Source organism: Bradyrhizobium sp. SZCCHNR1098 (assembly GCF_032489375.1).
Taxonomy (GTDB): domain Bacteria; phylum Pseudomonadota; class Alphaproteobacteria; order Rhizobiales; family Xanthobacteraceae; genus Bradyrhizobium.
Genome location: NZ_JAUEXY010000011.1, coordinates 113,431 through 171,101, shown reverse-complemented (window position 1 = coordinate 171,101; position 57,671 = coordinate 113,431). Strand labels below are relative to the sequence as shown.

Annotated in this window: 48 protein-coding genes and 1 other RNA gene (2 of these 49 only partly in view); 35 read left to right on the top strand and 14 right to left on the bottom strand. The window is 66.7% G+C overall.

Annotation, left to right across the window (positions count from 1 at the left end; translation table 11 throughout):
• Positions 1-804 carry the end of a thiamine pyrophosphate-binding protein gene (locus QX135_RS23195; protein WP_316178538.1) on the top strand. The gene continues 909 nt to the left of window position 1, outside the view, so only the last 804 of its 1,713 coding nucleotides appear in the window; its start codon lies beyond the left edge, outside the window; it ends in the stop codon at positions 802-804.
• Positions 805-808: 4 nt separating this feature from the next.
• Here the strand turns inward: QX135_RS23195 and QX135_RS23190 are convergent, their stop codons facing one another.
• Positions 809-2,119: an MFS transporter gene (locus QX135_RS23190; RefSeq protein WP_316178540.1), complete on the bottom strand. Its 1,311-nt coding sequence runs from the start codon at positions 2,117-2,119 to the stop codon at positions 809-811.
• Positions 2,120-2,273: 154 nt separating this feature from the next.
• On the opposite strand from QX135_RS23190, the gene cyoA reads away from it, so the two are divergent.
• The 7 genes from cyoA to QX135_RS23155 are packed head-to-tail and all read left to right on the top strand — an operon-like array spanning position 2,274 to position 9,206.
• Positions 2,274-3,449, top strand: coding sequence for a ubiquinol oxidase subunit II (gene cyoA / locus QX135_RS23185; protein ID WP_316178542.1), 1,176 nt, complete (start codon positions 2,274-2,276; stop codon positions 3,447-3,449).
• Between the two features lie 10 nt (positions 3,450-3,459).
• Positions 3,460-5,469: a cytochrome o ubiquinol oxidase subunit I gene (gene cyoB / locus QX135_RS23180; protein ID WP_316178544.1), complete on the top strand. Its 2,010-nt coding sequence runs from the start codon at positions 3,460-3,462 to the stop codon at positions 5,467-5,469.
• Positions 5,466-6,095 carry a cytochrome o ubiquinol oxidase subunit III gene (gene cyoC, locus QX135_RS23175; protein ID WP_316178546.1) on the top strand — a complete coding sequence of 210 codons (630 nt, stop codon included), beginning with the start codon at positions 5,466-5,468 and terminating at the stop codon, positions 6,093-6,095. The genes cyoB and cyoC overlap by 4 nt, the downstream gene beginning before the upstream one ends.
• Positions 6,092-6,451: a cytochrome o ubiquinol oxidase subunit IV gene (cyoD, locus tag QX135_RS23170; RefSeq protein WP_316178548.1), complete on the top strand. Its 360-nt coding sequence runs from the start codon at positions 6,092-6,094 to the stop codon at positions 6,449-6,451. Before cyoC ends, cyoD begins: the two co-directional genes overlap by 4 nt.
• On the top strand, positions 6,451-7,284 hold the full coding sequence (locus tag QX135_RS23165; RefSeq protein ID WP_316178550.1) for an SURF1 family protein: 834 nt from the start codon (positions 6,451-6,453) through the stop codon (positions 7,282-7,284). Before cyoD ends, QX135_RS23165 begins: the two co-directional genes overlap by 1 nt.
• A gap of 46 nt (positions 7,285-7,330) precedes the next feature.
• Positions 7,331-8,683, top strand: a complete 1,353-nt coding sequence (locus QX135_RS23160) for an ATP-binding protein (RefSeq protein WP_316178552.1) — start codon at positions 7,331-7,333, stop codon at positions 8,681-8,683.
• The gene (locus QX135_RS23155) at positions 8,673-9,206 is read left to right on the top strand and encodes a response regulator transcription factor (protein ID WP_316161512.1); all 534 of its coding nucleotides are present in this window, start codon (positions 8,673-8,675) and stop codon (positions 9,204-9,206) included. The genes QX135_RS23160 and QX135_RS23155 overlap by 11 nt, the downstream gene beginning before the upstream one ends.
• A gap of 46 nt (positions 9,207-9,252) precedes the next feature.
• Here the strand turns inward: QX135_RS23155 and QX135_RS23150 are convergent, their stop codons facing one another.
• From QX135_RS23150 to QX135_RS23140, 3 genes are read right to left on the bottom strand one after another with little or no spacing between them, the layout of a single operon-like run.
• Positions 9,253-11,214 carry a MacB family efflux pump subunit gene (locus QX135_RS23150; RefSeq protein WP_315736747.1) on the bottom strand — a complete coding sequence of 654 codons (1,962 nt, stop codon included), beginning with the start codon at positions 11,212-11,214 and terminating at the stop codon, positions 9,253-9,255.
• Complete coding sequence (locus tag QX135_RS23145) at positions 11,214-12,506, bottom strand: efflux RND transporter periplasmic adaptor subunit (protein WP_315796251.1); 1,293 nt, start codon at positions 12,504-12,506, stop codon at positions 11,214-11,216. The genes QX135_RS23150 and QX135_RS23145 overlap by 1 nt, the downstream gene beginning before the upstream one ends.
• A 41-nt stretch (positions 12,507-12,547) precedes the next feature.
• Complete coding sequence (locus QX135_RS23140) at positions 12,548-14,023, bottom strand: efflux transporter outer membrane subunit (RefSeq protein WP_316178556.1); 1,476 nt, start codon at positions 14,021-14,023, stop codon at positions 12,548-12,550.
• A gap of 230 nt (positions 14,024-14,253) precedes the next feature.
• On the opposite strand from QX135_RS23140, the gene QX135_RS23135 reads away from it, so the two are divergent.
• Both QX135_RS23135 and QX135_RS23130 read left to right on the top strand, forming a co-directional pair.
• Complete coding sequence (locus QX135_RS23135) at positions 14,254-15,021, top strand: response regulator (protein ID WP_315796253.1); 768 nt, start codon at positions 14,254-14,256, stop codon at positions 15,019-15,021.
• Complete coding sequence (locus QX135_RS23130; RefSeq protein WP_316178559.1) at positions 15,011-16,378, top strand: ATP-binding protein; 1,368 nt, start codon at positions 15,011-15,013, stop codon at positions 16,376-16,378. The genes QX135_RS23135 and QX135_RS23130 overlap by 11 nt, the downstream gene beginning before the upstream one ends.
• Positions 16,379-16,456: 78 nt before the next feature.
• Here QX135_RS23130 and QX135_RS23125 read toward each other — a convergent pair whose 3' ends face one another.
• Entirely contained in the window at positions 16,457-17,224 is a 768-nt protein-coding gene (locus QX135_RS23125; RefSeq protein WP_316178561.1) for a DUF2147 domain-containing protein, read from the bottom strand.
• Between the two features lie 500 nt (positions 17,225-17,724).
• Between QX135_RS23125 and QX135_RS23120 the strand changes: the two genes are divergently transcribed.
• Both QX135_RS23120 and QX135_RS23115 read left to right on the top strand, forming a co-directional pair.
• Positions 17,725-18,909 (top strand): extensin family protein, encoded by a 1,185-nt coding sequence (locus QX135_RS23120; protein WP_315796257.1) that lies wholly within the window; start codon positions 17,725-17,727, stop codon positions 18,907-18,909.
• A 280-nt stretch (positions 18,910-19,189) separates the two neighbouring features.
• A complete protein-coding gene (locus QX135_RS23115; protein WP_316178563.1) occupies positions 19,190-19,456 on the top strand; it encodes a hypothetical protein in 267 nt (88 codons plus the stop codon).
• On the opposite strand, the gene QX135_RS23110 is transcribed toward QX135_RS23115, so the two are convergent.
• Entirely contained in the window at positions 19,457-20,071 is a 615-nt protein-coding gene (locus QX135_RS23110) for a class I SAM-dependent methyltransferase (RefSeq protein ID WP_315796261.1), read from the bottom strand.
• Between the two features lie 346 nt (positions 20,072-20,417).
• Positions 20,418-22,751, bottom strand: a complete 2,334-nt coding sequence (locus QX135_RS23105) for a TonB-dependent receptor (protein ID WP_316178565.1) — start codon at positions 22,749-22,751, stop codon at positions 20,418-20,420.
• A 197-nt stretch (positions 22,752-22,948) separates the two neighbouring features.
• Between QX135_RS23105 and nikR the strand changes: the two genes are divergently transcribed.
• Positions 22,949-23,440, top strand: a complete 492-nt coding sequence (gene nikR / locus QX135_RS23100; RefSeq protein WP_315736758.1) for a nickel-responsive transcriptional regulator NikR — start codon at positions 22,949-22,951, stop codon at positions 23,438-23,440.
• A 446-nt stretch (positions 23,441-23,886) separates the two neighbouring features.
• Here the strand turns inward: nikR and QX135_RS23095 are convergent, their stop codons facing one another.
• Positions 23,887-24,462, bottom strand: coding sequence for a hypothetical protein (locus QX135_RS23095; RefSeq protein ID WP_315736760.1), 576 nt, complete (start codon positions 24,460-24,462; stop codon positions 23,887-23,889).
• Between the two features lie 790 nt (positions 24,463-25,252).
• Positions 25,253-25,891 carry a TetR/AcrR family transcriptional regulator gene (locus QX135_RS23090; RefSeq protein WP_315771377.1) on the bottom strand — a complete coding sequence of 213 codons (639 nt, stop codon included), beginning with the start codon at positions 25,889-25,891 and terminating at the stop codon, positions 25,253-25,255.
• 187 nt (positions 25,892-26,078) lie between these two features.
• On the opposite strand from QX135_RS23090, the gene QX135_RS23085 reads away from it, so the two are divergent.
• From QX135_RS23085 to QX135_RS23075, 3 genes are all read left to right on the top strand, one after another.
• Positions 26,079-27,410, top strand: coding sequence for an HlyD family secretion protein (locus QX135_RS23085; RefSeq protein WP_316178569.1), 1,332 nt, complete (start codon positions 26,079-26,081; stop codon positions 27,408-27,410).
• Between the two features lie 224 nt (positions 27,411-27,634).
• A complete protein-coding gene (locus QX135_RS23080; protein ID WP_315736763.1) occupies positions 27,635-29,224 on the top strand; it encodes a DHA2 family efflux MFS transporter permease subunit in 1,590 nt (529 codons plus the stop codon).
• A gap of 274 nt (positions 29,225-29,498) precedes the next feature.
• Positions 29,499-31,316 carry an ABC transporter ATP-binding protein gene (locus QX135_RS23075; protein WP_316178572.1) on the top strand — a complete coding sequence of 606 codons (1,818 nt, stop codon included), beginning with the start codon at positions 29,499-29,501 and terminating at the stop codon, positions 31,314-31,316.
• A gap of 48 nt (positions 31,317-31,364) precedes the next feature.
• Here QX135_RS23075 and rnpB read toward each other — a convergent pair.
• Positions 31,365-31,805: RNase P RNA component class A (gene rnpB, locus QX135_RS23070), an RNA gene on the bottom strand.
• Between the two features lie 139 nt (positions 31,806-31,944).
• On the opposite strand from rnpB, the gene QX135_RS23065 reads away from it, so the two are divergent.
• Both QX135_RS23065 and QX135_RS23060 read left to right on the top strand, forming a co-directional pair.
• Positions 31,945-32,298: a YciI family protein gene (locus tag QX135_RS23065; RefSeq protein WP_315736765.1), complete on the top strand. Its 354-nt coding sequence runs from the start codon at positions 31,945-31,947 to the stop codon at positions 32,296-32,298.
• A gap of 33 nt (positions 32,299-32,331) precedes the next feature.
• The gene (locus QX135_RS23060; protein WP_316161500.1) at positions 32,332-33,576 is read left to right on the top strand and encodes an RNA polymerase sigma factor; all 1,245 of its coding nucleotides are present in this window, start codon (positions 32,332-32,334) and stop codon (positions 33,574-33,576) included.
• 4 nt (positions 33,577-33,580) lie between these two features.
• Here QX135_RS23060 and QX135_RS23055 read toward each other — a convergent pair whose 3' ends face one another.
• Positions 33,581-34,432 (bottom strand): N-acetylmuramoyl-L-alanine amidase, encoded by an 852-nt coding sequence (locus tag QX135_RS23055; protein WP_315736768.1) that lies wholly within the window; start codon positions 34,430-34,432, stop codon positions 33,581-33,583.
• A gap of 554 nt (positions 34,433-34,986) precedes the next feature.
• Here QX135_RS23055 and rsmH point away from each other — a divergent pair.
• From rsmH to murG, 9 genes are all read left to right on the top strand, one after another.
• Positions 34,987-35,982: a 16S rRNA (cytosine(1402)-N(4))-methyltransferase RsmH gene (rsmH, locus tag QX135_RS23050; protein ID WP_315736770.1), complete on the top strand. Its 996-nt coding sequence runs from the start codon at positions 34,987-34,989 to the stop codon at positions 35,980-35,982.
• A gap of 3 nt (positions 35,983-35,985) precedes the next feature.
• Complete coding sequence (locus tag QX135_RS23045; protein ID WP_315713444.1) at positions 35,986-36,378, top strand: hypothetical protein; 393 nt, start codon at positions 35,986-35,988, stop codon at positions 36,376-36,378.
• Positions 36,375-38,123, top strand: coding sequence for a penicillin-binding protein 2 (locus QX135_RS23040; protein ID WP_316178575.1), 1,749 nt, complete (start codon positions 36,375-36,377; stop codon positions 38,121-38,123). Before QX135_RS23045 ends, QX135_RS23040 begins: the two co-directional genes overlap by 4 nt.
• A gap of 70 nt (positions 38,124-38,193) precedes the next feature.
• Positions 38,194-39,654: a UDP-N-acetylmuramoyl-L-alanyl-D-glutamate--2,6-diaminopimelate ligase gene (locus tag QX135_RS23035; protein WP_316234306.1), complete on the top strand. Its 1,461-nt coding sequence runs from the start codon at positions 38,194-38,196 to the stop codon at positions 39,652-39,654.
• Entirely contained in the window at positions 39,651-41,027 is a 1,377-nt protein-coding gene (murF, locus tag QX135_RS23030) for a UDP-N-acetylmuramoyl-tripeptide--D-alanyl-D-alanine ligase (RefSeq protein ID WP_316234305.1), read from the top strand. The genes QX135_RS23035 and murF overlap by 4 nt, the downstream gene beginning before the upstream one ends.
• Positions 41,028-41,223: 196 nt before the next feature.
• Positions 41,224-42,330: a phospho-N-acetylmuramoyl-pentapeptide-transferase gene (gene mraY, locus QX135_RS23025; protein ID WP_315736774.1), complete on the top strand. Its 1,107-nt coding sequence runs from the start codon at positions 41,224-41,226 to the stop codon at positions 42,328-42,330.
• Between the two features lies 1 nt (position 42,331).
• Positions 42,332-43,732 (top strand): UDP-N-acetylmuramoyl-L-alanine--D-glutamate ligase, encoded by a 1,401-nt coding sequence (gene murD, locus QX135_RS23020; protein WP_316161495.1) that lies wholly within the window; start codon positions 42,332-42,334, stop codon positions 43,730-43,732.
• A 346-nt stretch (positions 43,733-44,078) separates the two neighbouring features.
• Positions 44,079-45,230 (top strand): putative lipid II flippase FtsW, encoded by a 1,152-nt coding sequence (gene ftsW, locus QX135_RS23015; protein ID WP_315736776.1) that lies wholly within the window; start codon positions 44,079-44,081, stop codon positions 45,228-45,230.
• A 44-nt stretch (positions 45,231-45,274) separates the two neighbouring features.
• Positions 45,275-46,378 carry an undecaprenyldiphospho-muramoylpentapeptide beta-N-acetylglucosaminyltransferase gene (gene murG / locus QX135_RS23010; RefSeq protein ID WP_316234304.1) on the top strand — a complete coding sequence of 368 codons (1,104 nt, stop codon included), beginning with the start codon at positions 45,275-45,277 and terminating at the stop codon, positions 46,376-46,378.
• Here the strand turns inward: murG and QX135_RS23005 are convergent.
• Complete coding sequence (locus QX135_RS23005; RefSeq protein ID WP_315778783.1) at positions 46,375-46,602, bottom strand: hypothetical protein; 228 nt, start codon at positions 46,600-46,602, stop codon at positions 46,375-46,377. The two genes, murG and QX135_RS23005, sit on opposite strands and share 4 nt — an antisense overlap.
• Between QX135_RS23005 and QX135_RS23000 the strand changes: the two genes are divergently transcribed.
• Complete coding sequence (locus tag QX135_RS23000; RefSeq protein ID WP_315779367.1) at positions 46,597-47,262, top strand: helix-turn-helix domain-containing protein; 666 nt, start codon at positions 46,597-46,599, stop codon at positions 47,260-47,262. The two genes, QX135_RS23005 and QX135_RS23000, sit on opposite strands and share 6 nt — an antisense overlap.
• A gap of 4 nt (positions 47,263-47,266) precedes the next feature.
• Here QX135_RS23000 and QX135_RS22995 read toward each other — a convergent pair whose 3' ends face one another.
• Entirely contained in the window at positions 47,267-48,004 is a 738-nt protein-coding gene (locus QX135_RS22995; protein WP_316178584.1) for a carbonic anhydrase, read from the bottom strand.
• A gap of 58 nt (positions 48,005-48,062) precedes the next feature.
• Positions 48,063-48,296: a hypothetical protein gene (locus tag QX135_RS22990; RefSeq protein WP_316234303.1), complete on the bottom strand. Its 234-nt coding sequence runs from the start codon at positions 48,294-48,296 to the stop codon at positions 48,063-48,065.
• 67 nt (positions 48,297-48,363) lie between these two features.
• On the opposite strand from QX135_RS22990, the gene murC reads away from it, so the two are divergent.
• The 7 genes from murC to lpxC all read left to right on the top strand — a co-directional run.
• Positions 48,364-49,767, top strand: coding sequence for a UDP-N-acetylmuramate--L-alanine ligase (murC, locus tag QX135_RS22985; RefSeq protein ID WP_316178587.1), 1,404 nt, complete (start codon positions 48,364-48,366; stop codon positions 49,765-49,767).
• A gap of 205 nt (positions 49,768-49,972) precedes the next feature.
• Positions 49,973-50,896 (top strand): UDP-N-acetylmuramate dehydrogenase, encoded by a 924-nt coding sequence (murB, locus tag QX135_RS22980; RefSeq protein WP_316178589.1) that lies wholly within the window; start codon positions 49,973-49,975, stop codon positions 50,894-50,896.
• Between the two features lie 70 nt (positions 50,897-50,966).
• Positions 50,967-51,968, top strand: a complete 1,002-nt coding sequence (locus QX135_RS22975) for a D-alanine--D-alanine ligase (RefSeq protein ID WP_315736785.1) — start codon at positions 50,967-50,969, stop codon at positions 51,966-51,968.
• Positions 51,969-52,242: 274 nt separating this feature from the next.
• Positions 52,243-53,298, top strand: a complete 1,056-nt coding sequence (locus tag QX135_RS22970) for a cell division protein FtsQ/DivIB (RefSeq protein WP_315736786.1) — start codon at positions 52,243-52,245, stop codon at positions 53,296-53,298.
• On the top strand, positions 53,295-54,614 hold the full coding sequence (ftsA, locus tag QX135_RS22965) for a cell division protein FtsA (protein WP_315736788.1): 1,320 nt from the start codon (positions 53,295-53,297) through the stop codon (positions 54,612-54,614). The genes QX135_RS22970 and ftsA overlap by 4 nt, the downstream gene beginning before the upstream one ends.
• Before the next feature lie 90 nt (positions 54,615-54,704).
• Complete coding sequence (gene ftsZ / locus QX135_RS22960; RefSeq protein ID WP_315736790.1) at positions 54,705-56,543, top strand: cell division protein FtsZ; 1,839 nt, start codon at positions 54,705-54,707, stop codon at positions 56,541-56,543.
• A gap of 345 nt (positions 56,544-56,888) precedes the next feature.
• A protein-coding gene (lpxC, locus tag QX135_RS22955; protein WP_316234302.1) for a UDP-3-O-acyl-N-acetylglucosamine deacetylase crosses the window boundary here: on the top strand, positions 56,889-57,671 show its 5' portion. The gene runs 177 nt beyond the window's last position; 783 of the gene's 960 nt are visible here — the first part of the coding sequence; its start codon is at positions 56,889-56,891; the stop codon falls past the right edge of the window.

Here is a 57,671-nt window from a genome sequence, read left to right as displayed (position 1 = left end):
CGCGACAATCGGCGCGGTGGGGCCGAGATCCTGGCGGCACCAGCGGAGACCTTGCGCGCGATGGTCGGGCTGGCGGGCAACCGCGAATCGGCCGTCGATCGGCAATGGGCCGCAAAACTGCGGGTCGCGCATCAGGAGCGCGCGGCCAAGCTGAAGCAGAGCATGGCGACGGCGCCGGCCGGCTCCGACGGCCGGTTGCATCCCAATCGCGTGCTCTCCGCCATCCAGGACGCGATCGGCAATGACGCCGTGGTCATCACCGACGGCGGCGATTTCCTGTCCTTTGCCCGCGTCGGCCTCAGCGCGCCCCTGATGCTCGATCCCGGCCCCTTCGGCTGCATCGGCATCGGCGTGCCCTATGGCATCGCCGCGAGCCTCGCTTTTCCCGACAAGCCCGTGGTGGTCGCGACCGGCGACGGCGCCTTCGGCTTCAACGCGATCGAGGTAGACACCGCGGTGCGCCACAAGGCTCCGGTGCTGATCGTCGTCGCCAACAACGGCGCCTGGCAGATCGAGGTGCACGACCAGGCCGTGACACATGGCAAGGTCGTCGGCACGAAGCTGCAATTCGCCGATCACGCCGCCATGGCGCGCGCCTTCGGCATGCATGCCGAGCGCGTCGAGACCGAGGAGCAGCTCGGCCCCGCAATCCAGCGCGCGCTGGCCAACCGCCCGGCGCTGCTCGACATGGTCGTCACGCCGGAAGCGGTGTCGTCGGACGCCAAGACTGGCCTCGCCTGGGTGCCGGACCTGCAGCCGCTCGCGGCGTGGGACGAGGCGGAACGGAAGTGGCGCGGCTCGTGAGGCCTCACACCTGCTGCAGCTGCCGCGGCGCGCTGAGCCACAGCGCGAGCAGGGTGCAGACGGCGCCCGAGAGCAGATAGCCACCGGCTGACAGAAGGCCGAAATACGACGCCAGCAGCAGCGCCGCCAGCGGCGCGAAGCCGGCGCCGAACAACCACGCCAAGTCGGCGGTCAGGGCCGAGGCCGTGTAACGATAGGTGCGGGCGAAGTTCGACGCGATCGCGCCCGAGGACTGGCCGAACGACAGGCCGAGCAGGATGAAGCCGAGCACCATGTAGATGGTCTCGCCGACCGGGCCGGCGTCGAGCAGTTGCGGCGCGAAGCCCGAGAACACCGCGATTGCGATCGCCGAGCCGATCAAGAGCGACTTGCGACCGATACGGTCGGCCAGCATGCCAGACGCGACAATGGCGACGACGCCGAACACCGCACCGACGGCCTCGATGAGCAGGAAGCGTGCCGGCGTCTCCTTGGTGAACAGGAACACCCAGGACAGTGGAAACACCGTCACCATGTGGAACAGGGCGAAGCTCGCCAGCGGCGCGAAGGCGCCGATCACGATGTTGCGGCCCTCGTGCCGAATCGTGGTGATGACGCGTGCCGGCTGCAATTCGCGCGACTGGAACAGCTCGTCATACTCCGGCGTCACGACCATGCGCAGCCGCGCGAACAGCGCCACGACGTTGATGGCAAACGCCACGAAGAACGGGTAGCGCCAGCCCCAGTCGAAGAAGTCGGCCGCGGAGAGATAACCGACGAAGAACGCGAACAGCACGCTGGCGACGATCAGCCCGAGCGGCGCGCCGAGCTGCGGGATCATCGCGTACCAGCCGCGCTGGTGCTCCGGCGCATTCATCGCGAGCAGCGACGCCAGCCCGTCCCAGGCGCCGCCCCAGGCGAGACCCTGGCCGATCCGCGCGAGCGCCAGCAGCCAGATCGCCGCCGCACCGACGGTGTGGTAGCTCGGCAGGAACGCGATCGCGACGGTCGAGGTGCCCAGCAGGAACAATGCGGTGATCAGCTTGGCGCTCTTGCCGTAGCGGCGGTCGATCGCCATGAAGATCACGCTGCCGAACGGACGCGCGAGGAAGGCGAGCGCGAACAGCGCGAACGAATACAGGGTCTGCGTCAGCTCGTCCGCAAACGGAAACACCAGGCGCGGAAACACGATCACCGAGGCGATGGCATAGACGAAGAAGTCGAAGAACTCCGATGTGCGCCCGATGATCACGCCGATCGCGATCTCGCCCGGATGCGCCTCATGCGTGCGGGAGAGATGGGTTTCGCCGTCGGCGGTCGCCGCTGCCTGTGTCATCGCGCTGCCTGCAGTCCTCTCGTACTCTATTCGCGCCCCGTAATTGTCGTCCTCGGCGCCGCTCCGGTATTGGACAAATTGTCCAATGTCGGCCGTGTCGTCCGGTCGCTAGGTGAGGCCTCGTTCAGAGATCCGCCGTGCGACGAGGTTAAGCGTGCGTTACTGGAAATCCTTGGCTCTGCTGCCGCTGGGGCTCGCGCTCGGCGGCTGCAATCTGGTCGTGCTCGCCCCCTCCGGTGATGTCGCCGCCCAACAGCGCGATCTCGTGATCATCGCGACCGTGCTGATGCTCCTGATCGTGGTGCCGGTGATGGCGGCGACGGCGATCGTGGCCTGGCGCTACCGCCAGTCGAACCAGGCGGCGACCTACACGCCGGATTGGGATCACTCCACCCAGCTCGAGCTTCTGATCTGGGCGGCGCCGCTGCTCATCATCATCTGCCTGGGCGCGGTCACATGGATGGGCACGCATCTGCTCGATCCCTACCGCACGCTCGGGCGCATCGCGGTCGATCGTCCGGTGACGCCGCAGGACAAGCCGCTCGAGGTGAACGTTGTCGCGCTCGATTGGAAGTGGCTGTTCATCTATCCGGAATACGGCGTCGCCAGCGTCAATGAACTCGCCGCACCGGTGAACCGGCCGCTGGATTTCAAGATCACGTCGTCCTCGGTGATGAACTCGTTCTACATCCCCGCTCTGGCCGGCCAGATCTATGCGATGCCTGGCATGCAGAGCCGGCTGCACGCCGTCATCAACAAGCCCGGCGTCTATCGCGGCTTCTCGGCCAACTATAGTGGTGCCGGCTTTTCCAGCATGCGCTTTGCCTTTCATGGTCTGTCGGATGCGGAGTTTTCCGGCTGGATCGAGAGGGCGAAGGCCAATGGCAATCACCTCGGCAAGCCGGATTATCTCGTGCTTGAGCGTCCCAGCACGGACGAGCCCGTCCGCCATTTCGCCTCGGTCGATGCTGACCTGTTCCGCGCCATCCTCAACATGTGCGTCGAATCGGGCAAGATGTGCATGAGCGAGATGATGGCGATCGACGCGAGAGGCGGCATGGGCCTGGCCGGCGTCCGCAACACGCTGCCGCTCGCTTACGACAAGTTCGCCGCGCGTGGCGCCGTCTTCGGCGCCGAGCCGAGCTTCGTCGCCGGCGGCGTCTGCCTGCCGGGCGATCAGGTCACGCGGATGGCAGACGATTCCTCGCCCACCATTCTCGCGCCGCTCGATTGGACGCCGCTGCAGGGCCGCGGCCTTGAACGGCCCAGCCTGCAGCGGCCGTCGAAGGCGTCTTTCATCACGGGGCCAGCCTCCAAGTCGGATTCGTGAGGGTCACATCATGTTCGACACGTCAGATCTCACCCGATTGATCTTCGGCCGGCTCACGCAGGAGTCGCTGCCGCTGCACGAGCCGATCATCGTCGGCACCTTCGCGATGGTCGCGCTCGGCGGCATCGCGCTGTTCGGCGCTATCACCTATTTCCGGCTGTGGGGCTATCTGTGGAAGGAGTGGTTCACCACCGTCGACCACAAGCGCATCGGCATCATGTACATGGTGCTCGGCATCGTCATGCTGCTGCGCGGCTTCGCCGATGCGCTGATGATGCGCCTCCAGCAGGCGATCGCGTTCAACGGCTCCGAAGGCTACCTGAACTCGCACCATTATGATCAGGTGTTCACGGCGCACGGCGTGATCATGATCTTCTTCGTGGCGATGCCGCTGGTCACCGGTCTGATGAACTACGTCGTGCCGCTGCAGATCGGCGCCCGCGACGTGTCGTTCCCGTTCCTCAACAATTTCAGCTTCTGGATGACCACGTCGGGCGCCGTGCTGGTGATGTGCTCGCTGTTCGTCGGCGAGTTCGCGCGCACCGGCTGGCTGGCCTATCCGCCGCTGTCGAACCTCTCCTACAGTCCGGATGTCGGCGTCGATTACTACATCTGGGCGCTGCAGGTGGCCGGCGTTGGCACGCTGTTGTCCGGCGTCAACCTGATCTGCACCATCGTGAAGATGCGTGCGCCCGGCATGACCATGATGAAGATGCCGGTCTTCACCTGGACCTCGCTGTGCACCAATGTGCTGATTGTCGCCTCCTTCCCGGTGCTGACGGCGGTGCTGGCGTTGCTGTCGCTCGACCGCTACGTCGGCACCAACTTCTTCACCAATGATTTCGGCGGCGATCCGATGATGTATGTGAACCTCATCTGGATCTGGGGCCATCCGGAGGTCTACATTCTCATCCTGCCGGCGTTCGGCATCTTCTCCGAGGTGACCTCGACCTTCTCGGGCAAGCGGCTGTTCGGCTACACCTCGATGGTCTACGCCACCGTCGTCATCACCATCCTGTCGTACCTCGTCTGGCTGCACCATTTCTTCACGATGGGCTCCGGCGCCAGCGTCAACTCGTTCTTCGGCATCACCACGATGATCATCTCGATCCCGACAGGGGCGAAGATGTTCAACTGGCTGTTCACGATGTATCGCGGCCGCATCCGCTTCGAGCTGCCGATGATGTGGACCGTCGCCTTCATGCTGACTTTCGTGATCGGCGGCATGACCGGCGTGCTGCTTGCGGTGCCGCCGGCCGACTTCGTCCTGCACAACAGCCTGTTCCTGGTCGCGCATTTCCACAACGTCATCATCGGCGGCGTGCTGTTCGGCCTGTTCGCCGGCATCGCCTACTGGTTCCCCAAGGCGTTCGGCTTCAGGCTCGATCCGTTCTGGGGCAAGATGTCGTTCTGGTTCTGGACCGTGGGCTTCTACTTCGCGTTCATGCCGCTCTACGTGCTCGGCCTGATGGGCGTGACCCGTCGGCTGCGCACCTTCGACGATCCGAGCCTGCAGATATGGTTCATCATCGCCGGCGTCGGTGCGTTCCTGATCCTGCTGGGCATCGCGAGCTTCCTGATCCAGATCGCGGTCAGCATCCTCCGCCGCGAGCAGCTCGCCGACGTCTCCGGCGATCCCTGGAATGCGCGCACCCTGGAATGGGCGACGTCGTCGCCGCCGCCGGCCTACAACTTCGCCTTCACGCCCGTCGTCCACGACAACGACGCCTGGTGGGACATGAAGCGCCGCGGCTACGCGCGTCCGCTCGCCGGCTTCAAGGCGATCCACATGCCGAGCAACACGGGCACCGGCGTGATCCTGGCGGGCCTCAGCACCACCATGGCCTTCGGACTGATCTGGTACATGTGGTGGATGGCGGCAGGCAGCTTCGTCGCACTGCTCGCGGTGGCGATCGGCCACACCTTCAACTATCACCGCAGCTTCCACATCCCGGCCGATGAGGTCGTCAGCGTCGAGCGCGCGCGCACCGAGCTGCTCGTGGCAGGAGCCAAGTCATGACCGTTGCGATGGGCACGCTGAAGGCCGGGGAGCCGGTCTTCTATGTCGTCGACGAGCACGAGCATCCCGAAGGCAGCAGTACGATGCTCGGCTTCTGGATCTATCTGATGAGCGACTGTCTCATCTTTGCGATCCTGTTTGCCGTCTATGGCGTGCTCGGCGCCAGATACGCCGCCGGGCCGGCGCCGAAGGATCTGTTCGACCTGTCGCTGGTCGCGGTCAACACCTCGTTCCTGCTGCTGTCGTCGCTCACCTATGGCTTTGCGATGCTGTCGATGCAGCGGAACCGCGTTGGCGCGATGCAGGCCTGGCTCGTGGTGACCGGGCTGTTCGGCCTCGCCTTCCTCGGCATCGAGCTGACCGAGTTCGCGCACATGATCCATGAGGGCGCGACGCCGCAGCGCAGCGCCTTCCTGTCGTCGTTCTTTACGCTCGTTGGAACCCACGGCCTGCACGTGACGTTCGGTCTGGTCTGGCTGGTCACCCTGATGGTGCAGGTCAGGACCCACGGCCTGATCGAAGCCAACCGCCGCCGGCTGGTCTGCCTCAGCATGTTCTGGCACTTCCTCGACGTGATCTGGATTGGTGTCTTCACCTTCGTCTATCTGATGGGAATGCTTCGATGAGCTCTGATGCACACGCGCACGGTTCGGCCGAGGACCACGCCGGCACGCGCTCCGGCCAGCTGATCGGCTTCGGCGCCTCCGTCGTCCTGACGGCGATTCCGTTTCTGCTGGTCATGAACGGCTCGCTCGACAAGCAGGCCACGGCGCTGATCATCATGGCATTCGCGGCCGTGCAGGTCGTCGTCCACATGATCTTCTTCCTGCACATGAACACCAAGGCCGAGGGCGGCTGGACTATGATGGCGCTGATCTTCACCATCATCATGGTGGTGATCGCGCTCTCGGGCTCGCTCTGGGTCATGCATCACCTGACCACCAACATGATGCCGGTACACGAGATGGGCCAGACGCCGTGATGTCAGCTCCTGCCGACGGGGCAGGGGAACGCGACGAGGCCCGCCGCGGGCGATCCGGCGCGCAGCGGTTCGCGATCGGCGCGGCGTGGGTTGCGTGCGTCGCGATGCTGCTGGCGCTCGGCGTCTGGCAGATCGAGCGGCGGGCCTGGAAGCTCGACCTGATCAAGCGCATCGAGCGCCGCGTTCACGCCGCGCCCGTGCCGGCGCCGAGCCCGGCGGCATGGCCAGCGATCAATCGCGGCGACGACGAGTACAAGCTGATAACGTTGAGCGGCCGCTTCCTCAACGATCGCGAGACGCTGGTCCAGGCGCTGACGGTCGAGGGTTCGGGCTACTGGGTGCTGACGCCTCTACAGACCGCCGGCGGCACCGTGCTCGTCAATCGCGGCTTCGTGCCCGCGGATCGCCGCGACCCCGCAAGCCGCAGCGCCGGGAACCCGGATGGCACGGTCAGCGTGACCGGATTGCTGCGGATCTCCGAGCCCGGCGGCGGCTTCCTGCGCCACAACGATCCCGCCGGAAATCGCTGGTATTCACGTGACGTCGCGGCGATCGCGGCGGCGCGCGGTCTGTCCGACGTCGCGCCATTCTTCGTCGATGCCGATGCGACCCCGAATCCCGACGGGCTTCCGATCGGCGGACTGACCGTGATCTCGTTTCCGAACAACCATCTGGTTTACGCGCTGACCTGGCTTACATTGGCCCTCATGCTGGCCGGTGCCGGGCTGCAGCGGCTCCGCCGCGGGCAGAGTGAGCGCGAGGCGCCGGCGGCGCAGGATGTGGAATGGGATCAGCGGCGGCAGGACATGGGTGGATGCGGGGCGGCGTCTTGAGGGATCGAAGCTCGCCGTTCTGTCGGCGGAGATCGGACGTGGCCTCATGAGAAGCGAGGCCCCTAATCTGCCGTTTGGAGCCGTGGCCGCGATCGCCACACCCGAGATCAATGCGCCGCTGCCGACGAAGGACGCGACCAACCGCAAGAACATGGTGTTGCTGATCCAGCTGCGCTGGATCGCCGTGGTCGGTCAGATCGTCACCATCGGCTTCGTGACCACCTGGTTCGGCATTGCGCTGCCGCTGCTGCCGATGGCGGCGATCATCTGCGCGCTGGTGGCGCTCAATATCGCCAGCCATATCTGGCTGCGCACGCATGACGACGTCGGCAATCGTCACCTGCTGATCGCCCTGATGCTCGACGTCGTGGCGTTAACGTCGGAGCTCTATCTCACCGGCGGCGCGTCGAATCCGTTCACGTGCCTCTATCTGCTGCAGGTCACGCTGGGGGCCGTGCTGCTCGACGCGCGCTCGTCCTGGTCGCTGGTCGCGCTGACGGTGCTCAGCTTCATCTGGCTCACCATCGAGTACCGCCCGCTCCAACTGCCGCAGCATCATGTCAGCGATGCCTTCACCCTGCACATCACCGGCATGTTCGTCGGCTTCATGCTCGACGCGGTGCTGCTCGTCGTCTTCGTCACCCGCATCAACCGGAACCTGCGCGAGCGCGACGCCAAGCTTGCCGATCTGCGCCAGCACGCTGCCGAGCAGGATCACATCATCCGCATGGGCCTGCTCGCCTCAGGCGCCGCGCATGAGCTCGGCACGCCGCTGGCGTCGATCTCGGTGATCCTGAACGATTGGCACCGCATGACCGCGATCTCTGCCGATCCGGCGCTCGCGGAGGATTTCACGGAAATGGAAGCGGCGGTGCAGCGCTGCAAGTCGATCGTCACCGACATCCTGGTCTCGGCCGGTCAGGCGCGTGGTGAAGGCTCGGCGCCGACGACGTTGAAGGCGTTCCTGACGACGCTGGTCGCCGAATGGAGCGCGGCGCGCTCGGCGCGCAATCTGATGTTCCGCAACGAGTTCGGCTCGGACCCGGCGATCGTCTCCGACGTCGCGCTGAAGCAGGCGATCGTCAACGTGCTCGACAATGCGTTCGAAGTCTCGCGCGAGTGGGTGGAGTTCGTGGCCGAACGAGATGGTGATCAGCTGCTGCTCAGCGTCAGCGATCGCGGGCCGGGCTTTGATCCGGCGATGCTAGGTCAACTCGGACGTCCCTATCAGTCGAGCAAGGGCCGCCCGGGCCGCGGCCTCGGCCTGTTCCTGGTGGTCAACGTGATCCGCAAGCTGGGCGGCAGCGTTTCGGCCTGGAACCACCGGGGACGTGGGGCGACCGTGCGGCTGTCACTGCCGTTGTCGACGCTTGTCATTGGAGAGCGCGATGGCGAATGACCTGTCCCTCTTGATCGTCGAGGACGATGACGGTTTTGCACGCACCCTGAAGCGCTCGTTCGAACGGCGCGGCTACGAGGCCGTCGTCGCCGGCTCGCTCGAGGACGTCGACGAGATCCTCAAGAGGAAGACGTTCGGCTATGCCGTCGTCGATCTCAAGCTCGGCGGCGCTTCCGGCCTCGTTTGCGTCGAGAAGCTGCATGCGCACGATCCGGAGATGCTGATCGTGGTGCTGACCGGCTTCGCGAGCATCGCGACGGCGGTCGAGGCGATCAAGCTCGGCGCCTGCCACTATCTGGCCAAGCCGTCGAACACCGACGACATCGAGGAGGCGTTCCGCAAGGCGCAGGGCAATGCGCAAGTGGCCCTGGCCGAGCGCTCCACCTCGATCAAGACGCTGGAATGGGAGCGCATCCACCAGACCCTGATCGAGACCGACTTCAACATCTCCGAAGCTGCAAGAAGGCTCGGCATGCATCGCCGGACGCTCGCGCGCAAGCTGGAGAAGCGCCCGGTGAAGTAGATCGATCCGGTTGTTGTCCGGAGGAGTAGAGCTCATTCTTTCCGACCTACTCCCTTGCCAGAGCCGTTGCCGGATCGAGCCGCGAGGCGCTGCGGGCGGGCATGTAGCCGAAGCCGATGCCGATCGCCATCGACGTGACGGCGGCGCCGACCATTGCAAGCGGCGAATAGATCAGCTGGAAGCCGACGTCGAGCGCGTTGAAGACCGTGCCGAAGCCGACCGCGAGCGCAAGGCCGAGGGCGCCGCCGAGCAGGCAGACCAGCACGGCCTCGATCAGGAACTGCATCAGGATGTCGCTGCGCCGCGCGCCGACCGCCATGCGCACGCCGATCTCGCCGACGCGCTCGGACACCGACACAAGCATGATGTTCATGACGCCGATGCCGCCGACCAAGAGCGAGATCACGGCGATGGCTGCCACCAGCAGGGTCAGCACCTGCGTCGTGCTCTCGACGGTCTTGCGGATGTCGTCGGTGTTGAGCACGAAGAAGTCCTTGGCGTTGTGCCGTGCCGTCAGCAGCGCCGTCGCGGCGCGCTCGGCCGCCGCCATCGGCGTCGCCTCGTCGACGCGGACGCTGATGCTGCGCAGCACCTGGTTGCCGAGGAAGCGCGCCTGCACGGTGGTGTAGGGCAGATAGACGATCGGCGTCGAACTGGAGCCGAAGCCGGCCTGCTGCTGCTTGGTGATGCCGACGACGCGGCAGGGCACCTTGCCGATCAGGACCACGCTGCCCAGCGGACTGACGTCGGGATCGGGAAACAACGCCTTGCGCGCATTGTCGTCGATCACGGCGTCCTGGGCGTAGGAGCGCACGGTATCGGCATCGAGATAGCTGCCTTCGGCGAGCTCGGTGTTCTTGACCCGGAAATACTGCTCGCCGACGCCGGAGATCTGGGCGCTGACCTCGATCGCGCCGAACCGCAACGTGCTGGTGGTCGAGACCGTCGGCGAGATGGCGTCGACATAGGGCTGCTGCGCCATGACCTTGGCATCGGCGAGCACCAGCGTCCTGATCTTGCTGGAGCGCGTATCGCCGAAATCCTTGCCGGGAAAGAATTCCAGCGTGTTGGTGCCGAGCCGGTTGATGTCCTTCAGCACCTTGGCCTGCGAGCCTTTGCCGAGCGCCAGCACCAGGACGACCGAGGCAACGCCGATGATGATGCCGAGCATGGTGAGGAACGCGCGCATCCGGTGCGCATTCATGGCGAGCAGCGCCATCCGCGCGGCCTCGCGGAAACGGTCGAGCTGGCTGCGCCACCACGACGCCGCCGCGGCGGTATGGTCTTCGGTCGCTGCGGCTGGCGCGGGTTCCGAAGTCCGCGGATTGAGCCGGTCGGAAATGACGCGGCCGTCCTCGATCTCGATGATGCGCCGGGCGCGCTGCGCGACGCTCGGATCGTGCGTGACGATGATGACGGTGCGCCCGGAGGCGCTGATCTCGTCGAGGATGCGCAGCACCTCCTCGCCGCTGGCGCGGTCGAGCGCGCCGGTCGGCTCGTCGGCCAGGATCACGTCGGGATCGTTGACCAGCGCGCGGGCGATCGAGACCCGCTGCTGCTGGCCGCCCGAGAGCTGACCCGGCTTGTGGTCGGTACGGCTGCCCATGCCGAGCCGCTGCAGCAGCGCCGCCGCCTTCCGGCGCCGCGCATTGGGGCCGAGCCCGGAATAGACGGCCGGGACCTCGGCATTCTCAGCGGCCGTGAGTTCGCCCAGCAGATGGTAGCGCTGGAAGATGAAGCCGAAATGCTCGCGCCGCAACGCCGCCAGCTCGTCCGGATCGAGCGAGCCCATCTCGCGGCCGGCGATCCGGTAGCTGCCGGATGTCGGGCGGTCGAGGCAACCCAGAATGTTCATCAGCGTCGACTTGCCGGAGCCAGATTGCCCGATGATGGCGACCATCTCGCCGCGCGCGATCTGGATGTCGACACCGCGCAAGGCATGGACGGTACTCTCGCCGGAGGCGTAGCACCGCCCGACGTTCTGCAGATCGATCAGCACCTCCGCCATCACGGACCTCCGGAGGAGGCCGGCGGCGGCATCACGGTTCGCTTCGGCCCCTCGTCGGGCGTCGAGATGACGACCCGCTCGCCCTCGCGCAGGCCGGACTGCACCTCGGCCCGGATCTTGTTGTTGAGGCCGATGTGAGTGGTGCGCTTCTCCAGTGTTCCTGCGCCGGTCAGCACGCGCACCGTGTAGCTGCCGTCGGGATTGGCGTTGCCAAGCGCGGACGACGGAATGGTCGGGACCTTGCGGGCCTCGCCGAGAAGGATGTGGACCTCGGCCGTCATGTAGGTCATCAGCCGCCCGTCCGGATTGGCGATGTCGAACACGCCGTTGTAGTAGATCGCCGACGACGTGGTGGACGAGGACGAGCTGCTGCTCGACGTGGTCGTCGTGCTCGACGAGAAGCTCGAATCGCTCTTGATCGATTCGGGCGCCGGCTCGATCGATCCGAGCGTGCCCTCGTAGCGATGATCGGGCTCGCCCAGCACGGTGAAATAGACGTTCTGTCCGGGCCTGACCTTGACCACGTCGGCCTCGGAAATCTCCACCCGCACAGTCATCGTCTCGACCTGGCCGAGCACGACGATGGTCGGTGCCGACTGCACCGCATTCACGGTCTGGCCCTGCTGGGTGACGATCGACAGCACGGTGCCGTCGATCGGAGCCGTGATCTTCGTGTAGCCGAGATTGACGCGCGCGGTCTCGATCGCCACCTCGGCCTCGACGATCTGCGCGTCGAGCTGCGCGATCTGGGCCTGGGTCTGCTTCGCGGTCGCCTCGGCGCTGTCATAGTCGGCGCGCGACGACGCCTTCTGCGCCAGCGTAACCTGCTGCCGCGCCAGGTTCGCCTCGGCCAGCGCCAGGGTGGCGACCTTCTCGTCACGCTGCGCCCGCACGTTCCGCAGGCTCGCCTCGTTGGTGCGCAGCGTGTTCTGCTGCGTCAGCGAGTCGATCTCGGCGATCAGGTCGCCGGCCTTCACTTTCTGGCCGAGCTTGACGTTGAGCGCGACGAGGCGCCCCGAGGCCTGGGCACCGACCGCGACGAGCTTGACCGGCTTCAGCGTGCCGGTGGCGAGCACGGTCTGCTCGATGTCGCCGGTCGTGACGGGTGCGGTGACGAGATTGGCGTTGGGATTGCTGGTCAGCCTCATGACCAGCACGATCGCGGCGGCCAGAACGACGAGCGCTCCCACGATCAGCAGCGGCCAGCGGCGCGGCCGCTTGGGCTTCGGTCCCGGCGCGTGGCCGTCATCGACCGCGACCGCTCGGGGCATGTGGGACAAGGGTGCGTTCATCGGATCACTTCGGAGGCACTTTTTGGAGTTCAGATCGTAGATTATTTGGGGGCGACGGACTGCGCGAGATGCGGCCCGGTGCCGCTGTCGACGATTTCGGGCCGCGAGCTGTCGATCGCGCCGGTCCAACCGCCGCCCAAAGCCTTGGCCAGTGCGACGTAGTTTTTCGCCAAGGTCGCGCGGCTGGCGAGCAAATTGTCCTCGGCCGTGAATTGTGAGCGCTCGGCGTCGAGCACGTCGAGGAAAGTGCTGGACCCCGTCTGATAGAGCGAGCGCGACAGCCGTGCAGCCTCGCCATAGCGTCGCGCCGACTCCGTCAGGCTGCGGATGCGGATGCGTTCCTGGGCGAGATTGACGATGGCGTTCTCGACGTCCTCGAGCGCGCTCAACACGGCGCTCTGCCAGGCGACGTGGTACTCGTCGCGCTGCGCCTCGGCGATCTCCACCGCCGCCTGCAGCTTGCCGCCGTTGAAGATCGGCACCGACACGCTGGGGCCGATCGACCAGCCGATGGTCGAGCTCTTGCCGAGATCGCCGAGCTTCAGCGCGCTGGTCGAGACCGAGCCGCTGAGGCTGACATCCGGATACAGCGCAGCCGTCGCTTGTCCGATCTTCGCGGTGAACTGTGCGAGCTGCCGCTCGGCCTTGCGGACGTCCGGCCGCATCACCAGCACGTCGGCCGGGATGCCCTTCGGCAACGGCAGGCGTGGCGCCGGGATCGCCGCAGTGCGCGACAGGCGCAGGCTCAGTGCGGCCGGGTCGCGGCCGAGCAGCACGCCGAGCCGGTGCACGGCCTGCTGATAGCTGCTCTCATAGGTCGGGATGGTGGCTTCGGTGCTGGCGGCGAGCGCGGAGGCCTTGGCGGTGTCGACGGCCGACGCCGAGCCGGCATTCTGCTTGCGCTCGGTCAGTGCCGCGGTTTCGCGCTGCGAGGCCGCCGTGCGCCGGGCCAGCGCCACCCGCGCCTGATAGGCGCGGGCATCGATGTAGTTCGAGGCGACGTCGCCGATCAGCGTCAGCAAGGTCGCGCGCAGATCGTCCTCCGCAGCGTCGACGCCATAGCCCGCGGCCTCAACCGCGCGGCGGTTGGCGCCGAACAGATCGAGCTCCCAGCTCGAATCGAAGCCGGCCTGGTACTGGCTGTAGGTGGTAGGAGCGATCGCGATGCCGCTCGTCGAGCTGCCGGCGCTGCGGGTCTCCGTCGCCGTGCCGGTGCCGCTCACTGTGGGAAACAGTGCGCCGATGGCTTGGCGCTGCGTCGCCCGCGCCTCGCGGATGCGCGCCTTGGCGGCGGCGACGTCGAGATTGCCGCTGACGGCGTCTGCGATCAGCTGATCGAGCATGACATCGCCGAGGCTGCGCCACCAATGTGCGAGCTTCAGCGCTTGCGTGGGTTTGTTGCGGTCGCTGCTCCAGCTCTGGGGCATGCCGAAATCCGGCTTCACGTAGTCGGGCCCGACGGCGCAGCCGGCGAGCAGCGGTGTGGCCAGGCAGAGTGCGAGCAGGAGAGGCTTCACGGTGGCTGAGACGATCGCGGTTCGGAAGAGGGCCGCGCCGGCCGAAGAGCCATGCCGCAGGACTTCCCTGTTGATGCTTGTCTGATGCGTAAAGCCTAGGCGTGATACCAATTTCGCAGGATTAAGTCGCGTGAAGAAATGTTTCCGCCTTAACAATACAGCTTACTTTTGCCACGATCGGAGCTCGCTTCGGGCTGTTCTTTTGGACTCAAATCGACCATGTTCCGCGCATGATGTCGTCACACAATACCGCCGTGGCCGCAGACGCAAACATACCGGCAGCTGCGCGCATTCTCTGCGTCGAAGATGACCGGGAGATTGCGGCGCTGCTCACCGAGCTGTTGCAGGAGCACGGCTTCGCGCCGCGCTTCGTGTCCTCCGCGGCCGCAATGAACGACCTCTTGCAGCGCGAGCAGGTCGACCTCATCATGCTCGACGTGATGCTGCCGGACGATGACGGCATGAGCATCTGTCGCCGCCTTCGCCAGATCTCGACCGTGCCAATCATCATGGTGACGGCGAAGGGCGAGGACATCGATCGCATCCTCGGTCTCGAGCTCGGCGCCGACGACTATGTCGTCAAGCCGTTCAATCCGCGCGAGCTGGTGGCGCGGATCCGCGCGCTGCTGCGCCGCTCGCAATTGCATCCCGCCGTGATCGCGGCGCGGCAGGCACCGATGACTTTCGACGGCTGGCGCATCGAGCCGGCGACGCGCACGCTGTTCGATCCCGACCGCGTCAAGATCACGCTGACCAGCGCCGAGTTCGACATCCTCCTGGCGTTCTGCCGCAACGCTGGGCGGGTGCTGTCGCGCGAGCAACTGATCGAGCTGGCGCATGGCGGGCAGGCCGGGCCGGTCGAGCGCAGCATCGACGTTCACATCAGCCGCATCCGCCAGAAGATCGAGCCCGGCGCCAGGAGCTGGACCCTGATCAAGACGGTGCGCCTCGGCGGCTACGTCTTCACGCCAAGAGTCGAGAGCATCGATGACGCCTGATAGCAAGCCGTGCCCGCGCCTCGGCCTCACCACGCAGATCGTGACGCTGGCGTCGCTGTCGGTGCTGTTCGGCATGGTCGTGATGATCGCGGCGGCGCTGCTGTTCCTCGATCCGCCCGACGAGCAGGAATCGCCGGCCTACGGCATCGCGCGCGTGGCCGAGGCGGTGCACTTCGTCCGCGCCGCGAACGACCCCGTGGCCGTCGACAGCAGCCTGTCGAGCCTGCGCAGCTCCGGCATCCAGGTCGAGCTGGTGCCGCTGACCTCGCTCACGCTGCTCGCCAAGCCGGTCAGGGACGTGCCATGGACCTCGCGGCTGGCCCGCCGTCAGCTCAGCGTGCTGCGTGACATCACCTTGCTCCACGGCGTCGGCTATGGCGCGTCGCCGCCGACCCAGATCATCGTCCAGGTCGACGGCGAGCGTGCGCTGGTGTTCGATGACGTGCCACGCCTCGAATTCTGGTCGATGGTGCTGAAGCCGACGGCGGTGTTCCTGTTCCTCATCCTGATCCTGGGCGTGCTGCTGTCGATCTACGCGGCGCGGGCGATCATCCGGCCGCTGTCGGAGATGGCGCGCGCGGCGGCGGCGTTCGGCCGCTCGCCGGGAGCGCAGGAGCCGCTGAGCCGGCGCGGGCCCCGGGAGATCGCCCAGGTCGCCGAGGCGCTGAACGAGATGCAGGCGCGCATCCGCGCGCTGCTCGACGACCGCACGCGCATGCTGGCCGCGATCAGCCACGATCTGCGCACGCCGCTGACGCGGCTCCGGCTGCGCTCGGAGCGCATCGCTCAGGTCGAGATGCGCAGCGCGATGCTGCGCGACATCGACCAGGTCAGCCGCATGCTCGACGAGACGCTGGACTATCTGCGCGACGACACCAAGGCCGAGCAGCCGGCGCGGATCGAGCTGTCGAGCCTCTTGGAGACGATCTGCTGCGACTTCGCCGATGTCGGCCACGCCGTGACCTTCGATGGACCGTCGCGGCTGGTCTGCGAGGGCCGGGCGCGGGCGCTGTCGCGCGCCGTCACCAACGTGGTTGAGAACGCGGTCAAGCACGGCAGCGAGGTCGTGGTCAGCCTGTCGACCCTGGCCGACGGCATGATCGCGATCGAGGTCGCCGACGACGGTCCGGGCATTCCGCAGGCGCTGCAGGCGCGCGCGCTGGAGCCGTTCGTCAAGCTCGACCAGGCCCGCTCCGCCGGCGGCTTCGGCCTCGGGCTGTCGATCGCGCAGGAGATCATGAAGAAGCATGACGGCGGTATCGCGCTGATGCCCAACGCCCCGCGCGGTCTGCGGGTGCGGCTGTCGCTGCCGCTGCGCATCGCGATGCCCGCGGCGATCCCCGCCAAGGTGGCGTAGCACACGCCACGAGAAGGAAACCCCGCCGGTGCTGATCCCGGCGGGGCGTTTGCGTTTGCCGATGTCGAGGGACGGCGATCAGCTCACGCGCTTCCAGGTCTGGCCGCCGCAGAACAGGCCGCCAAAGGCGCAGCCCTGGACCCGCAAGGTGTTCGGGTTCTTGAGCACCACGGTGGAGTCGTAGTTGCCGCCGCCGTCCGGGTCATGGATGCGGCCGACCCATTTGCTGTCCTTCGGCTTCATGTTGATCAGGATCTTCTCGCGCGTCTTCTCGGCAAAGCCGCAGATGTTGGCGCCGCAGGGCTCGATCACGACGTTGCCCTTGCCGCCCTCGGTGGCCCACAGCCCGAGCGGCGAGTTCGGATCGGCCGCCGTCGCCGGGGCGGGCTGAACTGCGGCAGGCGCCGCGGCGACGGTGACCGGCGCGGGTGCCGGAGCAGGTTGGGGAGCAGGCGCGGTCGCCGCGACCGGTGCCGGCGGCACTGGCATCTGCCCCGTCGTGGATGGCGCGACGGAAGCGGGCGCTGCGGGGGCTGGCGCGGCCACGGCTGGTGCGGCGGCGACGGGCGCAGGCGCATTCACGACCGGCGCAGCGGGCGCCGTGGCGGCGGGGGCCGGAGCGCTGGCCGCAGGCGCGCTGCTCGCCGGCGCATCATCGTCGAGCTTGGACGATGTCAGCCCGCTGAGGTCGATGCCGGACACCTGCAGACAGGACAGCGACTGGCAGTTGCGCGGCACGGTGACGCGGATCTTGTGTCCGTCGAAATTGAACGCGATCGAGCTGCCGGCCTGCGCGGCGCTGCTCGCGATCAGAACGGCCGCTGCGGCCAGAAAGACGGTCTTCATGGATGAGCTCCCTCGGGACGGCGTCGTGAACCTGAGGGACCTGTTAAACGCGGGCGCCGGCGCGATCTGTGACAGAGATCACAGCCGACGGATGCGTGTCTGACGACGACAACTCCGCGCGGGAAGGTGGGCGATGGCACGCCGCCGGCCGACAGCCGCCCGTCAATCGATCGAGATCGGATCTCAGCGATCAGATCATCCCGACGACGATGGCGCCGACGAATGCAAACACGATACACGTGACCACCATGCTCAGCCGATCGGCAGGGCTCATGGGACGGCTCCCGGTTTCGTATCTCTCGCGCACCTGACGTGCGCGTCGCTTCTGACGCAGGCGTTCCGCGGAGCGCGCGCCACACATATCCGATCGGCATCGGCAAAAAAGACAGCGCGGTTGTCGCTTCCCCGTAAATGGACTGCCTTTCACGTCACGATGGTTTGCGCGCCGTAAATGGACGGCATTGACAGGTCCTTAAGCAAATTGCCGCAAACCTCTGCATATGACGCGCGGAGTTCGTTTGTATCTCGTCGGCTCCATCGTCCTTGTCTCGCTTGCGGGTTGCGGCCGTGGATTCTTCCAGGAGCGCGAGCCGTGGCGGGCCGAGGCCGAGATCGCCTGCCTGAAATCGGGCGCGGTGAAGGAGAGCGCGGATATCGTCCGCATCAATCCGATCTCCGGCCCCGGCATGTGCGGCGCCGACTATCCGCTGAAGGTGGCAGCGCTCGGCGAAGCGACCACGAGCTATGGCTTCGCCGATGAAAGCCTGCGTCCACCGGCCGCGATCGGCGGCCAGCCGCGCTGGCCGATCAACCAGCCGCCGCAACGCTACGCCCCGCCCGCGACCTATCAGCCGCAGGCCGCGCCGCAGCCGGCCTATCCCGCGTCGAGCGCGGCCTATCCGAATTCGGCATCGCCGTCCTATGGCGCCCCTCCCGGCGCGCCACTGCAGCTCGAGCCGCCGGTCGGCGAGGACGACGTCGATCAGCCGGCCGACGCGGCCTATTCGCCCTATCGCGGTCAGCCGGCCGCTCGCACCGCCTATCCGCCGCAGGAACCGCCACCGCGGCTCGGACCGTCGCGCGATCCGGTCGGCACCGTCGGCCCGGTCGCGGTGAAGCCGACCGCGACGCTCGCCTGTCCGATCGTCTCGGCGCTTGACCGCTGGCTTGCGGAATCGGTGCAGCCGGCGGCCCAGCGCTGGTTCGGCACCAAGGTCGTCGAGATCAAGCAGATCTCGGCCTATTCCTGCCGCGGCATGAACGGCAATCCGAGCGCGCATATTTCCGAGCATGCCTTCGGCAACGCGCTCGACATCGCCGCCTTCACGCTCGCCGACGGCCGTCGCATCAGCGTCAAGGATGGCTGGATCGGCCTGCCGGAGGAGCAGGGCTTTCTGCGCGACATCCAGGGTGGCGCCTGCCAGCAGTTCACCACCGTGCTGGCGCCGGGCTCCAACGTCTATCACTACGACCACATCCATGTGGACCTGATGCGCCGTGCCAGCCGCCGCCTGATCTGCCAGCCGGCCGCGCAGTCCGGCGAGGCGGTGGCGGCGCGCGCGCAGCAGCGGCGCTATGGCTACGGCCAGCGCGAGCCCGACGTGACCAGCTCGATCCCGTCGCGCAAGCAGCCGCGCAGCATCGGCCAGCTGATCAACGAGGAAGACGAATTCCGGGACTATTGAGTGGCAATGGCGAATAGCGCGTCGCATCTCCCGGCCCGACCATCTCCTCACCCTTTGTCGTTCGCTTCGCGCTGTGCGCGGCTGTGGATTTCTTTCGCCGTCAGCCGCGCGTGAAGGCACTCTGTCCCGCCGCGAAACGGAAACGCCGATGTCACGCGCTGCGCATTAGGAGTCCGTTGACCAGTTTTGCCGTCCGCCATTGGCCGACACTAGACCTGCCACAGTCGCCAGGAACAAGGCGCGCGGGGTTCTGGTTGCTGCCGGATTGGGAGAGGCGGAGATGGTATCGTATCGCATCAAGGCGATTGGGGCGGGCTTCGAGGTCGGCACCGCCGAGCAGGCCGTGCTGGTCTGCCGTTCGCTGAAGATCGCCCGCCGCGCCGTCGCCGACGCGCAGCGCCTGGAGCGGATGCCGCCGAAGCCGATTCCCTGGCGCACGCCGCCGCAGAGTGAGACCTCCGCTGGCGGAGCGGACGATGCCGCGCGCAGCGAGGATACCGACATCGAGGTTCTCGTCGTGTCGGATGGCCCGACTCTGTGCTGCTGACTAACCGGCGCGGAAGCGGCAGAACTGGAACTGCTGCGTCGAGTCCCATGGCGTGCGATGCGCCTCGGTGCAACTGTCCTCCAGCGTGAAAGCAGGACCCAGCGTTGCGGCCAGGCTGTGGGCGTCGTAGCGGACGACCGGCAGTCCGCTGCACCTCTCCGGACCATCTGGCGCGAACGTGCCGATGATGACGGCCCCGCCGGGCACCACCGCCGCGCGCAGGCGGTCGACGTAGGCGGCGCGGTCCTCAGGCGCGGTGAGGAAATGGAAGGCGGCCCGGTCGTGCCAGACGTCGTAGCGCGCGTCCGGCGTCCAGGTGGTGACGTCGGAGGCGATCCACGTGACCCCGGCTGCCGCCGCGCCGAGCCTGCGGCGTGCCGTCGCCAGTGCCGCATCGGAGATGTCGAGCACGGCGAGCGCGCTGTAGCCGGCCGCGAGCAGCGCATCGACCAGCCGCGAGGCGCCGCCGCCGATATCGATGATCCGCGATGTCGGCGTCGCGCCGGCCTCGCGGATCAGCCGCAGCGAGGTCGCCGGATCGTCCTGGTACCAGCTGACCTCGGTCTCGGCCTTGGTGGTGTAGACGTTCTGCCAATGGGTGGTGCGGTCGGACATGGTTTCGGTCCCGAGGAGAGGCACACATTATAGCACGCGACGGCTCGAACTCTTGCCCAGGCGGTGGTGGGCTCCCCTCCCCCTTGCGGGGAGGGGTCGGGGGTGGGGGTCCCACGCGCTGAACGAGGTGAGATCCCCACCATCTGTCGAGAACTCATGGGGTGCGTAACGCGACACGCAACGAAGCGTCGTGCCTGTCGGCGCGCTGGCTCTCATCAACGGCGGGACGCGTGAATACCAACCCCCAACCCCTCCCCGCAAGGGGAGGGGAGCGCACCGCCTGCGCGGCGATAGCGTGCCTTGAACGCGCTGCCGGAACGGTCATGCCGCTACGACGATCAAGTCCTCAAAACGTCCCCGCCACCGTCACCCGGAACGTCAGCGGCTCGATCGGGTGCAGCACGCGGTCCATCACGCCAGTCTGGCAGACCTGCGCCGGAACCGGCGTCGCGGGCGGCGATACATAGCAGTCCTTGTAGAGCTGGTCGGTCGGCAGCAGCGAGCCGTAACCGTAGGAGATCTGGCTGGCCTTGGTGTTGAGCAGGTTCAGCACGTCGAGCTGGATGCGCCAGCCATTGGCGTCGCGGAAGCCGATGCGGCCGTTGAACACGCTGGTCGCGGTCGAGCGGAAATAGTTGTCCTCGGTCAGTGGCGTCGATCCGAGATAGCGCCAGCGCAGGCCGCCGAACCAGCCGGTCTTCTCGCCCAGCGTGATGCCGGCCGAGGCGATCATCGACGGCGCGTTGGGGATGTAGTTGCCCGGTGCATTGCCAAGCTGTGCCTGGGGGTAGCCGGCGAGCGAGGTGTAGACCGCCGCCTGGTCGGTGTTGTCGCCGACGAAACGCGCATGCGTCATCGCCAGATCGGCATCGATGTCGATCCACGACGCCGGCCGGTAATGGTTGGTCAGCTCGAAGCCGTAGCGCCGGCTCGGCCGGCTCGCCTCGGTGTCGCCGGCATCGCCGGAGAACAGGATCTCGGAATCCTGGTTGAGCATGAACACGCTCAGCGACGAGTCGAGTCCCGGAATGATGCGCGTGCGCACGCCGACCTCGGCGCCCTTGGTCCGCACCAGCAGCGGCGACGACTCGATCCGGTTGCCCGGCGCATTCGGATCGTCCGTGGTGGTCGCGCCGCGGGCATCGTTGCTGTGCATGCCATAGCCGGCGCCGACGAAGAACTCGGTCTTGTTGAACGGCCCGATCACCATCCTGAACTTCGGACTGCCGAGGCTGGCTGCGGCATCGCCGGTGTTGTTGCCGTTGGTCAGCGAATACACGTGGGTCTGATAATAGTCGCCGCGATAGCCGACCGTGGTGCGCAGCCAGTCGGTCCAGCGCACCGTGTTTTCGACATAGAGCCCGACGCTGCCTTCGCCGACCTTGTCGGCGCGAACGACGCCGGTGTTGTTGGCATCGATGTCGGAGAGCAGCACCCGCTGACGGGTGTTGGTCAAGGCGAGCGCGATGTCGTCATAGCGCGTCTGGATGCCGACGGTCGTCTCCATCGGCTGGCCGGCAAAGCTGCCGTTCAAGGTGCGCGACGCGTTGGCGCCGAGCATCAGCCGGTCGTCGTGCTGGTGGAACTGGTCGCCATTGACCGGGTCGCGCAGCGCGTAGGTGAAATTGTTGTAGAGATCGAGCTGGCTCTTCACCACATAGGCGTTGGCCTTCCAGGAGCCGGCGTCGTCGGTGCCGGCGATGCGGCCGGACAGCGCGAAGCGGTTGGTCTTGCCGCCGTCGGTCGGATCGACCGCATCGTAGCGGCCGAGCAGGCCGGAGGTGATGGCGCGCTCCGGCACCTGGTCGGTCGAGGTCCAGCGGTTCGCATAGGCCATGCCGGTGATCGAGAAGCCGTCGGTCGCGGTGCCCTGCGAATACCGCATCAGGCCGTTCAGCTTCTTCGCATCATCGGGCGCGGTCCACGGTCCGTCATAGCGGCCCGCCTCGCCGGCGATCAGCAGATGGCCTTCGCCGACATGCACCGAGTCCATGCCGAAGAAGCGGCGATAGCCGAAACTGCCCGCCGTCATCTGCACGATCGCCTTCGGCACGCTGTCGACCAGGCCGATATGGACGCTGCCGACCGAGGCGAAGTCGCCTTCGTCGGCGAAGTAGGGCCCCTTGCGCACGTCGACACGGCCGATCGTCTCCGGCATCAGCCAGTTGAGATCGGCATAGCCCTGGCCATGGGCATGGGTGCGCATGTTGACCGGCACGTCATCGACGAAGAGCGCGAGATCGGTGCCGTGGTCGAGATTGTAGCCGCGCAGAAAATACTGGTTGGCTTTGCCCTCGCCGGAGTGCTGCGTGACGATCAGGCCGGGCACGGCTTCCAGCACCTCGCCCGGCCGCGTAGCCGGGCGGGCGTTGATCTCCTCGCCGGATATCACGACCTCGCTCGCCATGCCCTGCGGCCGCGCCGGGCCGGAGCCGACATTGGGCGCGCCGGACGGTGTAGCCGCGGCCGTGGCGGCCGGCATCACATGCGCAGTCGCACCGGCCGTGCCCGGCTTCGGCCGCTGCGCCGCGCGCCGGACCTGCGGCTTCGGCTTGGCCGTGCGTCGGGGGGCATCCACGTCGACCGTCGGCAACTCGGCAGGGGCCCGTTCCGGATGGGCGTTTGCCTGCTGCGCCAATGCCGCCATCAGCACGCCAACACTCGCCCCACGCCACCGCATCGTCACGCCCCTAGAGCTCGCCACAGGGCATGCATCTTCAACTGCCGCGCGCCTTCGTTGGCCCGCGACATGCTCGCTTGGATCGCCCTACTGTCGAATGTTAAAGAACGCTAAGGTGACACCGGTATGATGTCAACGTGAATACATCATACTCATGCGGTGGATAGGCGCTTGCCGCGCAGCTCGAGGAGACGGACATGCAGCGCCTGACGATCACGATCGACGACGATCTGCTGGCCGAGGTCGACGCCTTCATGGCCCGGCGCGGCTACGACAATCGTTCGGAGGCGTTTCGCGATCTGCTGCGCAGCGGCTTAGAGACGGCTGACGCCGGCGCCAGCGACAGCCGCCACTGCATCGCGACGCTCAGCTACGTCTACGACCATGCCGCGCGCGAACTGCCGAAGCGACTCACCCAGGAGGCGCACGATCATTCCGGCCTCGCCCAGGCGACCCTGCACGTGCACATCGACCAGGAGAGCTGCCTCGAGGTCACCGTGCTCAAGGGCGAGCGCCGCGAGGTCAAGGCCTTCGCCGACCACGTCATCGCCGAACGCGGCGTCCGCCACGGCCACGTCGCGATGATGCCGGTCGAGGCGGCGCAGGATCATGAGCACGCGCACAGCCATTCGCATTCTCACAGCCACAGCCATTCGCATTCCCACACCACGAAGAGCGGGAAGAAGTAGAAGCGGCTCGGCAAGGACAGTAGGGTGGGCAAAGGCGCGCCCCCAATCCTGCTGATCACACTCGATGCATCACGCGCCGTGCCCACCGCGGCGCATCGGCTGAGAATGGTGGGCACGGCGCCGTTGCATCGTCACCCGTGGCTGCGGCGGAGCAAGGCGTCCTTGCGCCGACGTGTCCCCAAGCCGATCAGGCGGAGGCAATCGAGAGTCTTGGCGCGGCCCCTGGATCGCGTCGCTTCGCTCGCGATGACGCCGTGCTACTGCGGTCGCGCGCCCTAGAATGCCGTCGCTCGTGCCGGTGATGACAATGGTACGAGATGCCGCAGGTACTTTGGCAGCGGCGGGGAAGGTTTAATCCTGAAACGCGTCAACTGGTGCATTCACGACAGCAGATATTCCGTCGCTGTTGCGCCCAGAATCCCATTTTGTCCCGAAGCGGACATTGTTCATCGTGGGCTTATCGAACGAAACGCAATCCATCTAGCCGCCGACGATCGTTCGAGCCAAACCTTCATACGCTCGCTTACCCAATGGAGCGTATGCTCACGAGCGATGTCCGTGCCCGGATGTCGATCTGCGCGGAAGGAATGTGTGCCCTGGACCTGCAATTCGGGCGTAGGCCGGACGGCGAGAGCCCACAACCGAGGCATCTGCGCCAGAAGAGTGGGTTCGTGGGAGCATCCCAAAATGTAGTCCTCTGGTTCGCCTGTCTCGGGATACGACATCGGCTCATTGGTATCCGTGCTCCAAGTCTGCCAATCGAGGCGGACGACTTTCCCATACTGAGTCTGCTCGAAGTCAAAGCCAGTCAACTGGCTGCGTTCAAGGTCACGTCGAAATTCGTCGGTGACGATGATGAAGCCGAATGGCTGGGTCATCGGCGGCACATATGGGCCAGTGCGCAAGATGCGGATGATCGGCGGTCCGACGCACTCGGTCGCTTCAACGAGGCCGTTCAAAAGAATATCGCCGTAGTCACCCCAGGGAGATCTGACGGATTCCATAGCGAAGAACTTTGACATGGTAGGCCCAGGATGCGCGGCTGCCGAGCTTCGATTGCCCCAATCCGCAACCGCTTGCAAGGTCGGCTCGCGCCCCTTCTCGGACGCTAGGCTTCTTCCGCGGATACGGCGCCGTGGTATCGTCGCCCGCTGCTGCAGCGGTCGCGCGCGGTTAAAGCCGGCTGCGCGCAGAATCCGATTTCGTTTGCCCGATCAAGCTGATTTGCCCTGTCCAGTCCCTCGCGCAAAAATTTTCATCTTCCATTTTTCCGAATTTCATGGTTGTCTACCGCCATCCCGGCTCGATCGAAGAGGGACGTTTCGCGGTCGTCACGAGCGTTGGAGGCGGGGAGTGGTGGCCTGTCGGCGCGCAGCGCGCTGGAATCGCGAGCGGACGAACGCGACCGGCAGGACGATGAAGTCGTATGGTCCTGGCGCCCCGATGCTGGCGTCAAGTTCGCAGCAGATGCTCGCGCATCTGCGCGGGCGACGGTGGCTACAAGCCCGGACACCGGGGAGACTACGTATAAATCGTAAGCCCATCGCGCAGGGAGGGCCGGGTGTGTTCGGCCAGACCTGTGGTACCTGCCGCCTGCATTTTTTTGAGCAGGCGGGCCACGGGCGCGGCCAGCGCCCGGCCTTCCCTGCACCCTCCGATCGATCCGAGGGTGATCCGAACGCAAAGCTCGGGCGTCACCAGCCGCGAGAAGGAGAGCGCATGTCTTATGCTGGCATATCTCGGGCTGACATGTCTTGCGCCGATATCTGTTGTGCCGACATCGCCGCGCGCATCGCTGCGGTCAGCGGCGTCTCAACTCTTGATGCCGTAGGTCGCGAGGAACATGCGGACGGCGCTCGCCACCACTTTGTGTACCTCGTCGGGCGAGGGGGCGGGGGCTCCCTGAAAGATGAAGGGCAGGAACAGCGTGGCCTGGCACATCAGCTGGAATTGCGATGCGGCGAGGTGGCAGTCGTCGATGGCGAGCTCCCCGGCATCGACGCGCGCCTGCAGATAGGCGGCGAGCCGGCCGATCGTGCCCTCGATGACGCAATCATAGTAGCGCCGCCCCACCTCCGGCATGCGTTCGGCAATCGCCATCACGGTGCGGATCGCCGATCCGCCGCCGGGGCGGCAGACGACCGCGATCCAGGCGGTGCCGAATTCGTACAGCACGGTCGCGGCGTCGCGGGCGGGATCGAAGCTGAAGTTCGAGGCGCCCCGATGCACGGTCTCCTCCGCGACGATCGCCTCGAACAGGCGGAATTTGTCGGCGAAGTAGACGTAGAGGGTACCCTTGGAGACGCCGGCCACGCGCGCGATCTCGCCCATGCTGGCGCCGTCGAAGCCCATGTCCATGAACACCTTGCGGGCGCCTTCGAGGATTTGCCGGCGCTTCGAGGAATCGTCGTCCGACGTTGCTTGGGTGGTATTGTGGTCCGCCTCAATCATTGGTTTAGGCTGTTCCCGAAGATTTGGCCGGCGCCAACGTCACCAAGGCATCCGCGCGGATATGTTGCGATAGCGAAGATGTATATTGACCGAACGGTTCGGTCAATGGTAGATGTGGATTGACCGTACGGTTCGGTCGGGATTTTCGGGGCCTGAGCGGCCCCGCTGTCATGGGTGGGAGTCTCTGATGGCCGCTGCGAGAGATCAGGCTGTACGGGCGCGCCGTCCGGACGCCGAGGAAGCGTCGAAACAGCCGAGCGCTGAGTCGGTCCGGCCGCAGCCCAGCGACATGGCGCAGCGCAAGCCGGCTGATGCCAAGCCGGCTGAGCTGAAGGCAGACGTCAGCACCGAGGCGCCATCCGAACGGCCCGCGCCGGCCGGCGCTCCTGCCGCAGCGAAGCCGCAAGCCGCGCCCGCCGCCGCGCCGAAATCCGGCAAGCGCAAGCGCGTGCTCGCCAGCATCGGCGTGCTGCTCGCGCTCGCCGCCGCCAGCTATGCCACGCACTATTATCTGGTCGGCCGCTTCATGGTTTCGACCGACGATTCCTATGTCCGCGCCAACAACACCATGCTGGGCGCGCGCGTCTCCGGGCACATCCAGGAGATCGTGCCGCGGGACAATTCGGTGGTCCGCAAGGGCGACGTGATCTTCCGCATCGATGACGGCGACTACAAGATCGCAGTCGACGCCGCGCGCAGCAAGATCGCCACCCAGGAGGCGACCATCGCGCGCATCGGCCGCCAGGTCGCCGCGCAGCAGAGCGCCGTCGAGCAGGCGCAGGCCAATCTCACCTCATCCGAAGCCGCGATGAAGCGCGCCGGGCTCGACTATGAGCGCCAGCAGGCGCTGAACAGCAAGGGTTTTGCCTCGCATGCGACCTTCGAGCAGTCGGAGGCCACGCGCGATCAGGGCATGGCCGGGGTGCGCGCAGCGCGCGCCGCGTTCGACGCCGCCCGCGACAATGTCGAGGTGACGAAGGCGCAGCAGGTCGAGGCCCAGGCGCAGCTCGCCGAGCTCAAGACCTCGCTCGCCAAGGCCGAGCGCGATCTCGAATTTGCCACCGTGCGCGCGCCGGTCGACGGCACCTTCTCCAACCGCCTCGTCAACACCGGCGATTTCGTCGCGGTCGGCCAGCGGCTCGGCAACGTCGTGCCGCTCGACGACGTGTTCATCGACGCCAACTTCAAGGAAACCCAGCTCAAGCGTATCCGTCCGGGCCAGCCGGTGACCATCAAGGTCGATGCTTACGGCGCGCGCGGCTTCAAGGGCGTGGTCGACAGCATCTCGCCGGCCGCGGGTTCGGTGTTCACCCTGCTGCCACCGGACAACGCGACCGGCAACTTCACCAAGATCGTGCAGCGCCTGCCGGTGCGCATCCGCGTGCCGAAGGACGTGGCGCGGCAGAACCTCTTGCGCGCCGGCATGTCGGTCTACGTCACGGTGGACACCACCGACGGCGCCAAGGATGCCGACAGTGACGGAGATCTCGACGCGCCGGCGACGGTGCAGGGGAAGTAGCAAGTTGATCTAACCGGCGCGATTGCATTCGCTGTCGCGTCATCGGAAGTCAGCTCCCTCCCCCCTTGCGGGGAGGGTTGGGGTGGGGGGTCTCCGGGCGAGACCGCCGTTGGGGACCCCCACCCCCGACCCCTCCCCGCCTAGCGAAGCTCCGCTTCGCGCGGGGGGAGGGGAGCGCACCTGTGACGCGGCGCGGTCATCGACTCCAGCGGACTCATTAGACCATGGCCACCGCCACCACAGCCAATCCCACCATGAGCGCACCGGCGGCGCCGTCGGACCGCATCGCGCCGCGGCGGCTGATCGCGTTCCTGATCATGGTGTTCGGCATGTTCATGTCGATCCTGGACATCCAGATCGTGTCGGCGTCGCTCAGCGAGATCCAGGCCGGACTGTCGGCGAGCTCCAGCGAAGTGTCCTGGGTGCAGACCGCCTATCTGATTGCCGAGGTGATCGCGATTCCCTTGTCCGGCTTTCTGTCGCGCGCGCTCGGCACGCGGCTGTTGTTCGCGATCTCGGCCGCGGGATTCACCATCTCCAGCTTCCTGTGCGGCTTCGCGTCCTCGATCGAGCAGATGATCGTATGGCGCGCGCTCCAGGGCTTTCTCGGCGCCGGCATGATCCCGACCGTGTTCGCCTCGGCCTACACGGTGTTCCCGCGCTCCAAGTTCAACGTCGTCGGCCCGATCATCGGGCTCGTCGCCACCCTTGCGCCGACGGTCGGCCCGACGGTCGGCGGCTACATTACCGACGCGATGTCCTGGCATTGGCTGTTCTTCGTCAACATCCCGCCGGGCATCCTCATCACGGTCGGCGTGCTCGCCTTGGTCGATTTCGACGAGCCGCATTTCGAGCTGCTCGACCGCTTCGACTGGTGGGGCCTGCTGTTCATGGCCGGATTCCTCGGCTCACTCGAATACGTGCTGGAGGAAGGGCCGCAATATGAGTGGCTGCAGGACACGTCGGTGGCGATCTTCGCCGCGGTCTGCGCCGTCTCGGCGGTGTGCTTCTTCTGGCGCGTGCTGACGGTCGACGAGCCGATCGTCGACCTCTATGCGTTCGGCGACCGCAACTTCACGGTCGGCTGCCTGCTGCAGTTCTGCATCGGCATCGGCCTCTACGGCCTGACCTACATCTATCCGCGCTATCTCGCCGAGGTGCGCGGCTACAGCGCGCTGATGATCGGCGAGACGATGTTCGTGTCGGGCGTGACCATGTTCCTGATGGCGCCCGTGGTCGGCCGGCTGATGGTGAAGATCGACATGCGCCTGATCATCGCCTTCGGCCTCGTCATCTTCGCCATCGGCTCCTACCAGATGACAGGGATCACCCGCGACTACGATTTCTGGGAGCTGTTCGTGCCGCAGGTGCTGCGTGGCGTCGGCATGATGTGCGCGATGGTACCGACCAACAACATCGCGCTCGGCACTCTGGCGCCGGACCGCGTCAAGAACGCTTCGGGCCTGTTCAACCTGATGCGCAATCTCGGCGGCGCGGTCGGACTCGCCGTGATCAACCAGGTGCTCAACGACCGCACCGACCTGCACATCTCGCGCCTGCACGAGCGGGTGACCTGGGGTAATGCGACCGCGGTCGAGACCCTCAACATGCTGCAGCAGAAGCTGCAGGGCATGGGCGATTCCGCGCTGATGGCGATGAAGCAGCTCTCGCAGATCGTGCACCGGCAGGCCGTGGTGATGGGCTATGGCGATGCCTTCTTCATGCTGACCTGCTTCTACATTGCGCTCAGCTTCATGGTCATGCTGCTCAAGAAGCCGAGTTCGCCGATGGCGGGCGGCGGCGACGCACATTGACGTGAGCGGCTCCTGCGCGTGCCGCGGGTTGCCAAATCATACCGTCGATGGTATGGAGCAGGAATTGTCGCTCGAACCGGGGAGATTTGCATGACCACATCGCATCTGCAGATCGCATGCACCCGCTCGATGCCTGTTCTGGTGTTCGGCCGCTCGCTTTGAGCACCATCGCTTAACTTCCCAACGCCTGATTACTCATCCGCAGACCGCGCGCCGCGTCGCGTCTGCACTATTTGGAGCCGGCCTGGCGCGACGAGCGCGGCCGGATGATGCCATGACCGTCGACGTCTCCGGCCTGAAGGCCGACAAGCGTCCCGCCGCCATCCGCGTCGTGATGCCGTTCGTGTTCCGCCACTGGCTGAAGCAGCCGCGCATGACCCTCGGCATTGCGTGCGCGCTGTTGGGCGCCACCGCTGCCGATCTGTTCATGCCGCTGTTCTCCGGCCGGCTGGTCGATGCCCTTACTCTGGGCCCAGGCAATGCCGATGCACGGCACAGCGCGCTGGTGGCGTTCGCCGCCATCGTAGGCCTCGGCTTCGCCTCGATCGTGCTGCGATTGTCGGGCCTGCAACTGATCGTGCCGTTCACGCTGCGCATCATGTCCGATGTCGCGCGCGACGCCTTCGTGCGCGTGCAACGCTTCTCGACCGACTGGCACGCCAACAGCTTCGCCGGCTCGACCGTGCGCAAGATCACCCGGGGCATGTGGGCGCTCGACCTCTACAACGACACCATCCTGCTGGCGCTGCTGCCGTCGCTCTCGGTGCTGCTGGGCTCGATGGTGCTGCTCGGGCTGCACTGGGGCGCTCTGGGCGGAGTGATCGCGATCGGCGCAGTGCTCTATGTCGCGATGACCGTCGTGTTCTCGACCCGCTACATCGCCCCGGCCGCGCGCATCTCCAATGCCTGGGACACCAAGGTCGGCGGCACGCTGGCCGACGCGTTGAGCTGCAACGCGGTGGTGAAGTCGTTCGGCGCCGAGGCGCGTGAGGACGGTCGGCTGATGCGCGTCGTCAGCCGCTGGTCCCGGCGGGTCAATCGCACGTGGCTGCGCTACAACACCACGGCTGCGGTGCAGCTCGGCGTGCTCTTGTGCCTGCGCTCCTCGGTGATCGGCGGCGCCGTGCTGCTGTGGATGGCAGGCAAGGCCTCGCCGGGCGACGTCACCTATGTGCTCACCAGCTATTATGTGATCCATGCCTATCTGCGCGACGTCGGCATGCACATCAACAACCTGCAGCGGGCGGTCAACGACATGGACGAGCTGGTGGCGATCCATGGCGAGCCGATCGGCATCGTCGATGCGGCGGACGCGAAGCCGATCGCGGTGACCGGCGGGCACATCGTATTCGATGCGGTGACGTTCCACTATGGCGGCCATCGCAGCTCCCTCTACGACAGGCTGTCGGTGGACATCCGGCCGGGCGAGCGGATCGGGCTGGTCGGGCGCTCGGGCTCCGGCAAGACGACCTTCGTCAAGCTGGTGCAGCGGCTCTACGACGTCAGCGGCGGCCGCATCATGATCGACGGCCAGGACATCGCGCACGCCAAGCAGGACTCGCTGCGCAGCCAGATCGCGATCGTGCAGCAGGAGCCGATCCTGTTCCACCGCTCGCTGGCCGAGAACATCGCCTATGGCCGGCCCGGCGCCAGCCAGGCCGAGATCGAGCAGGCGGCGCGGCTCGCCAACGCGCATGAGTTCATCACGCGCCTGCCCAAGGGCTACGGCACGCTGGTGGGCGAGCGCGGCGTCAAGCTGTCGGGCGGCGAGCGGCAGCGGGTCGCGCTGGCGCGGGCGTTCCTGGCGGACGCGCGGGTGCTGATCCTGGACGAGGCGACCTCGAGCCTCGATTCGGAATCCGAGGCGCTGATCCAGGAGGCGATGGAGCGGCTGATGAAGGGCAGGACGGCGATCGTGATCGCGCATCGTCTGGCGACCGTGCGCAGTCTCGACCGCATCCTGGTGTTCGATCGCGGCCGCATCGTCGAGCAGGGCAGCCACGCCGCGCTGGTCGGCAGACCCGGCGGGCTCTACCGCAGCCTGTTCGAGCGCCAGGCCACCGAGTTCGGCCAGCTCTCGGCGGCTGGTTAACAAAAATGGTGAGGGGCCCGGCGCTGTCGGCGCCGAGCCCCTCATGAACATATCAGCCGGCCTGTAAGCCGGGTTCTGTAGGGCACCGTGATGCTTGCGCATGACGATACGTGACGGCCATTCCTCTGGGATCGCGCTTGCGCGTGACCTCGGGCAACCTACCCGGACGGCGAGCCTGACATCGCTCCCGCGGACGTCATCGCCTTGGCATCATCTGCCTTGGCGATTGTCTCCGCGTGGCCGTCCCTATTCGGTTTTGCTCCCGGTGGGGTTTACCATGCCGGTTCCGTTGCCGGCCCCGCGGTGCGCTCTTACCGCACCTTTTCACCCTTACTGCCTCCCTCGCGGGAGGAAGCGGTTCGTTCTCTGTGGCACTATCCCTGGGGTCGCCCCCGCCGGACGTTATCCGGCACCGCATGTCGATGGAGCCCGGACTTTCCTCCCCGGCGGCCTTTCGGCACCTGCCGGAGCGGCCGTCCGGCCGACTGATGCAGCTTGAATGGGGCTTCTCGACCAGCACGTCAAGCCATCGCCATGCCGGCGCAAAATATTATCCTTCGCGTGTCGTTCCGTGTCGACGCCGTTCGACTGGATGTCGGCGATCCAGCCGAAGAGAGGAGCAAGTCCGATGCAGTATCTGTTGATGATCTACCTGAACGAGGCCGAATACGCGAAGATCGAGAAGGAGGCTGAAGGCAAGATGCTGGCGGAGTACCAGACGTTCACCCAATCGATCATCTCGAGCGGCAATTACAAGGGCGGTGACCGGCTGCAGCCGACCTCGACGTCGACGACCGTGCGGGTGCGCGACGGCAAGATCCTCACCACGGACGGTCCGTTCGCCGAGACCCGCGAGCAGCTCGGCGGCTACTACATGATCGAGGCCAAGAATCTCGACGAGGCGATCGGGATTGCCGCGCGTATTCCCGGCGCCCGTTTCGGCTCGATCGAGGTGCGGCCGGTCTGGCAATACAATCATTGAGACCGGTGCGGCTCGCTGCCGAGAAGGTCACCGATGACGCCTGATGCGATCGACAAGGTGTTCCGCGATGAGGCCGGCCGCGCACTCGCGACCTTGATCCGGCTCGTCGGTGACTTCGATCTGGCTGAGGACGTGCTGCAGGATGCGTTCGCTGCGGCGCTGCTCAAATGGCGGGGGTCCGACGCCCCCGCCAACCCGCGGGCGTGGCTGGTCAACGTCGCCCGCAACAAGGCGATCGACCGGATCCGGCGGCGGAGCAATTTTCGCGACAAGGAGGCGGAGATCGTTCATGCGATCGAGCGTGACGCCGCCAACGACGACGCCGACGCGCCGTCCGATCTCGACGATGACATGCTGCGGCTGATCTTCACCTGCTGCCATCCGTCGTTCGCGCCGGAGGTTCAGGTGGCGCTGACGCTGCGCACGGTCTGCGGCCTCACCACCGCCGAGGTCGCCCGCGCCTTTGTCGCCGGTGAGGAGGCGATGGCGCAGCGCCTCGTGCGCGCCAAGCAGAAGATCCGCCTCGCCGGCATTCCCTATGAGGTGCCGGGACGCGACGCGCTCGAGGAGCGGCTGCGCGGCGTCCTGACCGTGATCTATCTGGTGTTCACGGAGGGCTATCTCGCGACCTCAGGCACCGAGCTGATTCGCGAGGATCTCGCGCGCGAGGCGATCCGGCTGTGTCGCCTGCTGCTTGGCTTGATGCCGGAGGCGCGCGACATCAAGGGGCTGCTGGCGTTGATGCTGCTGCACGATGCGCGGCGCGCCGGCCGTACCAATGCGGCGGGCGACATCGTCCTGCTGGAGGAGCAGGACCGCGCGCTGTGGAATCGTGAGCAGATCGCCGAAGGGCTTGGGCTGGTCGAACAGGCCCTGGGCACGAAGGGGCTCCCGCAGCCCTATACGGTCCAGGCAGCGATTGCCGCGCTTCATGCTCAGGCCTCCAGCTACGCTGAAACGGATTGGCGGCAGATCGTGGGGCTCTACGAGGTTCTGCTGCGGATCGCGCCATCGCCCGTGATCGAGCTCAATCATGCAGCCGCCGTATCGATGGTCGATGGCCCGGCGCGGGCACTGGCGCTGGTCGATGCGCTGGCCGCGCGCGGCGGATTGAAGCAGTACGATCTTCTACCGGCGGTGCGGGCGGACCTCCTGCGGCGACTCGGTCGGCGCGACGAGGCACGCACCGCCTACCGCGAGGCGAGCGGGGCCACGCAGCTCGCGCCGCTCAGGCGTCTCTATGCTCGCCGGCTGGGGGAGCTCGATGTGGAGGCCTGACGTGTCAGACGCGCGGCGCCTGATCCTCGGCAGGCAGGCTCGTCAGCAGCGCATGCAACGTCCACAAGGTCGAGCGGTCGGCGATGCCGTCGATCTTTTCGGGGCGGAAGTGCCGTTGGAACGCGGTGACGACATCCATGGTGATGCCGTCGAATTTGCCCGTGATCGGCACGCCATAGCCGTATTTGGCGAGCGCCTTCTGCAAGCCCTTGACGTCATCGCCTATGCTGCCGAGCTTCAACGTCTCGCCCTTGGTGATCGCCGCCGGCTGCACCCAGTGGCCCACGCCCGAATTCGCCAGCGAATGCCACGGGAATTTCTCGCCGGGATCCTTCTTGCGCGCGGGCGCCACGTCGGAATGCCCGAGCACGCGATGCGCCGGCACATTGCGGCGAAGCATGATGCCTCGGCACAGCGCGATGACCGCCGCGATTTGCCGCGGTGGGAAATCCGGATAGCCCCAATCGTGGCCGCGATTGACGATCTCGACACCGATCGAGCAGGAATTGATGTCCTCGTCGCCGCCCCAGGACGAGAGACCCGCGTGCCAAGCGCGGAAGGCCTCCGGTACGCACTGGACGATGCGTCCGTCCTCAAGCACGACGTAATGGGCGGACACCTCGCTGCCGGCGGTGCAAAGCTTGGTGATCGCCCCTTCGACATCCGGCATTCCGGTGTAATGAAGAATGATCATGTCCGGCTGGCGCCCACCCTTGCGCTCGCCGAAATTGGCCGACGGGATCACGTCGGAGGCGATCGACGAGTCCGGCGTGAAGACCGGCAGGTCGGAAACGCCCTTGGGGATCGGCAGCGCACGGGGACGCTTCGATTCCGGCTTGTCGGATGGATTTGGCATGAACGACTCGAAGCGGACGGCGGCGGCGATGGCTCAAACCGAATATGGGCAGGCACTACTCTTTTACATGTCCCAGCCGCAATCGAAATCGCATGCGAGCCCTCGCTATTGAGCGGACCGTTGTATGGCGATTGCCAGTCCGCCGAACGGCGCGACGGCGTGCAGGACGAACGGTCTACCGGGCAGCTCCGCCTCGCGGTCCAAGTGCCCAACATCCGCCACAGACCGTCAACTGTTTGTTAACGCTAAACGCCGTTACTGAGTGGTGAAGAGCCAAGCCGGCTTTCGGGACGGCAAGCCGCCACGATGCAAGGTCCTGCACGGCAGATCACGATCGAAAGCGGTTCCGGGGCGCTCCGGCGCCGCGCGATCGCTGTCGGATCGAGGGTCTCGACAAGGCCGGATCGTGCCGCTGATGTGGGGACGGCTCGACGGATGACCGACCGTCCCGGGAGATGGCTTGGCGAATTGACGGGCGCGAGGATCGAAGGCGCGATGGGCTCGCTGCCGAACAAAGTCAGTCTGAAGCAACGGCGCGCTTGCGGAGCGGCCGCGTGAGCACGGCTGACCAGCGACACGTCCCGGTGCTCGGCCCCGAAGCGGTCGAGATGCTGGCGCCGCGCGCCGGCGGAACCTATGTCGATGCGACCTTTGGCGCGGGTGGCTATACGCGCCTGATCCTGGCGACGGCGGGAACACGGGTGATCGGGATCGATCGCGACAGCACCGCAATCGCCGGCGGCGCGAGTCTCCTCGCCGAAGCGGGCGGTCGCCTGACACTGGTCGAGAACCGCTTCTCGGCATTGGCCGACATCTGTGCATCGCAAGGCCTCACACATGTCGACGGCGTCGTGATGGATGTCGGCGTATCCTCGATGCAGCTCGACTCCGCCGCGCGAGGCTTCTCGTTCAGGTTCGACGGCCCGCTCGACATGCGGATGGGCGGCACGGGGCCGACGGCTGCCGATGTCGTTGCGCACGCTGCCGAGCGCGATCTGGCCGACGTCATCTACATCTTTGGCGAGGAGCGGCACTCCCGCGCCGTGGCGCGGGCCATCGTCGCCGCGCGCAAGGAGCAGCCGATCACGACGACGCGGCAGCTCGCCGACATCGTCGCGCGCGTGGTGAGATCGAAGCCTGGCGACATCCACCCGGCGACGCGCACGTTCCAGGCGTTGCGCATTCTCGTCAACGAGGAGCTGGACGAGCTCGAACAGGCGCTGGCGGCAGCGGAGCGCGTGCTGGCGCCGGGCGGCCGCCTCGCGATCGTCTCGTTCCATTCGCTCGAGGACCGCATCGTCAAGACGTTCCTGGCCGAGCGCAGCAGGACTGGCGGCGGCTCCCGCCATCGGCCCGAGGTGGCCCAGGAGGCACCCAGCTTCCAGCTGCTCAACCGCAAGCCGGTGGTGGCCGCGGAGACCGAGACCGAAGCCAATCCCCGGGCACGCTCCGCCAAGCTGCGCGGCGCCGAACGCACGGCCGCGCCGGCGCACGCCTCGGCATCATCATCCCCCTGGCCGCGCCTGGCCGACGTCCTGCGAGGAGGGTGACCGATGCGCCTCCTGCACCTCGTCGTGATCTGCTCGCTGATCTTCGCGGCGGCCTATGTCTATCGCATCAAGATGGACTCGACGGCACGGGTCGAGCGCGTGCTGCAATTGCGCGCTGAGATCCGCGAGCAGCGCGAGGCCATCGCAGTGTTGCGCGCGGAATGGGCCAAGCTCGACGCGCCGCTGCGGCTGCAAGGGCTGGTCGAACGGCATCTGCCGCTGAAGCCGCTCAACGCCACACAATACGACAGCCTGAAGAATCTGCCGGAGCGGCCGCCGCGATTTGCGCGACCGGACAATCCGGATCCGATCGGATCGATGATCGATGCGATCGACGCGATCAACGAAGAGCCCCCCGTGACCGGATCGGTGCGTCGCCCGGAGGATCAGCAATGAGCGATCAGCGTCGGCCTCACGTCAAGCCGCAGGAGCCCTGGCGGCAGCGACTGGTGCGCACGCTGCTGTATGGGCGCGATGTCGATCGCACTGCGAAGGCGCGCGTGCGCGTCGGCCTCGCGATCGTCGCCTTTGCCGCGGTCTACGCGATCATCGGCGGCCGCCTCGTGATGTTCGCGATCGGCTCGGATGGTCCGAGCGCGCGGCGTGCCGCGCAGCAGGACGCCATCGCCACCGCGCGGCCCGACATCGTCGACCGCAACGGTGCCGTTCTCGCCACCGACGTCAAGACGCCGAGCCTGTTCGCCGAGCCGCGCCGTCTCATCGACAAGGACGAGGCGATCGAGCTTCTGACGGCGACCTTGCCGGATCTCGATACGGGCGAGGTCCGCGACCGACTGCTGTCGCGCAAGGGTTTCGTCTGGTTGAAGCGCGAGATGACACCGAAGCAGCAGCAGGACATTCATCGCCTCGGCCTGCCGGGCATCGGCTTCCTGCGCGAGAACAAGCGCGTCTATCCGACCGGCAACGAGGTCGCCCATCTGATCGGCCTGGTGAACATCGACAACCAGGGCATCGCCGGTATGGAGAAGTGGCTCGACAATCAGGGCCTCGCCGACCTCCATCGCGCCGGCTTCGCCACCGATCGCCTGCAGCGCCCGATCGAGCTCTCGGTCGATCTGCGCGTCGAGCACGCGCTGCGCGATGAGCTGCTCAAGGCCAAGGACAAGTTCAAGGCCAAGGCGGCTTCCGGTCTCGTCGTCAATGTCAGGACCGGCGAGATCATCGCCATGGTCTCGCTGCCGGATTTTGATCCGAACAACCCGAAGGAAGCGCACGATCCCGATCGGATCAACCGCCTGACCACGGGCGTGTACGAAATGGGTTCGACCTTCAAGGCCTTCACCCTGGCGATGGCGCTCGACAGCGGCAAGTATGATCTCAACTCGCTGTGGGATGCGCGCGGACCGCTGCACTACGGCAAGTTTACGATTCACGACGACGAACCAAAGGGCCGCTTCCTCAACATGCGGGAAGTGTTCTACTTCTCGTCCAACGTCGGTGCTGCCAGGATCGCGTTGGCGCAGGGCGTGGACGCGCACAAGGCGTTCCTGCGCAAGATGGGCCAGTTCGACCGGTTGCGCACCGAGTTGCCGGAGAGCGCCTCGCCGATCCTGCCCAAGCGCTGGGCCGAGTTGAACACGGTCACGATCGCGTTCGGTCACGGCATGGCGGTGGCGCCGCTGCAGGGCGTGATGGGTGTCAGCGCGCTGGTCAATGGTGGCTATCTGATCCCGCCGACTTTCATGAAGCGCACCGAGGCAGAGGCGATGCAGGTCGCCAAGCGCGTGATCAAGCCGGAGACCTCGGAGAAGATGCGCTACCTGATGCGTCTGAACGCCGAGGTCGGCACCGCGCGCAAGGCCGACGTGAAGGGCTATTACATCGGCGGCAAGACCGGCACCGCCGAGAAGGTCATCAACGGCCGCTACGCCAAGAAGAAGGTGCTGACCCTCTTCACCGCCGTGATCCCGGCAGACAAGCCAAAATACCAGCTCCTGATCATGTTGGACGAGCCGCAGTCATTGAAGGAAACCTATGGCTTCATCACCTCCGGCTGGAATGCCGCGCCGACGGCTGGTGCCGTGATCTCCCGGATCGGGCCGCTGCTGGGAATCGAGCCCCGCTTCGACCTGCCGCCGTCCGACCGCCAAATTCTTGCAGCATCGCGGCTGACACAGTAAGCCGTCGTCGAATCGCGGGCTTTGGAGCTGCCGCCGCCCGGGGCGGGGCCAGGACTGGCACGGAACCAGGATGAAACTTCAGGACCTCCTGGGCGATCAGGCGACGCTCGACGCCCGCATCGCCGCTGTCGAGATCTCCGGCCTCGCGGTGGACAGCCGCGCCGTGCGGCCCGGCGACCTGTTTTTTGCTCTGTCCGGCACCAAGACCGATGGCGCCCGCTTCATCGCGGCGGCGATCTCGGCCGGCGCGGTCGCCGTGGCCGGCGCGGCGGGCCCTGGAACGGAGCTGGCCGTGCCATTCATCGCGCTGCCCAACCCTCGGCGGGCGCTCGCGCTCGCTTCATCTCGGTTCTATCCGCGCCAGCCGGCGACCATTGCCGCCGTCACCGGCACCAGCGGCAAGACGTCGGTCGCCGCCTTCACGCGCCAGATATGGCAGCGCCTCGGCCACAGTTCGGCCAGCATCGGCACCGTCGGGCTGGTGTCGGACAAACGCACCGTCTACGGCTCGCTGACGACGCCGGATCCGATCGCACTGCATCGGCAGATCGACGAGATCACGCAGGATGGCGTCACCCATCTGGCGTTCGAGGCCTCGTCGCATGGGCTCGATCAATTCAGGCTCGATGGTGTCAGGGTCTCGGCCGGCGGGTTCACGAACCTGTCGCGCGACCACATGGACTATCATCCTGATATCACGCACTACCTCAACGCCAAGCTGAGGCTGTTCCGCGATCTCGTGCCGCCGGGCGGCCCTGCCGTGATCTCGGCTGATCATGAGTGCTCGCCGAAGGTCATCGCCGCGGCGCAGACACGCGGTCTTCGCCTGATGACGGTGGGAACGCATGGGGACGGCGCTGGAGAGGGCATCCGGCTGGTGGCCACTGCAATCGACGGCTTTGCTCAGCAGCTCCAGATCCAGCATTGCGGCCGCATGCATGCGGTCCGCCTGCCGCTGGTCGGCGCGTTTCAGATCGAGAATGCGCTGGTCGCGGCGGGCCTTGCGATCGGCACCGGCAGCGATCCGCAAGCCGTGTTCGAATCTCTCGAGCAGCTCGAGGGCGCCAGGGGCCGGCTCGAGCTGGTCGGCGAGCACAATGGTGCACCCATCTTCATCGACTACGCGCACAAGCCGGACGCGCTTGCCAAGGCGCTGCACGCGCTGCGGCCCTATGCTGCGCGAAAACTCGTCGTCGTGTTCGGCGCCGGCGGCGACCGTGACACCGGCAAGCGCCCTTTGATGGGCGCGATCGCCGCTGAAGGGGCCGACAGCGTCATCGTCACCGACGACAATCCGCGCAGCGAGGATCCGGCTGCGATCCGCGCCGCGATCCTGGCCGCCGCACCCGGTGCGCGCGAGATCGGCGATCGGGCGGAGGCGATCGAGGTCGCGATTGGCGAGCTGCAGCCCGGCGATGCGCTCGTGATCGCCGGCAAGGGCCACGAGACCGGACAGATCATCGGCAGCAATGTTCTGCATTTCAGCGATCACGAAGCGGTCGCGGACGCGTTGGCATCGAGGACACCATGACGAAGGCGCTGTGGACCGTGGCGGAGGCGGCGCGCGCGCTCGGCCTCGCCGGTGACTATCCGGAGAGCCCGATCGATTTCGTGACGCAGGACAGCCGTGCCGTGAAGCCCGGCAGCCTGTTCGTTGCGCTGAGCGGCACGCCGAGCGGTGGCTTCGTGTCGAGCTTCGCCTCCAGCCGCGACGGCTGGGAGTTTGCGGCCAACGCCGAAGCGGCCGGCGCCGTCGCGATGATCGTGCCGCACAGGATCGACGGCATCACCGTGCCGCAGCTCGTGGTGCAGGACACGCTGATCGATGGATTGTGGACGCTCGCGCGCGCTGCAAGGGCGCGCTTTCATGGCCCGGTGATCGGGCTCACCGGCAGCGCCGGCAAGACCTCGACCAAGGAGTTCATCGCCGCCTATCCCGGAGCGTCAGCCAGCCCGTCGAGCTTCAACAATTTCTGGGGCGTGCCGCTGACGCTGTGCAATGCCGATCCGGGCGCTTCGGTCTGGGTCGTCGAGATGGGCATGAATCAAAAAGGCGAGATCGCGCGGCTGACGGAGCTGTCGCAGCCGACGGTGGCTCTCGTCGTCAACGTGCAGCCGGTGCACCTGGAGAAGCTCGGCAGCCTGGAAGCGATCAGGAAAGAGAAAGTCTCGATCGCGTGCGGGCTGCCGGCTGACGGCGTTCTCGTGCTGCCGGCCGATCTCGCTGCGCCGGAATGGACGGGCAAAGTGATCCGCTTCGGTGGCGGCACTGACGTGCGCGAGCTCTCGCACACCTCGCGCGGCGACAGCTGGGATGTGTCGGCAGACATCGCCGGTCGCCGCGTCGCCTTCACGGTGACGCCAGGGGCGCCGCATCGCCTGCACAATGCGCTGGCGGCGCTCGCCTCCATCGCGGCGGCCGGGCTCGATCCGGCGCTGCTCGCGCCGACGCTCGGCCAGGTCGGCATCATGACGGGCCGCGGCGTCGAGCAGACCATCGGCGACATCGTTCTGATCGACGACAGCTTCAACGGCAATCCGGCCAGCATGGCGGCTGCGCTCGACAGCCTGCAGGCACGGCCGGTGCGGGGGCGGCGCATTGCCATCATCGGCGACATGCTTGAGCTCGGCGACGAGGCGCCGGCCTATCATCAGGGGATGGTCGCTCATCTCGCCGGGGTCGACGGCGTCTATTGCGTCGGTCCGCTGATGCGTCACCTGTTCGACAGCCTGCCGCAAGCGAAGCGGCTCGGCTGGCACGAGGATCCGGTGACGCTGGATCCCGGCCGGGTCGCGGCGCTGCTCGCGCCGGGCGACGTCGTCGTCATCAAGGGCAGCAAGAAGATCTTCTGGGTCAACAAGTTCGTGTCGAAGCTCGCCGCGGCGTTGCAGGGCGTCGGTTGAAATCGGGCGATATCGCGGCGCGGCAGAAGGATAGTTTTCCACTGGTGGCCGAAGCGGTCATGCCGGACGGATCATTCCCGTCGGGCTACGATTCGCACCCGGCCCCGTTCATGGTTAAAAGAGACTGGACCGGATTCGCGCACGAGCAACCGTGTTGGCGTGGCTTAGTCTCGGTGAGGCGGCATAGGCGGGTTGGATGTTCTACTGGTTGATCGAGCTGACGAATACGTTTCCGAGCCTTTCGGTGTTTCGCGGGCTCTTGAACGTGTTCCGTTACATCACCTTCCGGACCGGCGGCGCCGTCGTCACCGGCGCGCTGTTCGTGTTCCTGTTCGGCCCCTGGATCATTGATCATCTCAGGCTGCGTCAAGGCAAAGGCCAGCCGATCCGCACCGACGGCCCGCAATCGCATATCATCAGCAAGAAGGGCACGCCCACGATGGGCGGGCTGATGATCCTCTCGGGACTCGTCGTCTCCACCGTGCTGTGGGCCAATCCGCTCAATCCCTATGTCTGGATCGTGCTCGCGGTCACGCTCGGCTTCGGCTTCGTCGGCTTCTATGACGACTATCTAAAGGTCACCAAGCAGTCGCATTCGGGCTTCGCTGGCCGCCTCAGGTTGCTGATCGAGGCTGCAATCGCGCTGGTCGCCTGTTATGCGCTGGTTCGCCTCGGCCGCGATCCATCCTCGACAGGGCTGGCGATTCCCTTCTTCAAGGACCTCGTCTTCAAGTTCGGCTGGCTCTATGTCATCTTTGGCGCCTTCGTCATCGTCGGCGCAGGCAATGCCGTCAACCTGACCGATGGCCTCGACGGCCTTGCGATCGTGCCGGTGATGATTGCCTCGGCGAGCTTCGGTCTGATCGCCTACCTCGTCGGCAATGCCGTGTTCTCCGACTATCTGCAGATCCACTACGTCGCGGGCACCGGCGAGCTCGCCGTGCTCTGCGGCGCGGTGTTGGGCGCGGGCTTAGGCTTCCTCTGGTTCAACGCGCCGCCCGCCTCGATCTTCATGGGCGACACCGGCTCGCTCGCGCTCGGCGGGATGCTCGGCTCGATCGCGGTCGCCGTGAAGCACGAGATCGTGCTGGCGGTGATCGGCGGCCTGTTCGTGCTGGAAGCCGTGTCGGTGATCGTGCAGGTCGCGTCGTTCAAGCTGACCGGCAAGCGCATCTTCAGGATGGCGCCGATCCACCATCATTTCGAGCAGCTCGGCTGGACCGAGCCGCAGATCGTGATCCGGTTCTGGATCATCTCGGTGATGCTGGCGCTCGTCGGTCTCTCCACCCTGAAGCTGCGCTGAGATGATCCCGGTCACTTCATTCGCCGGCAAGACCGTCGCCGTGTTCGGGCTCGGCGGCTCGGGTCTGGCCTCGTGCCATGCGTTGCGTGCCGGTGGCGCCGAGGTCGTCGCAGGTGATGACGGCGCCGATCGGCTGGCGGAGGCCGCCAAGGCCGGCTTCGTGACGGCCGATCTGCGCACCGTGTCATGGGCGGATTTCGCCGCACTCGTGCTGGCGCCGGGCGTGCCGCTGACCCATCCCGTCCCGCATTGGACCGTGCTCAGGGCGCGCGAGGCCGGGGTCGAGGTGATCGGCGATATCGAGCTGTTCTGCCGCGAGCGCAGGCGCCACGCGCCGGATGCGCCGTTCGTCGCCATCACCGGCACCAACGGCAAGTCGACCACGACGGCGCTGATCGCGCACCTGATGCGCGTCGCCAACTACGACACCCAGATGGGCGGCAATATCGGCACCGCGATCCTGTCGCTGGAGCCCGCGCGCATGGGCCGCGTCCATGTGATCGAGATGTCGTCCTACCAGATCGACCTGACGCCGTCGCTCGATCCGACCGTCGGCATCCTGATCAATGTCAGCGAGGATCACATCGACCGCCACGGCACGATCGAGAACTACGCAGCGGTGAAGGAGCGGCTGGTGGCGGGTGTGAAGCGTGAGGGAACGGCGATCGTCGGCGTCGACGACGGGTTTTCGCGCACGACCGCTGACCGGCTGGAGCAGGGCGGCAAGCGCGTGGTGCGCATCTCGGTGAAGAACCCGCTGGCCGATGGCATCTATGTCGAGCACGAGACGATCGTGCGAAGCTCGGGCGGGGCACGCAGCGAGATCGCGCGGCTCGGCGGCATCGGCTCGCTGCGCGGCCAGCACAATGCGCAGAACGCGGCCTGCGCCGCGGCGACTGCGCTCGCGCTAGGCGTCGCTGCTGACGTGCTGCAGCAAGGGCTGCGCAGCTTTCCGGGCCTCGCGCATCGCATGGAGCAGGTCGGCCGCCGCGCCGACGTGCTGTTCGTCAATGACTCCAAGGGCACCAACGCGGATGCGACCGCGCATGCGCTGTCGTCCTTCGCCGACATCTTCTGGATCGCCGGCGGCAAGCCCAAGGCCGGCGGCATCACCAGCCTCGCGGGCTTCTTCCCGCGCATCCGCAAGGCCTATCTGATCGGCGAGGCGGCCGCGGAGTTTGCCGGCACGCTCGGTGACAAGGTGGCGCACGAGATGTCCGGCACGCTGGAGATCGCGGTGGCGCAGGCGGCTGCAGACGCTGAAGCCTCCGGCCTGAAGGAGGCCGTGGTCCTGCTGTCGCCGGCCTGCGCTTCGTTCGACCAATTCCGCAACTTCGAGATCCGCGGCACGCGCTTCCGCGAGCTGGTGCAGGCTCTGCCGGGCGTGAACCCGGTGGCGTAGCTTCATCGCGACGGTACGGTGTGTTGGATTCTCCTCTGCGCGGAGGATGACGGTGTTTGCTCAGCAGGCCGGACGCTTGAACGATACGACGCGCATCTGCAGCAGCACACACCGGTGTCGTCCCGGCGAACGCCGGGACCCATACCCCCATGAAGCGGTTTGAGGCACGCGGGTCGTTGGCATTTTGTCCGTTCACGATGGCCGCGGCGTATGGGTCCCGGATCGGCGCCGCGACGCGCTGGCGCGTCACGGCTTGTCCGGGACGACAGCGGAGGAATCCTTAACCCTTCAATAACCATCCTGGGCGCCAATGGTCTGATTCCTTAAGGCCTCAGGTGGACGCCCGATGCTCTCCCGTGAAGAACGCAATCCGCTGTCCGACTGGTGGTGGACGGTGGACCGCCCGCTGCTCGGCGCCATCCTCGCCTTGATGCTGTGCGGGGTGATCCTGTCGCTGGCGGCCAGCCCTCCGGTCGCGACCCGGATCGGGCTCGATCCGTTTCACTTCTTCAACCGCCACGTCCTGTTCCTGCTGCCGTCCTTCATCGTGCTGATCGGCGTCTCCTTCCTGTCGCCGCGCCAGATCCGGCGCAGCGCGCTGGTGGTGTTCGCGGTCGCCATCGTGCTGATCGTGCTGACGCTCGCGATCGGGCCGGAGGTGAAGGGCTCGCGGCGCTGGATCACGCTGATCGGCGTCAACATCCAGGCGTCCGAGGCCGCGAAGCCAGCCTTCGTCGTGGTTTCCGCCTGGCTGTTCTCGGAATCGGCGCGGCGGCCCGACATGCCGGCGACCACGATGGCGTTGGTGCTGCTGATGATGCTCGTGTCGCTCTTGGTGATGGAGCCGGATTTCGGCCAGACCATGCTGGTCCTGATGGTCTGGGGCTCGCTGTTCTTCATCGCCGGCATGCGCATGATCTGGGTCGCGGGCCTCGCCGGCGCCGCGGCCGCTGGTCTGTTCGGCGCCTATCTGCTGGTCCCGCACGTCGCCGGCCGCATCAAGCGCTTCATGAACCCGGCATCGGGCGACACCTTCCAGGTCGACACCGCGATGGAGGCGTTCTCCAACGGCGGCTGGTTCGGGCTGGGGCCGGGCGAGGGCATCGCCAAGCGCAGCCTGCCGGACAGCCACACCGATTTCGTGTTCGCGGTCGCCGCCGAGGAGTTCGGCATCATCCTGTGCCTGGCGCTGGTCGCGCTGTTCGCCTTCATCGTGATCCGCACGCTGTCGCGCGCCTATGCGACCGAGGACGGCTTTGCGCGCTTCGCGGCCTCGGGTCTGGCGATCCTGTTCGGCATCCAGGCGGCCATCAACATCTCAGTCAACCTGCAGCTGATCCCGGCCAAGGGCATGACCTTGCCCTTCATCTCCTACGGTGGCTCCTCGATCGTGTCGCTGGCCTATGGCGTCGGCATGATGCTGGCGCTGACCCGACAGCGGCCGCGGATGGAGGTCGAGGCCGGCGACGCAGCCGGCGCGCTGCGCAATTACGCCTAGGCTGCCTGGCTCGCAATGACCGCACATCGCCTGTAAACAAGCGCATGACCTCAACCGCGCCTCTCATTCTGCTCGCGGCCGGCGGCACCGGCGGCCATCTGTTTCCTGCTGAAGCGCTCGGTGTCGAGCTGATCAGGCGCGGCTATCGCGTCCGTCTCGTCACCGATGAGCGCGCGCTGCGATACAGCGGCCTGTTCACCCCGGACATGATCGACGTGGTGCCGAGCGAGACCGTGCGCAGCCGTTCGCCGTTGGCGCTGGCCCGCACCGCGCTGCTGCTCGGCACCGGCACCATCGCGGCCTTCAACCTGATGCGGCGGCTCAAGCCCGCGGCCGTGATCGGCTTCGGCGGCTATCCGACCGTGCCGCCGCTGCTCGCGGCGCGGCTCGCCGGCGTGCCGAGCCTGATCCACGACGCCAACGCCGTGCTCGGCCGCGCCAACCGTTTCCTGTCCTCGCACGTGAAGGCGATCGCGACGTCGCTGCCTGGCGCGCTCGACCGCGATCCGGCGCTTTCGGCGAAGACCACCACGGTCGGCACGCCGATGCGTCCCGCCATCCTCGCAGCGGCGGCCGTGCCCTATTTGGCGCCGGAGACTTCGGGCCCGTTGCGGCTGCTCGTCGTCGGCGGCAGCCAGGGCGCGCGCATCATGAGCGACATCGTGCCCGGCGCGATCGAGCGGCTGGAGCCGGCCCTCTGGGACCGACTGGTGCTGACCCAGCAGGTGCGGCAGGAGGACATGGCGCGGGTGCGCGCGGTCTATGACCGGCTCAAGATCAATGCCGACCTGCAACCCTTCTTCACCGACCTGCCGGCGCGGCTTGCTGCCAATCACCTCGTGATCTCGCGTTCCGGCGCCGGTACCGTCGCCGAGCTCGCCGCGATCGGCCGTCCTTCGATCCTGGTGCCGCTGCCGGGCGCCATCGACCAGGACCAGTTTGCCAATGCCGGCGTGCTCTCGGACGCGAACGCCGCGATCCGGATCGTGCAGAGCGAATTCACCTCCGACAGGCTGGCCTCCGAGATCTCGGCGCTCGCCGCCGAGCCCACGCGTCTCGCAGCGATGGCCCAGGCTGCGCGCGCGGCCGGGCGGCTCGATGCCGCCGAGCGGCTGGCCGACCTCGTGATCAGGACGGCGGCGCTCTAGTTGATCGAGTGCGCGGTGATGCGATGACGAACCGGAGCGCTGACCAGGGCGCCATCGCGGCGGATGATCATCCGATGCGTTTGCGACGCCATCCGTCCTTCGTGCCCGTGTTCGTCGGATTTTGCGATCAGCTGATTGCGCCCCTGCGCGGTCAGCGCCTGATGATCAAGCTGTTCGGTCAGCGCGCCCCGACGGAAATTGCTGCGCACATCGTGATGATGCACGTGTCGGCGCGCAAACCGGCCGAGCGGCCGACCCTGACGCGCCTGCAGATGCGGCTGCCGGGTCCGCGGCAGACGGCGGCGTTCGTCGCGCTTTTGCGCGGTCTGTCGCTGGTGACCGTCGAGCGCGATCCCGGGGACGCCCGCATCCGCTATCTGGTGCCAGGCGCCGTCATCCTCGAGGGTCTGCGAGGCTGGCTTGCCATGCATCTGGATTGCCACGCGCGGTTGACGCATGCCGACGGACTGAGCCTTCGTCTGCAGGACGACGCCGCGTTCTACGCGGAGACGATCCGGCAATGTGCGAGCTGGCTCTGCCGCGACAACCGGCCCCTGACGGGATTTCCCGATCTCGCCTGGACCGACGAGCACGACAGCGGCATCCATCTGGCGCTGACACTCGTCGCCCGTTCCGCCGCTGGGCGCGAGGCCGTCGAGATTTCGACGGCGGAGCTTGCGACCTCGCTGGGCGTCTCGCGCTCCCATATCCGCAATCTGCTGGCGACAATGGAGGAGCGCGGTCTGCTGCGCTTTGGCGACGGGCGCCGGCATCTGACGCTGATGCCGGATTTCGTGGCTTCCGTGGAGGCCTGGTTCTGCCACCAGGTGTGCTGGCTCGCGGCCGCAGCCGCGCGTGCGGATCGCGCGCTGCGGCCAGCTTGACGCGTCAGATCATCGTGACCCGGCCGGAGCCGATGTCATAGATGCCGCCGACGATCTTCACCTTGCCCTCGGCGACCATGCGGCCGACGATCGGCTTGGCGGTCGACAGGCGCCGGACATTGTTGCGCACGTTCTCCGCGGTGGCCTCGGCCAGCAGGTCCTGCGGCTTCTTCGCGATCGCGGCCTCGACGCCGGGTTTGAGCGCATTGATCAGGGCGGGCAGGTGGCCAGGCAGCTTGGTGCCGTCCTTGAGCACCTTGATCGTGGCATCGATGGCGCCGCAGCCGCTGTGACCAAGCACCAGCACGAGAGGCGTGCCGAGGAACTTGACGCCATATTCGAGGCTGGCGAGACCGTCGTCGTTGACGAAATTGCCGGCAACCCGGACCACGAACAGCTCACCAGGCCCCTGATCGAACACCAGCTCCGGCGCGACCCGTGCATCGGCGCAGCTCACGATCGCGGCGATCGGGTACTGTGCCGCGGCGCGGGCCGCGCGGCCGGCCGAGAAATCCTTGTTGTCGAGATTGCCGGCGACGTAGCGCGCGTTGCCATCGACGATGCGCTTCATCGCGTCGTCCGGCGAGATCGCGTTGGGGGGTGTCGCGATGTCGCTCGTCTGCTTGGCTTCCTTCGCAAACGCCGGAAGCGCGCCGACCGCCGCGGCGGCCAGCACTGCGCCGCCGCCGAGCAGCCGGCGGCGGGACAACACGGGGGATTGCGGTTCACACAGCGAGCACATCGGCGGGGATTCTCCATCAAGAGTTGAAAGATGCGCGACCGGCACGCCGGCCGCGGCACTACCCATGCCACGCGAACTGACGCGGTGAACGCGCAAAAATTGCAGGTATCCCGTTGGGACGGGTTTGCGTGGGATCGCGCTTAACAATTTGTGAAGCGGGCATCCCCGGCGGGAACTGCTCGCCCATCGCGGCCGCGAAGCTGCCAAAATCGGCCAAAATCGGGCGGACGCCTGCGAATTTGGCGATGTTTACGGCCGGGGCGGACTTGTCCAGGCCGGTCATGTCTTGCAAGAAGGGCTGATGATTCGCGGTCGCGCCCCTCCGCCGGGCGCCCGGAACCCTTGAGACGAGACGCCCCATGAGACTGCCGCGCGAGATCGGACCCATCCACTTCGTCGGGATCGGCGGCATCGGCATGAGCGGCATCGCCGAGGTGCTGTGCAATCTCGGCTATACGGTGCAGGGTTCGGACGCCTCGGACAATGCGAACGTCGCACGCCTGCGCGAGAAGGGCATCACCGTCAGCGTCGGGCACAAGGCCGAGAACGTCGCCGGCGCGGATGTGGTCGTCGTCTCCACTGCGATCAAGCGCGACAATCCCGAGCTGATGGCCGCGCGCGCCCAGCGCATCCCCGTCGTCCGCCGCGCCGAGATGCTGGCCGAGTTGATGCGGCTGAAGAGCTGCGTCGCGATCGCCGGCACCCATGGCAAGACCACGACGACATCGATGGTCGCGGCGCTGCTTGATGCCGGCGGGCTCGATCCCACCGTCATCAATGGCGGCATCATCAATGCCTACGGCACCAATGCGCGGCTCGGCGGCGGCGAGTGGATGGTGGTCGAGGCGGACGAGAGCGACGGCACCTTCCTGAAGCTGCCGGCGGATGTCGCCATCGTCACCAATGTCGATCCCGAGCATCTCGATCACTTCAAGACCTTCGACGCCGTGCAGGAGGCGTTCCGCACCTTCGTCGAGAACGTGCCGTTCTACGGCTTCGCCGTGATGTGCATCGATCACCCGGTGGTGCAAACGCTGGTCGGCAAGATCGAGGACCGCCGGATCATCACCTACGGCGTCAACCCGCAGGCCGATGTGCGCCTCGTCGATCTGACGCCGATGGGCGGCGGCTCCCGCTTCAAGGTGGTGTTCCGCAATCGCAAGAGCGGCGCGACGCACGAGATTGCCGACATCGCGCTGCCGATGCCAGGCCGGCACAATGCCTCGAACGCAACGGCGGCGATCGCGGTCGCGCGCGAGCTCGGCCTGTCCGACGAGGCCATCCGCAAGGCGATTGCCGGCTTCGGCGGCGTCAAGCGCCGCTTCACCCGCACCGGCGAATGGAATGGCGTGACCGTGATCGACGATTACGGCCATCACCCGGTCGAGATCGCGGCCGTGCTGAAGGCGGCGCGCGAATCCACCAACGGCAAGATCATCGCCGTGGTGCAGCCGCATCGCTACACAAGGCTGCAGTCGCTGTTCGAGGAGTTCTGCACCTGCTTCAACGACGCCGACGCCGTCGTCGTCGCTGATGTCTATCCGGCTGGTGAGGCGCCGATCGAAGGCGTCGATCGCGACCATTTCGTGCTCGGCCTGCGCGCCCACGGCCATCGCGACGTGGTGCCGCTGCCGAAGGCCGCGGACCTCGCCGGCATCGTCAAGGGACTCGCCAAGCCGGGCGATCTCGTCGTCTGCCTCGGCGCCGGCAACATCACGCAATGGGCCTACGCGCTGCCCGGCGAGTTGAAGGCGCTGGGATGAGGGCGGTATTATTGAGCGAGCTGGCAGCTCCACGGCATACTCTGCTCTCTCCTCCCTTGTGGGGGAGAGGTGGAGTGGGGGGTACCACGAGCGCCGGCGCCTGGGGCTCACCCCCCTCCCTGACCCTCCTCCTCCACAAGGGGGGAGGGAACGGAGAGTGCGTGCCGACCCTGACGATGTCGGGGCACGATGCGAGAGCGGCCGCATGACCTTCCCCGACATCACCCCCGACCTCAAAGCCGCAATGCCGGAGCTGCGCGGGCGGCTGCTGGCCAATGAGAGCTTGGCGCCGCTCACATGGTTTCGCGTCGGCGGTCCGGCGCAGGTGTTGTTCACGCCAGCCGATGCCAACGACCTCGCTTATTTCCTGAGGCGGCTTCCAGCCGATCTGCCGGTCATCGTCATTGGCGTCGGCTCCAACCTCATCGTGCGCGACGGCGGGGTGCCCGGCATCGTCATCCGCTTGGCGCCGCGCGCGTTCGGTGAGGTCAGGGCGGAAGGCGACATCGTCACGGCCGGGACGGCTGCGCTCGATAAGCGCGTGGCCGAGGTCGCAGCCTCCGCCAATCTCGCCGGCCTCGAATTCCTGTTCGGCATCCCCGGCACGATCGGCGGCGCGTTGCGAATGAATGCCGGCGCCAATGGCGGCGAGACCAAGGACATCCTGGTCGAGGCGATTGCGATCGACCGCAGCGGGGAGACCCGTCTCTTCAACAATGCCGAGATGAAGTTCACCTATCGCGCGAGCGGCGTCGATCCGTCGCTGATCTTCACGGCAGCGCGCTTCCGCGGCACGCCGTCGGCGCCGGAGGCGATCCGGGCGCGCATGGCCGAGGTGCAGGCGCATCGTGAGACGGCGCAGCCGATCCGCGAGAAGACCGGCGGCTCGACCTTCAAGAATCCGCCCGGACATTCCGCCTGGAAGCTGGTCGATTCCGCGGGCTGCCGCGGCCTCAAGGTCGGCGGCGCCCAGGTTTCCGAAATGCACTGCAACTTCCTGATCAACACCGGCGATGCCACGGCCGAGGACATCGAGACGCTCGGCGAGACCGTGCGTGCGCGGGTCAAGGCGAGTTCGGGCATCGAGCTGCAGTGGGAGATCAAGCGGATCGGAGTCAAGGCGAGCTGATCGCCCCGCTTGCTCAAGTGACGTCAGCGCAATCGCGACTGCGGTTGTGAGATCAACCGAGAAGACATTGATGCGCACCACGATTTTGTTCGGCGGCTCCAACAAGGAGCGCCTCGTCTCGGTCGCCAGCACCAAGGCGCTGCATGCCGCGCTGCCCGAGGCTGACCTCTGGTTCTGGGAGGCCGACGACACGGTGCATCAGGCGAGTGGCACGGCGCTGGTCGCGCATGCGAAGCCGTTCGAGGAGCCGTTCACCGCCGATGGCCCCCGGATCGGGACGCTCGTCGAGGCTCTCGATCGCGCCAGGGCCGAGGATCGGGTTCTGGTGCTCGGTCTCCACGGTGGCCGGGCGGAGAATGGCGAGCTTCAACTGATGTGCGAGCTTCGCGGCGTGCCGTTCACCGGCTCGAGCTCGGCAGCCTCGCACCTCGCCTTCGACAAGGTCGCGGCGAAGCGCTTCGCCGTGCTCGGCGGGGTGACGGCGGCCGAGGGCGTCGCGCTCGATGACGCCGAAGCGGCGCTGGCGCGCTACGGCAGGCTGATCGCCAAGCCGGTGAAGGACGGATCGAGCTTCGGGCTGATCTTCGTCAACGCCAGCCAGGACCTCGTTGCCGTCAAAGCGGCAGCCGCGACCGAGGAGTATCTGATCGAGCCCTTCGTCACCGGGACGGAGGCGACCTGCGGCGTGCTCGAACAGGCCGATGGATCGCTGATCGCGCTGCCGCCGATCGAGATCCTCCCCGCAGACGGCGCCTTCGACTATTTCGCGAAGTACCTCGCCGCGGCGACGAAGGAGATCTGTCCCGGCCGCTTCAGTCCGGAGGTGACGGCCGCGCTGCAGACGGAGGCGATCAAGGCGCATCGCGCGCTGTCCTGCGGCGGCTATTCGCGGACCGACTTCATCGTCTCGGCCAATGGCCCCGTCTATCTCGAGACCAACACGCTGCCCGGGCTGACCGCGGCCTCGCTCTATCCCAAGGCGCTCGCGGCACAGGGCATCGCCTTCGTCGATTTCCTCAATCAGCAGATCGCCTTGGCCGAGGGGCGCAGTCGCCGATCAAACGTGCGGTAGACGCACCGGAGGTCCCCCGGCCCGGCGTCCCCCGATGGTTCCTGTAACCTGTAAAATGCTTAAGAATTCCAGGCAAGGTCCTCATAAATCGGAGAAAAAATTCGTCTCTCCGGACCGATTTTACTTTTTGTTTACCAGGACGTCCGAAGGTTAACGCTGGCGCCTCAGTGGTGCTCGGCTGCCGGGTCGTGACGTCACCAGTGTCCGGCCGGCCGGGAGCGCAGGCGCGGGTCCGCGAGTATCTGCGGGCGCAACAGTTTGATGAGCTCGTGCAATGGATGGTGCAGGACGCCTCGCTCGATCGCAGAGGCCTCAAGCGAACCTGAAAGCCGCTGCCCTTGGCGCGGCAATCCTGCTGCGCGAGTATGTCTCGGCCCGCCTTCCGCGTGTCCGCTTCGCGCGGGGATACACGAAGCAACCTCTGGGCCGGCGGTCGACCCGAAGAGATCTTGCGCCGATGCAGGCCGCGCTCGCGCCGATGGTCGAGCGTGAGGCGCCGCCGCGCGTGGTCGAGCTCGTCGAGCGCTATCTGCCGCGCCGGCTCGGCACCGTGGCGACCGTGGTGCTCTTGTTCGGCAGCGTCTGGCTTGGCATCGTCAAGGGCGGCCACGCCCAGGACGTCAGCGCGGCCCTGTCCGACACCCGCAATGCCCTGGCCAATGCGGCCGGCTTCCGCATCACGGCCGTCGCGATCAACGGCCGCAAGCAGCTCACCCAGGACGAGATCCTCGCCGTCGGCGGCGTCACCGGCCGCTCCTCGCTGCTGTTCCTCGATGCCGCCGCCGTGCGCGACAGGCTCAAGGCCAACCCCTGGATCGCCGACGCCACGGTGCAGAAGTTCTTTCCGAACCAGCTGCAGATCGACGTCGTCGAGCGCAAGGCGTTCGCGCTCTGGCAGCAGGAGGGCCGCCTCTCGGTCATCGCCGATGACGGCGCCGTGCTCGAGCAATATGTCTCGCGCCGTTTCCTGACGCTGCCGTTGGTGGTCGGCAAGGGGGCCGAGAGCCGCGCCCGCGATTTCCTGGCGCTGCTCGCCCGCTACCCGCAGGTGCGCGCCGTCACCAAGGCCGCCGTGTTCGTCGGCGAGCGGCGCTGGAACCTGCGTACCAAGGACGGCCTCGACATTCGCCTGCCCGAGCACGATGTCGGCAACGCGCTCGCCACCCTGACCCAGCTCGATCAGGACGATCGGCTGTTCTCACGCGACATCGTCGCCATCGACTTGCGGCTGCCGGACCGCCTGACGGTGCAACTGTCCGAGGACGCAGCGAAGGCGCACGACGAGCTGTTCAAGGACAAGAAGTCCAAGAAGAAGGCCGGTGACGCATGACCGGCTTCGATCGCCAGACTCCGAAGACGCGCCCGATGGGCCAGAAGCGCACGGCGCTTGTGGCCTCTCTCGATGTCGGCACCAGCAAGATCGCCTGCATGATCGCGCGGCTGAAGCCGGCGCCGCCGAGCGACGCGCTGCGCGGCCGCACCCACACGGTCGAGCTGATCGGCTACAGCCAGATCCAGTCGCGCGGCGTCAAGGCCGGGGCCGTCGTCGATCCCGTCGAATGCGAGCAGGCCGTGCGGCAGGCGGTCGCGCTGGCCGAGCGCATGGCCAGGGTGCGGGTCGAGTCCGTGCTGCTGCCGGTCGCCGGCGGCCGCGTCATGGGCCATCTGATCGAGGCCACCTCGGACATTCGCGGCGGCGCCGTGACCCAGGCCGATGTCAGCCGCGTGACCTCAACCGGCATGCATCACGCCACCGGCGACGGGCGCGCGGTGCTGCATGCCTTGCCCGTCGGCTACACGCTCGATGGCGTGAAGGGCATCCGCGACCCCCGCGGCATGCTGGCGCGGCAGTTCGGCGTCGACATGAACGTGGTCACGACCGACGCCACCGTGGCCAAGAACCTGATGCTCGTGGTGGAGCGTTGCCATCTCAACGTCGAGGCCATGGCGGCAAGCCCGTATGTTGCCGGGTTGTCGGTGCTGACCGACGACGAGGCCGATCTCGGCGCTGCCGTGGTCGAGATGGGGGCGGGCACCACGACGATCGCGATCTATTCCGGCGGCCGCTTCGTCCATGCCTCCGGTTTTGCGCTCGGCGGGCACCACGTGACCATGGATCTTGCGCGCGGACTATCAGCGTGCATTGCAGATGCCGAGCGAATCAAGACGTTATATGGCACGGTGCTGACTGGCGGGTCCGACGCGCGTGAGTTGATGTCTGTTCCGACGGCCGGTGACAACGAGCGGGATGTTCCGCAGATCGTGTCCCGCGCCACCATCGCGAACATCGTCAGGCACCGCGCAGAGGAGATTTTTGAAATGGTCCGCGACCGGCTGAAGGATTCGCCCTTTGCGGCAGAACCCAAGGCGCGCGTCGTCCTCAGCGGAGGCGCCTCCCAGCTGACGGGGCTGGTCGAGCTTGCGACCCGGATCCTCGACCGCCCGGTGCGTGTCGGCCGCCCGCTTGGCTTCGGCCGTCTTCCCAACGAGGCCAAGAACGCCGCCTTCGCGGTGCCGACGGGGCTGCTGGTCTATCCGCAATACGCGCACCTCGAACATGTCGAACCGCGGCATACGCGGCAGGTCGGGACAGGAACCGACGGCTACTTCGGAAAGGTCGGACGATGGCTACGCGAGGGCTTCTGATGACCGGTTTCCATCCCATGCGATTTCCAACAACACCAACCGCGGCCGGCGGCCGGGGCGAACCCACCCGCGCGTGATCGAGAGGCAATCATGGCACTCACTATTACCCCTCCTGATATCCACGAGCTGAAGCCCCGGATCACCGTGTTCGGGGTCGGCGGCGCGGGCGGCAACGCCGTCAACAACATGATCACGGCTGGCCTTCAGGGCGTCGACTTCGTCGTCGCCAATACTGACGCGCAGGCGCTGACCATGTCCAAGGCGCAGCGCATCATCCAGATGGGCACGCAGGTGACCCAGGGCCTCGGCGCCGGCTCGCAGCCGGATGTCGGCGCCGCCGCCGCACAGGAGGTGATCGACGAGATCCGCGATCACCTCTCGGGCGCCAACATGGTGTTCGTGACCGCCGGCATGGGCGGCGGAACCGGCACCGGTGCAGCTCCGGTCATCGCCAAGACCGCGCGCGAGATGAACATCCTCACCGTGGGCGTCGTCACCAAGCCGTTCCACTTCGAAGGCGCGCGCCGTATGCGCACCGCAGAATCGGGCATCTCGGAGCTGCACAAGGTCGTCGACACGCTGCTGATCATCCCGAACCAGAACCTGTTCCGGGTCGCCAACGAGAAGACCACCTTCGCGGACGCCTTCGCGATGGCCGACCAGGTGCTCTATTCCGGCGTCGCCTGCATCACCGACCTGATGGTCAAGGAAGGCCTGATCAACCTCGACTTCGCCGACGTCCGCGCCGTCATGCGTGAGATGGGCAAGGCGATGATGGGCACCGGCGAGGCCTCCGGGGACAAGCGCGCGCTGACCGCGGCCGAGGCCGCGATCGCGAACCCGCTGATCGACGATTCCTCGATGAAGGGCGCCCGTGGTCTCCTGATCTCGATCACCGGCGGCAAGGACCTCACGCTGTTCGAGGTCGACGAAGCCGCGACCCGCATCCGCGAGGAGGTCGACCAGGACGCCAACATCATCGTCGGCGCCACCTTCGACGAATCGCTGGACGGCCTGATCCGGGTGTCGGTGGTTGCCACCGGCATCGAGCAGGCGCAGTTCAACCGGAACGTTACGACCTCACAGCCGGCGGCGGCTGTCGCTCCGATTGCCGCCGCCCCGACCGCTGTTGCGGGTCTTCCTGAAAGCCGCCTCGCCGATCTGACCGCGCGCCTGCGCGCCGACAATCAGCGCCTGGCTGAACGCGCCGCCAAGCTCGAGCAGCAGGCGTCGCAGGCTCCGGCCGTCGCCGCTCCGGCACCCGCGCCGATGGCGCCTGCGCCGCGTCCGGCGCCGAATCTCGAGCGCGATACGCTGGCCGCCGTCGCGGCCGCGATGGCAAGCGAGCCCGGTCCGTCGGCTGCCCCGGCGCAGGCAGCGTCCTATGGCGATGTGACGGTGCGCCCGATTGCACAGAAGCCGTCGCTGTTCCCGGAGCCCGAGGCGCAGCGCGCGGCTCCGATCGAGCCGGCGGCCTTGCCCGAGACCTTCATTCCGCAGGCCGCCGAGCGGGTTCCGGTTCGCGCGCCGCGCATGCCGAAGTTCGAGGACCTGCCGATGCCGGCCCAGGCCGAGATTCGTCAGGCGAGGGGCGACGAGGGCGACGAGCATCCGCAGAAGACCCGGATGTCGCTGCTGCAGCGTCTCGCAAATGTCGGTCTCGGCCGCCGGGACGAGGACGCCGAACCTCTGCTGCCGGTACGGACTGCGGGTCCTGCCATGCCGCAGATGCCGCCCCTGCCGGAACGGAAGCCGCAGCGGAACGTTGCTCAGCAGGTTGCGAGCCACGAATCGCCCGTCTCGGAATATGCCCGCCGTCCCGCGCCGCAGGGGCTGGACGTCCATGGCCGTCCAGCGCCTGTGTCCCCGGCGCCACAGGGAGACGACCATTTGGATATCCCGGCCTTCCTCCGCCGGCAGGCAACCTGAGAATTGTTACAGCCCTGACGGTGCTGAACAGGCCCGGCTCGCGAGAGCCGGGCCTTTTCCTTGGCCTCCCGGCGCGCGCCGTTCGCCCTTCAACTAACTGATTTTAAATGATTAATTATTCTTTCGGTGTTTAGATCGGGAACCAGGAGGGTTAAGGCCACGTTCCAGTTTGGTTAAGGGTTGGCGCGAATACGGCAGAGATGGGGTAACAATCCGTAAAGAAGCGTGAGTTGGCGCTCTTTGGGGCTCTCGTTAAGTTCTGCCGTGACTTGGGGATGCCTGAAAGTGAGTCGGTTCGCGAGGGGCGACCGATGAAGGGTCAGGCGGGGTCTTGGGCGATCGTCGATGAAATTCAGCCGGCAAACAACGCTTCGTTCGCAAGCCACCGTCACCGGTGTAGGCGTCCACTCTGGTGCGCCTGTCAGCCTGACGATTGGCCCGGCGCCGATCGATGCGGGGATCGTGTTCCTCCGCACCGGCCTCGATGGGGCCGACCGCGAGGTCCAGGCCTCCTTCGGTTCGGTGATCGCGACCGAGCTCGCGACGGTGCTCGGTGACCGCAACGGCCCGTTGGTCTCGACCGCCGAGCATGTTCTCGCCGCGCTGCGCGGCATGGGTGTCGACAACGCCCTGATCGAGGTCGACGGCCCTGAGGTACCGATCATGGACGGTAGCGCTGCGCCGTTCGTCGCTGCCATCGACCAGGCCGGGATCGTCAATCAGTCGGCTCCACGGCGTTACATTCAGGTGCTCAAGCCGGTCCAGGTGACCATGGGTGCCTCGACGGGCGAGCTGCGTCCCAACAACTCCGGCTTCCGGGTCGAAGCCGAGATCGATTTCACCAATCCCGTGATCGGCCGCCAAGCCTATCATTTCGAACTCAATCCCGAGCGCTTCCGCCGCGAGATCGCCCGCGCCCGTACCTTCGGCTGCATGAGCGACGTGTCGCGGCTGTGGAGCGCCGGTTTCGCGCTCGGCTCCTCCTTCGACAACACGCTGGTGTTCGACGAGGACCGTCTGCTCAATCCCGAAGGTCTGCGCTACGCGGACGAATGCGTCCGCCACAAGGTGCTGGACGCGATCGGTGATCTGGCGCTGGCCGGCCTGCCGATGCTCGGAACCTATCGT

What these genes read in the sequence shown, in the direction of transcription:
- QX135_RS23190 (WP_316178540.1), bottom strand. Translation starts at nt 2,119, where the DNA reads ATGACACAGGCAGCGGCGACCGCCGACGGCGAAACCCATCTCTCCCGC.
- cyoB (WP_316178544.1), top strand. Translation starts at nt 3,460, where the DNA reads ATGTTCGACACGTCAGATCTCACCCGATTGATCTTCGGCCGGCTCACG.
- cyoC (WP_316178546.1), top strand. Translation starts at nt 5,466, where the DNA reads ATGACCGTTGCGATGGGCACGCTGAAGGCCGGGGAGCCGGTCTTCTAT.
- cyoD (WP_316178548.1), top strand. Translation starts at nt 6,092, where the DNA reads ATGAGCTCTGATGCACACGCGCACGGTTCGGCCGAGGACCACGCCGGC.
- QX135_RS23165 (WP_316178550.1), top strand. Translation starts at nt 6,451, where the DNA reads ATGTCAGCTCCTGCCGACGGGGCAGGGGAACGCGACGAGGCCCGCCGC.
- QX135_RS23160 (WP_316178552.1), top strand. Translation starts at nt 7,331, where the DNA reads ATGAGAAGCGAGGCCCCTAATCTGCCGTTTGGAGCCGTGGCCGCGATC.
- QX135_RS23155 (WP_316161512.1), top strand. Translation starts at nt 8,673, where the DNA reads ATGGCGAATGACCTGTCCCTCTTGATCGTCGAGGACGATGACGGTTTT.
- QX135_RS23150 (WP_315736747.1), bottom strand. Translation starts at nt 11,214, where the DNA reads ATGGCGGAGGTGCTGATCGATCTGCAGAACGTCGGGCGGTGCTACGCC.
- QX135_RS23145 (WP_315796251.1), bottom strand. Translation starts at nt 12,506, where the DNA reads ATGAACGCACCCTTGTCCCACATGCCCCGAGCGGTCGCGGTCGATGAC.
- QX135_RS23135 (WP_315796253.1), top strand. Translation starts at nt 14,254, where the DNA reads ATGATGTCGTCACACAATACCGCCGTGGCCGCAGACGCAAACATACCG.
- QX135_RS23130 (WP_316178559.1), top strand. Translation starts at nt 15,011, where the DNA reads ATGACGCCTGATAGCAAGCCGTGCCCGCGCCTCGGCCTCACCACGCAG.
- QX135_RS23125 (WP_316178561.1), bottom strand. Translation starts at nt 17,224, where the DNA reads ATGAAGACCGTCTTTCTGGCCGCAGCGGCCGTTCTGATCGCGAGCAGC.
- QX135_RS23120 (WP_315796257.1), top strand. Translation starts at nt 17,725, where the DNA reads ATGACGCGCGGAGTTCGTTTGTATCTCGTCGGCTCCATCGTCCTTGTC.
- QX135_RS23115 (WP_316178563.1), top strand. Translation starts at nt 19,190, where the DNA reads ATGGTATCGTATCGCATCAAGGCGATTGGGGCGGGCTTCGAGGTCGGC.
- QX135_RS23110 (WP_315796261.1), bottom strand. Translation starts at nt 20,071, where the DNA reads ATGTCCGACCGCACCACCCATTGGCAGAACGTCTACACCACCAAGGCC.
- QX135_RS23105 (WP_316178565.1), bottom strand. Translation starts at nt 22,751, where the DNA reads ATGCGGTGGCGTGGGGCGAGTGTTGGCGTGCTGATGGCGGCATTGGCG.
- nikR (WP_315736758.1), top strand. Translation starts at nt 22,949, where the DNA reads ATGCAGCGCCTGACGATCACGATCGACGACGATCTGCTGGCCGAGGTC.
- QX135_RS23095 (WP_315736760.1), bottom strand. Translation starts at nt 24,462, where the DNA reads ATGTCAAAGTTCTTCGCTATGGAATCCGTCAGATCTCCCTGGGGTGAC.
- QX135_RS23090 (WP_315771377.1), bottom strand. Translation starts at nt 25,891, where the DNA reads ATGATTGAGGCGGACCACAATACCACCCAAGCAACGTCGGACGACGAT.
- QX135_RS23085 (WP_316178569.1), top strand. Translation starts at nt 26,079, where the DNA reads ATGGCCGCTGCGAGAGATCAGGCTGTACGGGCGCGCCGTCCGGACGCC.
- QX135_RS23080 (WP_315736763.1), top strand. Translation starts at nt 27,635, where the DNA reads ATGGCCACCGCCACCACAGCCAATCCCACCATGAGCGCACCGGCGGCG.
- QX135_RS23075 (WP_316178572.1), top strand. Translation starts at nt 29,499, where the DNA reads ATGACCGTCGACGTCTCCGGCCTGAAGGCCGACAAGCGTCCCGCCGCC.
- QX135_RS23065 (WP_315736765.1), top strand. Translation starts at nt 31,945, where the DNA reads ATGCAGTATCTGTTGATGATCTACCTGAACGAGGCCGAATACGCGAAG.
- QX135_RS23060 (WP_316161500.1), top strand. Translation starts at nt 32,332, where the DNA reads ATGACGCCTGATGCGATCGACAAGGTGTTCCGCGATGAGGCCGGCCGC.
- QX135_RS23055 (WP_315736768.1), bottom strand. Translation starts at nt 34,432, where the DNA reads ATGCCAAATCCATCCGACAAGCCGGAATCGAAGCGTCCCCGTGCGCTG.
- QX135_RS23045 (WP_315713444.1), top strand. Translation starts at nt 35,986, where the DNA reads ATGCGCCTCCTGCACCTCGTCGTGATCTGCTCGCTGATCTTCGCGGCG.
- QX135_RS23040 (WP_316178575.1), top strand. Translation starts at nt 36,375, where the DNA reads ATGAGCGATCAGCGTCGGCCTCACGTCAAGCCGCAGGAGCCCTGGCGG.
- QX135_RS23035 (WP_316234306.1), top strand. Translation starts at nt 38,194, where the DNA reads ATGAAACTTCAGGACCTCCTGGGCGATCAGGCGACGCTCGACGCCCGC.
- murF (WP_316234305.1), top strand. Translation starts at nt 39,651, where the DNA reads ATGACGAAGGCGCTGTGGACCGTGGCGGAGGCGGCGCGCGCGCTCGGC.
- mraY (WP_315736774.1), top strand. Translation starts at nt 41,224, where the DNA reads ATGTTCTACTGGTTGATCGAGCTGACGAATACGTTTCCGAGCCTTTCG.
- murD (WP_316161495.1), top strand. Translation starts at nt 42,332, where the DNA reads ATGATCCCGGTCACTTCATTCGCCGGCAAGACCGTCGCCGTGTTCGGG.
- ftsW (WP_315736776.1), top strand. Translation starts at nt 44,079, where the DNA reads ATGCTCTCCCGTGAAGAACGCAATCCGCTGTCCGACTGGTGGTGGACG.
- murG (WP_316234304.1), top strand. Translation starts at nt 45,275, where the DNA reads ATGACCTCAACCGCGCCTCTCATTCTGCTCGCGGCCGGCGGCACCGGC.
- QX135_RS23000 (WP_315779367.1), top strand. Translation starts at nt 46,597, where the DNA reads ATGCACGTGTCGGCGCGCAAACCGGCCGAGCGGCCGACCCTGACGCGC.
- QX135_RS22995 (WP_316178584.1), bottom strand. Translation starts at nt 48,004, where the DNA reads ATGTGCTCGCTGTGTGAACCGCAATCCCCCGTGTTGTCCCGCCGCCGG.
- murC (WP_316178587.1), top strand. Translation starts at nt 48,364, where the DNA reads ATGAGACTGCCGCGCGAGATCGGACCCATCCACTTCGTCGGGATCGGC.
- murB (WP_316178589.1), top strand. Translation starts at nt 49,973, where the DNA reads ATGACCTTCCCCGACATCACCCCCGACCTCAAAGCCGCAATGCCGGAG.
- QX135_RS22975 (WP_315736785.1), top strand. Translation starts at nt 50,967, where the DNA reads ATGCGCACCACGATTTTGTTCGGCGGCTCCAACAAGGAGCGCCTCGTC.
- QX135_RS22970 (WP_315736786.1), top strand. Translation starts at nt 52,243, where the DNA reads ATGGATGGTGCAGGACGCCTCGCTCGATCGCAGAGGCCTCAAGCGAAC.
- ftsA (WP_315736788.1), top strand. Translation starts at nt 53,295, where the DNA reads ATGACCGGCTTCGATCGCCAGACTCCGAAGACGCGCCCGATGGGCCAG.
- ftsZ (WP_315736790.1), top strand. Translation starts at nt 54,705, where the DNA reads ATGGCACTCACTATTACCCCTCCTGATATCCACGAGCTGAAGCCCCGG.